37 protein-coding genes (2 of these 37 running past the window's edge) are annotated in these 57,671 nt (G+C 42.7%); 18 read left to right on the top strand and 19 right to left on the bottom strand.

The features are described from left to right. The 6 genes from ABD894_RS11940 to ABD894_RS11915 form a co-directional block, all read left to right on the top strand. Positions 1-354, top strand: the 3' end of a protein-coding gene (locus ABD894_RS11940; RefSeq protein WP_345211264.1) for a hypothetical protein. It extends 822 nt beyond the left edge of the window; the window shows 354 of its 1,176 coding nt (coding positions 823-1,176); its start codon lies off the left edge, out of view; the stop codon is at positions 352-354. 32 nt (positions 355-386) lie between these two features. Continuing rightward, positions 387-1,421, top strand: a complete 1,035-nt coding sequence (locus ABD894_RS11935) for a hypothetical protein (protein ID WP_345211263.1) — start codon at positions 387-389, stop codon at positions 1,419-1,421. 25 nt (positions 1,422-1,446) lie between these two features. After that, entirely contained in the window at positions 1,447-2,658 is a 1,212-nt protein-coding gene (locus ABD894_RS11930) for a hypothetical protein (protein ID WP_345211262.1), read from the top strand. Between the two features lie 17 nt (positions 2,659-2,675). Further along, positions 2,676-5,033 (top strand): TonB-dependent receptor, encoded by a 2,358-nt coding sequence (locus ABD894_RS11925; RefSeq protein ID WP_345211261.1) that lies wholly within the window; start codon positions 2,676-2,678, stop codon positions 5,031-5,033. A gap of 144 nt (positions 5,034-5,177) precedes the next feature. Beyond that, complete coding sequence (locus tag ABD894_RS11920) at positions 5,178-5,876, top strand: HmuY family protein (RefSeq protein ID WP_345211260.1); 699 nt, start codon at positions 5,178-5,180, stop codon at positions 5,874-5,876. Positions 5,877-5,932: 56 nt separating this feature from the next. After that, positions 5,933-6,490 carry a biliverdin-producing heme oxygenase gene (locus ABD894_RS11915; protein ID WP_345211259.1) on the top strand — a complete coding sequence of 186 codons (558 nt, stop codon included), beginning with the start codon at positions 5,933-5,935 and terminating at the stop codon, positions 6,488-6,490. A gap of 154 nt (positions 6,491-6,644) precedes the next feature. Here the strand turns inward: ABD894_RS11915 and ABD894_RS11910 are convergent, their stop codons facing one another. The 4 genes from ABD894_RS11910 to ABD894_RS11895 all read right to left on the bottom strand — a co-directional run bounded on the left by ABD894_RS11910 (position 6,645) and on the right by ABD894_RS11895 (position 13,296). Next, the gene (locus tag ABD894_RS11910) at positions 6,645-9,932 is read right to left on the bottom strand and encodes a CHAT domain-containing protein (RefSeq protein ID WP_345211258.1); all 3,288 of its coding nucleotides are present in this window, start codon (positions 9,930-9,932) and stop codon (positions 6,645-6,647) included. Between the two features lie 36 nt (positions 9,933-9,968). Then, positions 9,969-11,960 carry a histidine kinase dimerization/phosphoacceptor domain -containing protein gene (locus ABD894_RS11905; protein ID WP_345211257.1) on the bottom strand — a complete coding sequence of 664 codons (1,992 nt, stop codon included), beginning with the start codon at positions 11,958-11,960 and terminating at the stop codon, positions 9,969-9,971. 81 nt (positions 11,961-12,041) lie between these two features. Further along, on the bottom strand, positions 12,042-12,212 hold the full coding sequence (locus ABD894_RS11900; RefSeq protein WP_345211256.1) for a hypothetical protein: 171 nt from the start codon (positions 12,210-12,212) through the stop codon (positions 12,042-12,044). Positions 12,213-12,561: 349 nt separating this feature from the next. After that, positions 12,562-13,296 carry a hypothetical protein gene (locus ABD894_RS11895; protein ID WP_345211255.1) on the bottom strand — a complete coding sequence of 245 codons (735 nt, stop codon included), beginning with the start codon at positions 13,294-13,296 and terminating at the stop codon, positions 12,562-12,564. 57 nt (positions 13,297-13,353) lie between these two features. On the opposite strand from ABD894_RS11895, the gene ABD894_RS11890 reads away from it, so the two are divergent. Then, on the top strand, positions 13,354-14,262 hold the full coding sequence (locus ABD894_RS11890; protein ID WP_345211254.1) for a hypothetical protein: 909 nt from the start codon (positions 13,354-13,356) through the stop codon (positions 14,260-14,262). A gap of 503 nt (positions 14,263-14,765) precedes the next feature. Here ABD894_RS11890 and ABD894_RS11885 read toward each other — a convergent pair. The 3 genes from ABD894_RS11885 to ABD894_RS11875 all read right to left on the bottom strand — a co-directional run bounded on the left by ABD894_RS11885 (position 14,766) and on the right by ABD894_RS11875 (position 17,122). After that, positions 14,766-15,575 carry a hypothetical protein gene (locus ABD894_RS11885; protein ID WP_345211253.1) on the bottom strand — a complete coding sequence of 270 codons (810 nt, stop codon included), beginning with the start codon at positions 15,573-15,575 and terminating at the stop codon, positions 14,766-14,768. 67 nt (positions 15,576-15,642) lie between these two features. Next, complete coding sequence (locus ABD894_RS11880; RefSeq protein WP_345211252.1) at positions 15,643-16,098, bottom strand: hypothetical protein; 456 nt, start codon at positions 16,096-16,098, stop codon at positions 15,643-15,645. Between the two features lie 31 nt (positions 16,099-16,129). Beyond that, positions 16,130-17,122 carry a hypothetical protein gene (locus ABD894_RS11875; RefSeq protein ID WP_345211251.1) on the bottom strand — a complete coding sequence of 331 codons (993 nt, stop codon included), beginning with the start codon at positions 17,120-17,122 and terminating at the stop codon, positions 16,130-16,132. 213 nt (positions 17,123-17,335) lie between these two features. Here ABD894_RS11875 and ABD894_RS11870 point away from each other — a divergent pair, with 213 nt between their 5' ends. Next, entirely contained in the window at positions 17,336-18,100 is a 765-nt protein-coding gene (locus tag ABD894_RS11870) for a LytR/AlgR family response regulator transcription factor (protein WP_345211250.1), read from the top strand. 171 nt (positions 18,101-18,271) lie between these two features. Here ABD894_RS11870 and ABD894_RS11865 read toward each other — a convergent pair whose 3' ends face one another. Both ABD894_RS11865 and ABD894_RS11860 read right to left on the bottom strand, forming a co-directional pair. Beyond that, positions 18,272-19,084: an SDR family oxidoreductase gene (locus ABD894_RS11865; RefSeq protein ID WP_345211249.1), complete on the bottom strand. Its 813-nt coding sequence runs from the start codon at positions 19,082-19,084 to the stop codon at positions 18,272-18,274. A gap of 47 nt (positions 19,085-19,131) precedes the next feature. Further along, a complete protein-coding gene (locus ABD894_RS11860; protein ID WP_345211248.1) occupies positions 19,132-19,524 on the bottom strand; it encodes a GlcG/HbpS family heme-binding protein in 393 nt (130 codons plus the stop codon). Positions 19,525-19,771: 247 nt separating this feature from the next. Between ABD894_RS11860 and ABD894_RS11855 the strand changes: the two genes are divergently transcribed. The 3 genes from ABD894_RS11855 to ABD894_RS11845 all read left to right on the top strand — a co-directional run bounded on the left by ABD894_RS11855 (position 19,772) and on the right by ABD894_RS11845 (position 24,824). Beyond that, on the top strand, positions 19,772-20,698 hold the full coding sequence (locus ABD894_RS11855) for an AraC family transcriptional regulator (RefSeq protein ID WP_345211247.1): 927 nt from the start codon (positions 19,772-19,774) through the stop codon (positions 20,696-20,698). Positions 20,699-21,010: 312 nt separating this feature from the next. Continuing rightward, positions 21,011-22,837 carry a 3-keto-disaccharide hydrolase gene (locus tag ABD894_RS11850; protein ID WP_345211246.1) on the top strand — a complete coding sequence of 609 codons (1,827 nt, stop codon included), beginning with the start codon at positions 21,011-21,013 and terminating at the stop codon, positions 22,835-22,837. Between the two features lie 7 nt (positions 22,838-22,844). Then, positions 22,845-24,824, top strand: a complete 1,980-nt coding sequence (locus ABD894_RS11845) for a c-type cytochrome (protein WP_345211245.1) — start codon at positions 22,845-22,847, stop codon at positions 24,822-24,824. Positions 24,825-24,837: 13 nt separating this feature from the next. Here the strand turns inward: ABD894_RS11845 and ABD894_RS11840 are convergent, their stop codons facing one another. Next, positions 24,838-25,713, bottom strand: a complete 876-nt coding sequence (locus ABD894_RS11840) for an AraC family transcriptional regulator (protein WP_345211244.1) — start codon at positions 25,711-25,713, stop codon at positions 24,838-24,840. 444 nt (positions 25,714-26,157) lie between these two features. On the opposite strand from ABD894_RS11840, the gene ABD894_RS11835 reads away from it, so the two are divergent. Continuing rightward, entirely contained in the window at positions 26,158-27,981 is a 1,824-nt protein-coding gene (locus ABD894_RS11835) for a sodium:solute symporter family protein (protein WP_345211243.1), read from the top strand. A gap of 6 nt (positions 27,982-27,987) precedes the next feature. Further along, complete coding sequence (locus ABD894_RS11830; RefSeq protein WP_345211242.1) at positions 27,988-29,169, top strand: glycoside hydrolase family 130 protein; 1,182 nt, start codon at positions 27,988-27,990, stop codon at positions 29,167-29,169. 70 nt (positions 29,170-29,239) lie between these two features. Here the strand turns inward: ABD894_RS11830 and ABD894_RS11825 are convergent, their stop codons facing one another. After that, a complete protein-coding gene (locus tag ABD894_RS11825) occupies positions 29,240-31,417 on the bottom strand; it encodes a TonB-dependent receptor family protein (RefSeq protein WP_345211241.1) in 2,178 nt (725 codons plus the stop codon). 389 nt (positions 31,418-31,806) lie between these two features. Between ABD894_RS11825 and ABD894_RS11820 the strand changes: the two genes are divergently transcribed. Then, the gene (locus tag ABD894_RS11820; protein WP_345211240.1) at positions 31,807-33,012 is read left to right on the top strand and encodes an AGE family epimerase/isomerase; all 1,206 of its coding nucleotides are present in this window, start codon (positions 31,807-31,809) and stop codon (positions 33,010-33,012) included. Positions 33,013-33,078: 66 nt separating this feature from the next. Here the strand turns inward: ABD894_RS11820 and ABD894_RS11815 are convergent, their stop codons facing one another. Beyond that, positions 33,079-35,565, bottom strand: a complete 2,487-nt coding sequence (locus tag ABD894_RS11815; RefSeq protein ID WP_345211239.1) for a glycoside hydrolase family 9 protein — start codon at positions 35,563-35,565, stop codon at positions 33,079-33,081. Positions 35,566-35,730: 165 nt separating this feature from the next. Here ABD894_RS11815 and ABD894_RS11810 point away from each other — a divergent pair, with 165 nt between their 5' ends. Next, complete coding sequence (locus tag ABD894_RS11810; RefSeq protein WP_345211238.1) at positions 35,731-37,350, top strand: AGE family epimerase/isomerase; 1,620 nt, start codon at positions 35,731-35,733, stop codon at positions 37,348-37,350. Between the two features lie 81 nt (positions 37,351-37,431). On the opposite strand, the gene ABD894_RS11805 is transcribed toward ABD894_RS11810, so the two are convergent. The 6 genes from ABD894_RS11805 to ABD894_RS11780 all read right to left on the bottom strand — a co-directional run bounded on the left by ABD894_RS11805 (position 37,432) and on the right by ABD894_RS11780 (position 49,413). Next, positions 37,432-38,433: a glycosyl hydrolase gene (locus ABD894_RS11805; protein ID WP_345211237.1), complete on the bottom strand. Its 1,002-nt coding sequence runs from the start codon at positions 38,431-38,433 to the stop codon at positions 37,432-37,434. 30 nt (positions 38,434-38,463) lie between these two features. Then, entirely contained in the window at positions 38,464-39,786 is a 1,323-nt protein-coding gene (locus ABD894_RS11800) for a vanadium-dependent haloperoxidase (protein WP_345211236.1), read from the bottom strand. Between the two features lie 9 nt (positions 39,787-39,795). After that, complete coding sequence (locus ABD894_RS11795; RefSeq protein WP_345211235.1) at positions 39,796-43,380, bottom strand: VCBS repeat-containing protein; 3,585 nt, start codon at positions 43,378-43,380, stop codon at positions 39,796-39,798. A gap of 150 nt (positions 43,381-43,530) precedes the next feature. Further along, positions 43,531-45,159, bottom strand: a complete 1,629-nt coding sequence (locus ABD894_RS11790; RefSeq protein ID WP_345211234.1) for a RagB/SusD family nutrient uptake outer membrane protein — start codon at positions 45,157-45,159, stop codon at positions 43,531-43,533. Positions 45,160-45,186: 27 nt separating this feature from the next. After that, complete coding sequence (locus ABD894_RS11785) at positions 45,187-48,372, bottom strand: SusC/RagA family TonB-linked outer membrane protein (RefSeq protein WP_345211233.1); 3,186 nt, start codon at positions 48,370-48,372, stop codon at positions 45,187-45,189. A 450-nt stretch (positions 48,373-48,822) separates the two neighbouring features. Then, positions 48,823-49,413 carry an RNA polymerase sigma factor gene (locus tag ABD894_RS11780; RefSeq protein WP_345211232.1) on the bottom strand — a complete coding sequence of 197 codons (591 nt, stop codon included), beginning with the start codon at positions 49,411-49,413 and terminating at the stop codon, positions 48,823-48,825. Positions 49,414-49,557: 144 nt separating this feature from the next. On the opposite strand from ABD894_RS11780, the gene ABD894_RS11775 reads away from it, so the two are divergent. The 3 genes from ABD894_RS11775 (at position 49,558) to ABD894_RS11765 (ending at position 55,702) form a co-directional block, all read left to right on the top strand. After that, entirely contained in the window at positions 49,558-50,709 is a 1,152-nt protein-coding gene (locus ABD894_RS11775) for a FecR family protein (RefSeq protein WP_345211231.1), read from the top strand. A gap of 139 nt (positions 50,710-50,848) precedes the next feature. Beyond that, positions 50,849-54,211 carry a TonB-dependent receptor gene (locus ABD894_RS11770; protein ID WP_345211230.1) on the top strand — a complete coding sequence of 1,121 codons (3,363 nt, stop codon included), beginning with the start codon at positions 50,849-50,851 and terminating at the stop codon, positions 54,209-54,211. An 18-nt stretch (positions 54,212-54,229) separates the two neighbouring features. Then, positions 54,230-55,702: a RagB/SusD family nutrient uptake outer membrane protein gene (locus ABD894_RS11765; RefSeq protein WP_345211229.1), complete on the top strand. Its 1,473-nt coding sequence runs from the start codon at positions 54,230-54,232 to the stop codon at positions 55,700-55,702. Between the two features lie 86 nt (positions 55,703-55,788). Here ABD894_RS11765 and ABD894_RS11760 read toward each other — a convergent pair whose 3' ends face one another. Next, positions 55,789-57,671: the 3' portion of a glycoside hydrolase family 127 protein gene (locus ABD894_RS11760; protein WP_345211228.1), read on the bottom strand. It continues 151 nt past the right edge of the window; 1,883 of the gene's 2,034 nt are visible here — the last part of the coding sequence; its start codon lies beyond the right edge, outside the window — the gene reads right to left on this strand; its stop codon occupies positions 55,789-55,791.

Genomic DNA, 57,671 nt, shown 5'->3' with positions numbered 1-57,671 from the left:
TTGGCCACACCAAACGAAAACGCTACCAGCAGCGGTGTAAATACAGGTGTTGCCCGTGCATACATCATACTTGCCAAATCCTGGTTGGTTACGCGTCCGGCAAATTTCCCTGAAGAGCTGTTTACTAAGCAAATTGACCTGCAAATCATTAGCCAGAACCGTACAGAGATCAAGTTCATATTCCCTGAAGTGATACCGGCGGGTATATACGAAGTGAATATGGGATCGGGCATGGGCCAGATACAATACACCGGCTTCGGGATCTATTTTGACTTTAACAGTACGGCCTGGGGTAACACCAATTTGCTGGGCGGTATGCCTTATGCGCCTTTCGAGATCAAGCCAAACCAATAACCCTTTTATTCAATCACAATTCAAAGAAAAAAATGAGAAAAATATATAGCGTACTTCCACTGCTGATACTTTTGGCCGGGCTTTGCCTTTCATCGTGTAAAAAAACCGAGTACGAATACCAAAAACGCCCTTATAATGATATTAAGGTATTCACTGTATTGAATGCCACCGGCGACTCTACCAAATGTTTCATAAGCGGCGATAGCATCACCGTTAACTGGAGCCCTGATGTAGCGCTTCCGGCAACCATTACACCTAAAATAGTAATTGACGGAAAAGCGACCATCAGCCCGGCTTCGGGCACTGCGGTACCTTTCAACAAAACCACTGTTTACACGGTAACCGCCGAAAACGGTGATATTAAAACGTATAAGCTTAACCCGTTAGTAGGCTTGCCTACACCAATAATTTCAAGCGCTTCGGGGCCAATTACATGGTTAACAACCAATCAGATGACCATTTTTGGCGAGTACTTCCTGTCGGGTACCGATGCCTCGCAGTTGCAGGCCTATTTACAAAGGGTCTCTGATGGTGTGGAAATACCTTTAACCGTTGATCGTGCCAGCATCACCAATTACGGCATGCGTGCCACCCTGCCCGATTTTTCTGCCGAGCAGGATACCGGGATGCACAAATTATATGTTAAAGCCGGTAACCGTATAGCCAAAAGCTTTGATGTTAGGTTCATTACGCCGCCTATTACCAACATTACTCAATCCTCTAACCTGGTACAAGATGGCCAGCCTATACATTCGGGCGATAAGATCACCATTAATTATACTATGAGCGATAATTACGGTGGTAAGGTAGCCAGCTACTATCATGCAAGGAACATTGATCATATACGGTTATATTTTTCAAAAACATTTGAGATAGTAGAGATCAGAGATGGGATTGTTAAGGGCGATAATACCGTAGAGATCACCTTGCCTAACCTTGATAAATACAAGGGCGAGTATATGACACAGTACCGGTTCATTTATAAATCGGCACCGCCGGCCGAAGCATTGTTTTCATCGTACTACTTGCGCGGGTTTCTTAGCACTACGGGTACAATTGTACAGTAGCCGCATTATATAATATCTTATATTGATGATCAAAATAATCAGCTATACCTTTTTATGCGCCCTGCTGTGCCTTATGTACTCCTGCTATAAGCTGGAAGACCCGAGGCCCAGTTACGATGACGGCCACAGCACGGTAGTACACGACCTGCCCGGCGATACGCTGGCCACCGATGGCTGGGATGATAACTACGCTACCGGCGACTTGTATTTACGCCAGCGTTATTATACCGCCAGCTGGACGGACTCTATACGTTTTGTGCCCCGCGGTAACGAAATTATCAATGCCGCGGTAGGGGTGGATGGTAACAGCGAGGCCAATATCAAATGGCTGGCCAATGCGGCAAGTCACCCGGTTACCGTTACTAATAACGATGCCTACCTGAATACAGCCGATGGTTACCGTTACATTTATCGTAGCAACGCGTGGTACCAGATGGGGATTGATGGCAACAGGGGTATAGCTGCAAATGATAGCATTTTTGTGAACTGGCGGGGATACATTACAACCCCGCCGGTAAACCCGCAACAAGGCTGGGCTTATCGTGATAACGACAATAACCGGGTTTACCGTTATAACGGCAAAGCCTGGGAATTGATGGTAAACGATGCCAACTACAACCAGAACAACAATTTTGTACAGATAGAATACAGCAAAAGCGGAAAAGCGGCAGGCAGGTACAGCATGTTCCTGTTCCGTTTCAGGGATGGCTGGCAGCAGTTCATCCGCGACGCGGCAGATTCTGCACGGTACCTGAAAACGGTCGACTGGGATATTGCCTTTACGGGTGAACTCAACAGTACCATCTGGTTAAATAATGGTCGTGCAAAAACGGGGCCGGGAACGGGTAGCCCTGTAACAAGGTCGTCATTGATCATGTACGAGTATGGCTACGAGTTTATGAACGAAGCGCCCGAAGACCTGTTTTTTGATAATCGCCCTGCGGATTTCCTGCAAATAGGTTACTCATCAGAGTTTGGTCCGGGGGTGAACCCTTGGTATGAGTTAGGCTCAACCTTTATTGCCAAACCATTGCCTTACCGTGCGTTTTATTTGCGGTTGGAAACTATCGATGCTAACACCGGTCAGCACAGTTACAAGTACGGTAAGCTGCAACTCATCAGCATGTACAAAGGTGCGCCCGAGGTACTTACCGACAGGAACTGGCCTTCGCCATACCTCACCTTCAGGTATTTTATACAGCAGGACGGAAGCCGTAATTTGAAAACAAAGGACTAATGAACAACATGCCGAACATGAAGAAACTACTCCTTTGCTTAGGTGTTTTTATTGCTGCTATTACACAGGCCTCCGCGCAAAAAGCAATTTTACATGGTAAAATTACCGATAGCGAAGGGCTTGACATACAAGGCGCTACCATTAGCGCAGGCACTACTAAAACAGGCAGTGACAACAAAGGCGTTTACGAACTGAAGAATTTACCTGTGGGCAAAACCATAGTTACAGTAAAACATATTGGCTATGATACTTTTACCGACACCCTCATACTTACAGCAGGCAGCCGGGTGCTCAATGCGACGCTGCAAAAAAAGGATAATCAATTAAACGCTGTAAGCGTAAGCACACAAAAGCAGGGCAACCGTAATGCCGAAACCCTGATAAAAGTAGAGAACAGCATAATGCCCGTTACTATTATCGACAAGCGCACCATTGAACTGATGGGAAGCCGCAGGTTGGATGAAGTGGTAAAAGAACAAACCGGTATCGCTATCGTGAATGATATCTCCGGCGGCGCTCGTTCCGTAGGGGTGCAAATGCAGGGTTTTGGCAGTGAGTATGTGCTGGTGCTTATAGACGGGCAGCCACTGGTAGGCCGTAATGGCGGTAATTTCGATCTGTCGCGGATCAGCGTAAGTAACGTTGAACGTATAGAGATCACCAAAGGTGCGGCCTCGCTACTATATGGCGGCGACGCGTTGGGTGGTACCATCAACGTGATCACCAAACACCAGGTAGACCGGCCAAGGGGATACCTGGCAACCAGTTACGGCACAAACGAAACTGTTGACGTATCGCTCGATGGCGAAACTCCTATCCTAAACAAAAAGGGCAGTGTTGCCCTTAACACCAATTATTACCATACAGGCGGGTTTAACACCAGCCAGGGTTTAATTAAAGGTACAACAGCGCCGCCTTATGATAATTATGGCATACAGGGTAGGTTCCGTTACCAGTTTAACGATAATAACCTGCTTTCGGTAATGGGCAGGTTTGGCTTGCGCCGTAGTTTCATGAGTAAAGATTTTGGCGTAAAGTATCAAACCCAGGATGTGTTAGATGAAAAAGACATTAACCTGAGCACTAATTTTGAACATCGTTTCAGAAACCGCTGGCGTAGCATGACCCGCTATTACCTCACCCGCTACAATGCCGATATGAGCGTTACCCTGTCGCAGGGTGATAGCCTTAGCCAAAACAAGTTCGGCCAGTTGTTTAACCGTTTAGAGCAGCAGGTGGCATACAGCATCCCAAACAAGTTAGATGTAATTACGGGCATTGGCGGTACCATTGAAAGTATCGACGAAAACATCCTGAGCGATCAAAACAATATTAAGGCATACTTTGGCTACAGCCAGGCCAACTGGCATATTTTACCAAAGCTGGAAGCCATCGGCGGCTTACGGTACGACCATATACTGAAATACGGCTGGCGTTTAGACCCGAGCCTGGCGCTGAAATATAACTTCTTCGGCGGCTTTGTATTGCGGGCAGCGTATGGTACAGCGTTTAAAGCGCCTGATATGCGCAAGCTTTTTCAAACGTCATACAATCCATCAAATAATTACCTCATGGTGGGTACCAACGTATTGCGTAATACCATCAATAATTTATTAGCAAGCGGACAGGTGAGCCAGTACGAACTGGAAAGCGTATACAACGAGATAAAGGGATTAGCGCTAAATGCCGAAATGAGCAAGTCGTACAACGTGGGGCTAATCTGGGAGTCGAAAGACAAATTGATCAGGACTGAAACCAGCGTGTTTTATCATGATATTATCAACCAGATCAACCCCGTATTAATAGGGCGGGATATTAACGGTAACCTCATTTACTCGTACCGCAACAATGCCAGGGCGTATTACAAAGGTGCCGATATATCTTTGACTATTACACCGCTTCCTGGCTTGCAGATCAGTGGCGGGTATCAGTACCTGATCGCTAAAGATCGCAGCGTTATGGATGAAATCAGGGAGGGAGGCAAATTCTACGCGCCGCTGTTTGACCCTAATACCGGGGTGGTAAACTATCAGCCAACCGCAAGTGATTACTGGGGGATAGAGAACCGCTCGAAACACATGTTTAACGGCAGGATATTTTATACCCACGCGCCAACGCAGCTAAGCGGAAACGTAAGGGTTAGCTACCGCGGAACCTATCCGTTCAGCGATAAAAACAGCAATGGCTATATGGACCGTTTCGATACGTTTGTGAGAGATCACTACTTGCTGAATGCCGGGCTGGAAAAGAAATTCAGGGACAGAACAATCTCCGTTAGGTTAACGGCAGAGAACATTCTCGACTTTGTAGACCAGAAAGTACCATCACAACCGGGGCGTTTATTCTTCGCAGGGGTATCGTATAACCTGCGTTAATTTTACTGATATGCGCAAAATAAAGCGGATAGCATACAAAATAAAACGGATTGCATACGCTTCTTTACGAAATGGAAACGATATTTGCGTCTTATTTAGATTGATTAAAAATAATATCCGGATAGGATTCAATTTTAGCCAACAATGAAAAACAAAATAACTATAACACTACTGCTGGCAACCTTGGCATTCTGTTCGTGCAAAAAGAATGATGTTAGTCCGAATACGCTTTTGCAGGATGGTAAAAGCACGGTGATAACAGATTTGGCGGGCGATACCGAGGCATCTTTAGGGGAGGATATACCGGGAAAGGAGCAACGCCCGTTCTATATCTTTTTGTTCCGGTTTAAGGATCAAAAACAGATATGGATCAAAACTAAAGCAGATTCGGCCAAATATTTAAAAACAAATGACTGGGATATCGCCTTTACAGGATTATATAACAGTGAGGTGTATGCTAATAACGGAAGCGTTGCGGTAAACCCCGGCTACGAAGGGCCTGCTACCAATGCCGTAGTTAAGGTAGATAACACGTATGATAAAGTAACCGAAGCGCCGGGCGATGATGCCTTTACACAGAGCAGAGTTAGTGTGATCGGCCGGGCGGAGGCTGAAGGTTCGGCCGGTTGGTATACGTATACGCTTAGTACGCACATTATGCAGCCCCTTAAAAACCGGACGTACATTATTAAGCTTACATCAGGTAAATTTGCCAAACTGGAGCTTATCAATGTATACAAAGGTAATCCACCGGCGGTTACCGATCTTTACTGGCCCGCGCCTTATTTAACTTTCCGTTACTTTGTACAGGAGGATGGAAGCCGGAACCTTAAAACGAAATAACAATGACCGGCTAATGCCGTTCGTAATTAAACTGAAAACAAACCAAACTAATAAATATGCTTAGCACTAAAATTAAAGAAGCCACTCAAAGTGCGCACCAACAGTTGGAGAAAAAGGTGGTATTAAAACTAAAAGCTGTTCGTAGCAATGCTGATTATGCAGATGTACTGAAACACTTTTATGCATATTTCAATGCATTAGAAAATGCCATACGCCCGTATGTAACAGCAGATGTACTTCCTGATTATTCTACCCGTCGTGATTCGGCTTATATTAAAAATGATATTGAAGAACTTGGCGCTGATGTAAATGAGTTGCCGCCGGTAGTTGTTCCGCAAATAGGTAATGTTGTTGAAGCCCTTGGCGCGCTGTATGTTATGGAAGGCTCTATTATGGGTGGCCCGTATATTGTACAAATGCTTCAAAAAGGTGGTGTTGATAAAGGTTTTTCGTTTTTCTCAGGTTACGGACAAGATACCGGCCGTATGTGGGCAACATTTACCGATGTATTAAACCAGGCGGCAAGTACTGAAGCTGATGAAGCGGTAGCCATTAACACGGCAAACGAAACATTTGCCAATTTCTCCGACGTATTTGAATTTAAGTTAGCCTAAAAGGCAACTATTAATTCTATTTATAAAAGTATAAAACGTCTTCTCCGGATAGGGGAAGACATTTTATTTTATCCAGTTTGTAAACCTTGTGGTTTAATTTAATATGGATAAGCCCTCCATTTATTGTATTCATCAGGAGCAGGCACAAAATAGGTTACTCAATTAATATCATACCAGCCCAGTTGTAGGGTGGATTATTTTTACGAATACCAAGCTGAGCCGATCTGAAAGCCTGGTAAATTGGCATGCTGTTATTTGATTTTTGCTGATAAAATTGTTTTGTTAGTTCTATAGTTTCCGATACGGGTAAATTCCATAAACTTAAAAGCATATTTTGTACACCCGCCAATTTGAAACCTCTTTGCAAGCCAAATACCCCCTCGTTGCCTTTAATATCCCCAAGGGCAGTTTCGCAGGCGGCCAGCATCACCAGTTCGGTATTGCTAAGGTCGAGGCCTGCTATTTCATAAGCAGTAACCACACCATCGTCCTTACCCTCAACAGATGCTCCGCCGCTCCATACATAGTTTGCTCCGGCCATAATAATGCCGCTTCTGAACATTGGGTTATCAGCAATTGAATATTGCAGGCCATTATTTGTACCTGTGTTAGTAACAACGGCCTGTTTTGCAAATCCATGGGTAGCAATGTATAACAGCCTGGGCGATTTTCCGCTTAACTGCTTTAAACTTTCTTCAGTAGCCGCATCTCCGGTGATAACAAAAGTGCTTTCTTTGGCTGAATTGTACAGGGCACTAAGTGAATTAGCCTCGGTAAGCGTAACCGGCATCTGCGGCCAGTAAGAACCAGTTATATTTTTATTTTCTCCTGAGGATAAATTTGTTGCTTTAAGCCCGTAATTAATATCGGCATATAATACTGCATCGGGGCCGCTGTAGGAAGTATTGTTTTGTTTTTCGGCAATTTGCCTTATGCTGTTAAACAGCCTTATTTCAAATTTATCTATAAAATAACTATCCTTATCGGCCGGAAGCGCGTTAAAGTTTACACGGCTAAGTAAACCGGCAGGTGCAATAATAAATTTCGTTGTTCCGTTTAAAAACGGAACAAGAGGTTGCCATATCAATTTATATAAAGCATCACTTTTTCTGCCTGTTATTTTGTTACTGCCGGGTGTTAAGCCGTCGCCGTAAAGTGAAGTTATAAATTGTTTTGATGAGGTTCTGTCTGCTGATAATAGTGCCGCTAATTTGCTTTCTTCACATAAAGGTACAAAACGAACAGCCGCGCTACCCGCAGGGATAATGAAAGCGCCGTACCGGGTAGAATCTGCCCGGCCCTTATGGTAATATTTAAAAGATACAAATTCAATCGCTGTTTCTCCGTCAGATAAATTGCGCTGAACCTGACTAATATCTACTTGGTTATTTTGCCTGTAGCTTGAAAACGATGCTGATAGCCGGTTGATTTGCTTTTCTTGTTCATTAGTTACGCTGGTAAGGCTATCAATAATATGGCTTACACTTGCTGACGCCGGGCGGGTATATTGCCAGGCTATTGCCGACCGGTTGTTACTCCATTGGTTAACAAGTTGTTTTAGTTGCGTATCACTGTTTTTGCGAATGTTATTTAAAAGCTTAGCCTCATCATTAAGTACGAGACCTTTTAACCGCAACTGCTGATTGCAGGCTTGTAGCACAAACTCGGTAGTAGGGTTAGGGTCTGTAATTAATAACGATGCAGATAGATCAAATGCCGCTACCTGATTATTCAACAGCGCCATTTTCTCTTGTTCACTTAAAAAGCTAAAGTTGTTTTGTATACTGCTCATTACAGGGCCAAGTATTGTTGTAAAATACTGCTCGGCCAGGTTAAAACGGTTAGTGGTTTCGTATAATTGAATGAGGTTAAGCACCCTCTCCATGTGCTCCGGATATTTTTCGGCTAATGTTTTTTTATCATAAGCTAATGCTTTTTTCAGTAAACCTTCGGCAGTTGTAAAGTCAACCTTTTGCAGGTATAGGTTTGCAAGTTTTTGCAGTGAACTTAAGTAGAGTTTTGAATCGGTTACTTTACCATTTGGCTGCCGTTCGGCATAATTTACTATTTTTTTATATTCTATGACAGCCTCATCTGTTTTCCCGATAGCGTTATATGAATTTGCAAGTACATTTAATACCATTGGATTAGTAGAATTCTCAAACTTTTTACACAACAGGGTTACGGTATCAACCAGGTTATTGTACTGCGTAGTTTTGCCGGTTTCTTTATATAATTGAGCTAAAAGAACATTGTTTTGTATGTAAAAAACGTCTACGCCATCACGTTTCTCATTAACATCAACAAGTTGCAGCATGTTTGATGAAACCAGTTTCTTTTTATCCAGTTGCTTGTCCATCATTTTTGCCACTCCCATGGGCATCATCTGCTTTATAAAGTCAGCCGTAGGATCAATTTCATTGGCGGGTTGGCGGTTATCAACAGCAATAGCTTGCTTCATTAAGGCTTCTGCGGCGGTGTAATTTTTATTTCTGCTGTAAATTGCAAATAAACGCTGTACCTCACTCCATGGTTCGGCCAAAGCCAGCCCGTTCCTGTAGCCGTCAAATGTTATTTTTCCTTGCCGCAGTAGTGCAAGATTGGCAGCGGTAAGTGGTTTATTGACCGGCTTGGCAGCACTTCCCCGTATTATCATCTTCATTAAAGATTGCGTCATTTTCATAGCTGCCGCCTCATCTTTATCTTCGCTTTCTATCTTCGGGTTTGAAAACTCTTCCCATTGTTGCTCCATACCTTTCTCCAATTCAGCAGTATCAGGTTTAAGAGCCATTAGTTCTTTATGAGCCTCAATAGCTATGGCCAATTCAGCTTTTGACTGGGCGTCTGTTTTCTTTGTCAGTTCCTCTATTCTTTCGGCCGATTCTGCTTTTCGCGTAGAATCTGACAGGTGAAACAAGTTGAACATGTAAGCCCTATACATTTCTTTTTCGGTTTGCGGCTTAATATGCCCATACTCCATAAAAACCATTTTTTCCAGCAGGTTTTCGGCAGCATTGAAGTTACCCATCTTTTCATATAGCTTTGATAGCTGATTGATGGTGTATAGCTGTTCAAGGCCAGGCTCGGCACCGCTATAACTTACTGTATTAATTAAAGGCTGTTTTAGCAATAGTTCCGACTTTGAAAAATCGCCGGTGAACTCATACATAAGCGCCAAAACCCTTAACTCGTGTAAATATTGCGTTAATTGTTCAGGGTCTTTATCCACCGCAATTTTCAGCGAATCAACCCTTTTAGTTAGTATCGGGATGGCTTCGCTAAATTTACCCTGGTACTCCAGATTGATAATTTTAATCATACTGCCCAGTTTTTTTATTTCGGCTATCTCTTCAAGCCGGGCTTGTTCGTCTGTATCCTGGGCAAGTGATACGTTGTATGCGGCAAGAAATAATAATGTGAAAAGGATAGTGATGGTTTTCATGTAATAACAGGAGAGTAGGCGTTGGGCTATGTGTAATTATATATTTATTTCAAATTGATAGGCTGTACCATTATTATTTTTAACCGTCATTTGTGCGTTAAGCTGCCGTGTCATTAAATTTACCAGTTTTAGGCCAAAAGAGGGTATGTCTTTCTTAGCATCAGGAATAATACCTTTGCCGTTATCACTCAGGTTAAGCAATATTTTTTCTTTCCCGGTTTTTTGTATACTAAGATATATTTCGCCGGGGCGATCGTCAAACGCGTATTTAAAGGCATTGGTTGCTAATTCATTTACTATTAAACCAATGGCTACGGCTTTATCGGCATCAAGCATAAGCGAACTTATTTCTACTCTAAGGTTGATATACTTTGCTTTATCGCCGCCAAACGATGCTTTTACATGGTGTAATAATTTGCTTAAATATTCTTCCATTTCAATTTGAGTAGTACTGTGATTTAAGTATAACTTGTTATGAATTAGGTTCATTGAAGTTAGCCTGGTTTCGTTTTCTCTAAGTGCAGCTTTTGAACTCTCGTCGCTCAAACTTTCAATTTGCATAGTGAACAACCCGCTTAGTATTTGCAGGTTATTTTTTACCCGGTGATGCAAATCCTGCATAAGGGTTTGAATACGCCGGTTAGCATTATTTTTAAGTCTGAAGCTGTTATAGGCAATTGCCAATAACATAAATAGCAGTACCGCTGCAATAATTAATATGATGATTGAACTTTTTTGCTGGCTTACAATTTTGCGTTGCAACTCGTTTTGGCGGTTAAGCGCAATAATGTTATTTTCCTTTTGAGTGGTTTGATATTTTATTTCAAGCTCTGAAATAGCCTTGCTTTTGTCAATGTTGAACAAGCTGTCTTTTAATGCAGCTTTTTTACGATCGTATATTAACGCGCTTTTATAGTCATTGAGTTGCGAAAATATATTAGCTTTTACCTCATAAATATTTTCTGATAAATCCGGAAGGGTTAGTTGCCGGGCTATACTTTCTGCCTTGCTGATGGCCAATAAAGCCGGTTTGTATTTTTGTTGAGCCAGGTAGAGGTTCGCGAGATCTAAATTACCGCGGGCTTTGTTTTCCCTCATGTTGTAATTGGCCGCTATATTAAGGGAACGTAAAATGTAAATTTCGGCTTTGCTTAAATCATGTTTTATTTTCCATGCCGAGCCTAGGTTGAGAAGTGTTAATACCAATATGCTCGAATCTTTTTCATTGCTGCGTAATTTCAGGCATTTTGAAAGGTAAAGAATGGCCGAATCGGGCTGTTTATTTTCGCTAAAGGCAAATCCCATATTATTTAATGATTGGGCTATTAAAGTGGTATCACCGGTTTTTTGGCGTAACAACAATGCTTTGCGGTAATACTCCATGCTTTTTTTATTATCATGTAACGAAGAAAAACATGCCCCTATGGAATTGTATGTTGCCGACAGATCAAGCGTATCTTTTAAACGGTTAAAAATACCGGCCGATTGAAAAAGATAAACGTTTGCTGCCTGGAAATTTGAAAGCCTCATTTGGCAAGTGCCAATATTAACATAAGCATTACCAATTCTTTTTTGAAGGTTGTTTTTCTTATAGTAGCTAACTGCATCGGTATAATTGGTAATAGCTTGCTTATAGTTATTATTCACCTGGGCTATTGCACCGCTTAATGTCAAAAAATCACCTGCAAGCGAGTCAATCCCGTTTGCTTTGGCCAGCGATAACCCTTTTTGCGAAAAGATGCGTGCGTTGTTAAAATCTTGTATTCCCCAGTAATAATAAATAATAGTGTTAGCACATAGTAACGCCTCACGCGGCAGCTTTTCGGCTGCAGCAAATTCATAAGCCTTATGTGTAAGTAATATTGCCTGTTTGGGGTTGGCGTTATAAACAGCAGCGGCTTCTTTTAGGGCAGCGGCAATTTTGGTGTTTGTTTTTTGAGCAACAGCAAGGTTAGCAAGAAACAGCAAAAGCAATAATAAATATCTTGTAAAAGTGATATTTGAAGGGCGTTTAGGAAGGGGATTCATATTAACCTTTAACGTACTAATAATTAGCAGGGTTGTAAAATAAAAGGGCTGTAAATAATTATTTACAGCCCGGTGTTATACTTAGCGCGGTGGCGGCGGTGGTGGCAATTGTGGCGGGGTTTCAGATCCGCCGCCTTCCATTATTGTTTTTAATTTTAAAGCAGATGGTTTTACTTCATCTTTTGTACAGCTTGTTAATAAAGCAGCAATGCACATAGCTATTATAGCTACACTTAATTTTACAGGTTTCATTAGTAACCTCCTTTTAGTTTTTGAGTAAAAGGGAGGACAGGAGGCTTTTTTCAGGGGAGGGGGCGCTGTCGCCCATAATGTCCGCCCGAACCCCGAAAAAGCCTTAAGAACGATGTAATCTTCGCGCTGATTACGATTGTAAAATTAGCCGGGTATTAAGAAAATGCACGCTTAGCAGGCACGTACGTGCCTAACAGAAGGGCACGTATGTGTCAAATAAAATTATATGTATTTTGTTGATAATTAAAGTGTTATGCTTATGGCGATGCCGTGCGTAGCATTCTATGGCTGCTAAGTGGCACTACAGTTTATGAAAAGTGCGTAAAACTGTCCAAAAAAATACGCCTTATTATGTGTTAATGAGTTTTAACAGATCGTGAGGTTCGGTAAGTAGTAAATTATTGGCGCCGTGATCTATCTGTGCAAAATAGGCCACGGCGAGTTTGCCTTCGCGGTTGTACTGAATTTTTACCCATGTCGTGTTATCACCAAACATATGGTGTGTGTCTACGCTTTTTATTGCATCGCGCCGTATAAGTTGATGAATGTTGCCGTCAAATATTAAGTCACCGTTGGGGTAAAAATGCAGTATGCCATTATCAGGGTTTCGCAGAATATCAAAACGACCAAACGAATTGGGAGTGTATAATACCGGTATACCTATCGGCTCGTTTGCGTTTTCAATATTGGCCGCTGTTAATTTCCCGGGCGATGTTTCTTTCACCGGTTTAACGGTGTCGGTAAATTTATTGTTGAATTTTTCGTGATCTGCAATATTCGAGTACATTAAAACCGGCAAAATCATCAGGTATTCGAAGCCCATTAACCTTTTAGGATTGCCATCTTCTATAGTTTTGCATATTTTATTATACCGGTCGCGTAAATAGTTGTGATACTCTATCCACGATATATCTGTGCATTTATCGGTTATTTGTTTGATATTTTGAATTTTATCTCTCAAGTTTAAAGCCCACCTATCTTTTTTGAGCTCGCCGTTATGCAGCAGATCTGCATTTTTAAAACATATTTGAAAAAGGGATTGGGCGGCTACCGCATGTAGAGATATCTTACCGGTTTTTTCCATATTTTTAAAACGATGACGACTAAGACCTTAAAATTAGTTTTTTTAGCCTTTTTGACCATGACAATTCCGGCGATTGCTCAAAAAAAAGGTGTTACCGATAGTGTAGTGATCAGCCGGTATAATCAATGGTTGAAAACTTTTCAATTAAATGAGTTAATACAAGCTTATGAGTTAAAGACTATTACAAGCCCTCCTGTTATTGGCAATGATACCGTAAAAGGGAGCATTACGCCGGTAAAGGTGCTTGTTTTAAAGCCTGCTGCAAAATATACCGACCTGCAAGATATGGCAACAGCATGGAACTACGTTAGTGAAGGCTTAAAAAATAAAGGCATCAATTTAAATGAACTGATGCTTACTAAGCTGGCAACTTACAGCGATTTACCAATAAATAATGTAAAAGTGATAACGCAAGCCGATACATTGGGGGTATTTTTGCTAAACATATATTTTGACGGAAAGATTAAAGATGATAGTAAGATCAATACAATTATGGGGGGCGAATTAAACGTAAACTATGATTTTAATGCCCCGCCAATAAATTCAATACTAAGTAATACTTATAACTTAAAACGATCAGTAGGTGGGTTAAATAATTACCTTCCGGTTTTTAGTGCCCACTTTAAGCAATACAAGCATAAAAGCGGAACCAATGTTGAAATACAATCTTTAAATACCGGTGGGCATTTTTTACAACTTAAAATACGCAATATAGTTGGGCAGGTAACCCATGGTAACTATAACGAAATTATTGAACTTATTATTACCATGGACGATGACAAGAACGGACTGCCCAAAATTAATTATATGGCCACCGTTTTGTACGCCGGCGGTATATTTAAGGCGCCTAAAAATGAAAGCGATTATGATGATGCGGCAACTGAGCCCGACTTACATGCTCAGTTGAAAAATTATAATAATACTTTAAACACGCTTTTTAAACAAGTTTTCCATGCCGGGCTATAACGAAGCATCATTAAAAATAAGATTAGTTAAAATAGGTCTTACAAGTCGTGTGTTTATAGTTTTAAGTGTTTTTTTACTTACTAATAGCGGCGGCTTCAGCTTAAGTACTTTTAGAGAACTTATATATATTATATTACCGCTAAGCTGCTTGTATGTAACCTTATTTTTAAGGTTTATAAAGAAAAACATTTATCAATATCCTAATAAGGGACAAAAATTAACAAATTCCTATATTAATCTTAGTTACTATGGTTTGCTAACATTAAACCTGCTCGAAATTGTGTTGATGTTTAGCCAGGCATTTTTCAGCATTACAGATCTTAAACATTTTTTTCTTTATATCGTATCTGTTGAGTTTGTATCCGGCGTGTTTGCAGGTTTATATATAGTTGATCTTTTTAGCAATAAGGGCAGCTCATAAAATGAACTGCCCACAATATGCGATATGGTTTAGGAGCAAAACAGCATAGCTGTTTGTGTATCGTTCTTATAAATTATATAGCTTAATTGCTCCATGTTATGGGCACATTTCTTACTTCAATCAATCCACCTTTTTTGTCGCCTCCGCCACTCCAATTGCTGGTTTCGGTAAGTAAGTTAACAAGGGTAAACTGTTGCACAGATGATAAAATGTTTGAAAAGGTTACCGACCCTTTCATGCTATTACCGGTAGGTAACTGTTTTGATAATGTACGATAGTTATTAGTATTATTTTCGCCGGCAAGGGTAATCAGGCTCGCATCAAAAGTATTACTTTCATTATCGAGGGCATTGGTTTTTAAACTATAACTATGAAAGCCCATTTTTATAAGTTGATGAACCTTGTTTGGGTTACTAAAGCTAAAGTAAAGCGTAACCGTTTGGTTATGAGAATTTCCGATGCAGCCTGTAACTGTAAAGTCAATGCCATTGTCGATATTTTTTATTGACATTTTACCGCTGTTTACGTTCAACTCGGTTGTTGACGGCGCACTTCCGTTATTAGTTGGTGCTGATGAACCGGCGGATGATGAATTGCCGGTGCCTGTATTATTACGTTTTCTGCCCGGAAAAAGATCAGATAACTTTCCTAAGGCTGATGCAGCCGCTGATGCTTTTGCCCCCGTTGAACTTTGTTGCGGGGAGGACGCTTGGTTTTGCCCCTGTTTTGTATTATAAGCGCCTGCTATACTATCGAGTTTACTACGATTTTTAGGTTTAATTGCGCGCTGTGCAGGTTTTTTAACCGAATCAATTTGAGCAACAACTTCACTCTGTGCCATTACAGCAAGAAATGCTGTAGCCAAAATTGCGGTAAGTAGAAATTTTTTCATCAAAGTATGTATTAAGTTTGGGTTCAATGTTACACTACTTCGGTGTAGTGCATGGGCAATAAATGCTTTACTGGGCCTTGTATTCTAATAGTAATTTGTTGTCTTCAATATTGCTGGCTTCAAATATTTTTTGAAGGTTTTTATCCAGATTATCGTAAACTACCGAAGCATCATTTGTGCCTATTACTTTTAAAATGACAATGCCTTCTTTCAAGGTTGATTTTACAGTGATTTTTCCTTTAGCTGCGATATTGCTTTTTAATGAGGTAAGATTGGCATCGGTATATTTAATGTTTGATATAAAAACAAATACTGTATCTTTTGGCTTCTTTTTAAATACCGGCCCAAACGCGCTTAACTGCTGTTTTACCAAATTAGCCTGATCAATTGTGGAACTTACCTTATCTGCCGTTGTTGCAGGTGCATTTGCAGGTGTAGTTGTTTGAGCTTTAGTTGTACCTGCAATTATTAAAAGCAGCGCCGTAACTGTAGCCGTTAGCTGTAATTTAAATTTTGTGTTCATTGTTTTTTATTTAAACTTTGTATGGTATTTGTTATAACCCGGCTAAAATCAGTTTGATGCCGTTCATCGTTGTTTCTTTAAGGTTATCAGCATTAATTGTTTGATTATCGCCAATGGCCTTAACCGCTATTACCTGTATATAATATGTTCCGTTTTTTTTGGCCATAACTATAATGTTGGCAGCCCTGCCTCTAATCACCTTATATCCCGAACCATTGGTTGTAAATACTTTTAAAGCAGCATTTGCCGATAGGTAAGCGCATGAGTTTATACCCGCGTAGTTAAAGCAGCATTGTGTGTTTAAATTTGAAAAGCCATTAGGTAGCGTAACCGTAATGTCTGTAAGCGGGCTTGTTGAGGTGATGTAAGCATCAAGGTTGGTCCAGGTAAAAATTTCGTCAATGTTAACAATGCTGATGCCACGGTCGGGGGTATTATTTGTAGGGGGCATAACTACCGGTCCTGTTGGTATCCCATCCGGGCTTATTGTTCCCCATAATGCCCATGTTATTTTATTTGCATTATTATTAGCAGTAGGGGTTCCTTTAAACGCTGAGGGGAAACCGAATGTAAAATTTGATACCGGGAAATTTGATACTAACGATATTTCTTTGTTTACTTTTAAAGGATTACCCTTATTGTCATAAGCCGATATTCTGATCATGCCACCCGATTCAAGCAAGCCTTTGTTTGATATGGTTGTGATGCCGGAAAGCACCATGTCTTTCACTGTTGTTATAGTTTCAAGTTTTACCAGCGCGCTTCCGTTTATTGCTGTTCCGTTAGCCAGTGTAAAAGCATGAGGCGGTATATAAACACTAATGTTATCGTTAACAACGCTGCCACCGGTTGCGTCTTGCACAGTTGCACTATCTGTATTAATTGGGTTGTTTGTAAGGGCTTTGCTTATCTCTGATATTACAGGTGTGCCCGACCATTTATTTTCAATATCAACGTCTTTCTTTTTTGAGCAGCTTATTAAAATAATGAGGCATAAAAGTGGTAGCCATTTGCAGGGGTTCATAAAATTTAATTGTAAAAGTGTTTCATTGTATTTTTTGGAGTACTCAATAAAGTTAAATTTTAGGGTACATTCCCGAAGACGAAGTTTACCAAGGGAGATAAATTCCTTGTGAAGGAGCGGTATTAAACGACGAATGAAAAAGGCATTATTTACTTGTGATTTTCGCTCGAAATACCTTACTTAACCATGTAACAGCTAAAGCGATAATTACAAATGGGAAAAGTTAAAGTGCTTATTGTAGAAGACGAACTTATTATAGCCGAGTCTTTAAAAATAATGCTGGAAAATATGGACTATGAAGTACCTGCTGTTTTTACATCGGGTACCGCTACGCTTGAAAATTTTAAGCCGGGTTTTGCCGATATTATAATTATGGATATTCATTTGGCCGAGAATACCAATGGGATCGATACTTCTATTGAGATCAGAAAAATAAGTACAGCTCCCATTATCTATATAACTGATGATAAAGATGAGTATACACGCAAAAAGGCTATATATGAGTCAAACACAGTGCAATATATTACCAAGCCATTTACGAGGCTTGATATTTCAATAGCTATTGATTTGGCATTAAAAGCAATGAAAGGGCATAACCTGGAGCTCGCCCATGCCGCCAATTCATCGTACATTATTAACGAAAGTATTTTTGTTAAGGATGTGCAGGGGTATAAAAAAATCATGATAGCTGATATTCTTTACCTGAAAGCTGACGGAAGCTATTGCAAACTATCGTACAGGGGCTCAAAAAAGAACGATGAAAAGGCTATTGAAGATATTATGTTCAGTGAAAACCTGAGTTATCTGGAAGAGAAGCTTGTTTTTGCAAAAAACCTTGTAAGGGTGCATCGCTCTTTTATTATCAACGTTAACAGCGTTAAAAGGATACAGGAAAACCGCTTATGGATAGAAGATATTGAGATTCCGGTAGGGAAAACATATAAGAACGAAATACGAAACAGGTTTAGGTTTATTTAGATCAGTTGGCTTTGGGCATTTGTCAATGTCTAGCCATTTATATTAGGCCACAAGCAATAGGAGTTTACCCTTTTACTTTAATAAAATTTATTTAAATAAAATAACAGTAAAACATAAAAGGAGGAACCATTAAGGCGCCTCCTTTTATGCTTTTTATTAACCTTACGCTACTTATATAGTAGCTTCCCAGGCATGTTTTTGGTTTTCCTTCAGCATATCTTCAATTGCTTGCGGCACCACGTTGCGGAATTTGCCTGTTTCGGCCGGTACTATGCGAATCATGGCTTCTATCATTTCGTTAGGATCAAGCCTGCCCTCGGGTACGCCCAGCATGGCATCAAAAGTGGCTTTAAGGTCGGCCTTTTTGGTATAGTTTACATTATCATCCAACCAGCGGAATGGTGTTTCGGCCATGGTTTCGTTATACCCGGTGAGGTATGGGCCGGGGTTAACAGTTTGTATCTGTATGCCGAATTGTTTTACTTCCTGCTGCAAGGCTTCGGCGATTGATTCAAGCGCGTGTTTGGTTGATACATACACACCGAAGCCGGCAGGAGTGAACAAACCGCCCATTGAAGACGTAAATACAACCTTACCTTTCTTTTTAGCTACAATAAATTGGTTGATGAATTTTTGTGCCAGGCTTAATGGTGCGAAAACATTGGTTTCGAAATTGCGGCGTACCAAATCAAGCGGAATTTCAAATACCGGGCCTGCCTCGCCTATACCTGCATTGCTGAAAAGTACATCAATATCCCAGGTTAAGGCGTAGGCAACATCATATTGGTCAAGTATATCCAGTTTTTCAACACGCAGGTTATCCTGAATGCCTAATGAGATGGCTTTTTCTCTTAAAGGAGTTACCTGCGGTGAAATCTGTGCACCTGCTATTACTTTGTGGCCTAATTGAGCTAAACCGATGGCTACGCCTTCTCCGAAACCGGAACCTGCTCCGGTGATCAAAATTGTTTTAGTGTTTGACATTGTATTAAAATTTAATGGTTTATGTATAAATTGTTGTTCGATTTTTTTTAGATGATGCTTCCGGCAGCCGCTATCTCGTAATCCTGATCGGGGCTGCCGCCTGATACGCCTATGTAGGCTACCGTTTGTCCTTCGGCTTTTATGGCCATTCCTCCCCTGAAGCCTACAAGGCCGCCGCTGGTGTGCAACATGCCGTAGGTGCCCATTTCGGGCGCAAGGAAATTGCCTACCTCTTCGGAGTTCATCCTGAAAAGCATGGCGGTTTTAGCCTTGCCCATCGAAATATCTATCGAGCCTAAAAAGGCATCATCCATTCTAAAAAAAAGTTTCTGATGACCGGCGGTATCAACAATGGTGATGTTTACGCTTATACCAATCTCATTGGCTTTGTCAATAGCCTGTGTTAAGGCCTTAAATGTTTGATTGTGTGTGATCTCCATGGTATTAAGTTTTTGTTTCGTTTTGATATATCAAAGGTGGGCACAATCAGGAGCCTGCTTTGTAGCAACATCAAAGGTTCTGTTATGAATTTCAAAGATTCGGGCGATTTTTAGCCGGTGTTATGTTTACACGGTATCATTCTGCAAACTATTTCCTCAAATGATTTTGTAAATTGCCTTTGATTCTGTGTCGTACATTTTATCAGAAATTGATGAGCGGGAAATTTGATTCGTTAAAAAGAATACTATGAAAACAACCATTGATTCAAAGATCATAGATACGCTGCGCGATTTGCCGGATATGATTCCGGTACTGCGGGATTCGTACGAGAGCTGGACGATCAGGGTATTCAACCGGAAACAGCATGAATGCCGTAATTATTTATCGCCCAACCGGCGCGATTTTTACAAGGCGCTGCTCATAACAAAAGGAACGGGTGTTTTTACCATGGGGCTCAATACTTATTACATTGAAGAACCTACCTTATTATATATCCATCCTAACGATATCATTTCCTGGAGAAACCTTTCTGAAGAATCAGGCGGCTATTATGTATTGTTCAGGAAATCATTTATTAATGATCATCCGCAATTGAAATCTGTGATTGATAAATTTGGCTTGTTTTCTGAAAAAAATAAAAGTGTGATCAGGCTGCAGGAAACAGAAGTACCTGCTATTACCCATTATTTTGAACGTTTGGAGGCCGAAGAGCTGGAAAATGGAAGTTTCAGAGAAGATGCCATGCAGGCTTATATGCAACTGCTGATGGTGGAAAGCATGAAGATAGGCCGCTTTCCGAAACCGGATGGTATAACGGAAGATTTCGGACATATTCACCAGTTTTTTAATCTGCTGGAAAGTGAAACTTCCAACATCAACTACAGCAGCCCTATTCGTATTAAAACAGCCAAGGAGTTTGCCCATAATTTGAACGTGCATCCAAATTATCTGAACGAGCTGCTGAAAAAACATACCGGGCAAAATGCCAGCACGCATATCCGTAACCGCATATTGGAAGAAGCCAAAGTACTGCTGCTGCAAACCGACTGGAGCTTGCAGGACATTAGCTACAGCATAGGCTTTGCCGAACAACCAAACTTCAACTTGTTCTTTAAAAAGAATACAGGTGTAACTCCTGCCGAATTCCGCAGAAGTTACCCTGCGTTGGCTTAGTACAACTATAATTATTTCAGTAAATTCCGGCTGCTTTTAATCCGTATGAGGCCGGAATAATCATATCATAGTAAATATTCCAGGGCTTTTCTTAATTGATATTTTAAATTAATTTATTGTTTTACAGTTACTTAATTAAGTATATCCATTTAGCACGGATGACAAAATTTGATTAGTAATTGATAAAAAGGTATTAGTTCGTGCTGGTTAATTGAAATATTTTTAAAGATATGTTTTCGGCTAAACTCACCCGGTGATAATTGGCTGTCTTCTTCTTTAAATCTATAATTATACCGGCATAGCGGCACTAATATGAACAGAGCACATTTCTTAGCATTATTCAGCGTAATAACTATCTGGCTTTTAAAAATTTCGCCGTCTTCATTTGCCCAATCGGCTAACAAGCAGTTGGTTGAAGTTGGCTTAACTGATCTTTCGGCATTTACCAACCCTGCTAAAAACTGGCAACTTGCAGGCGATGTACATATGGATATTGAAAAAGACAATACCATTAAAACAACAAAGGGCACAGGCGTATTAGTCAATGTTTCTGATGGAAAAAATCAGGGGCAAGATCTGGTCTTTAATATTAAACATGGCGATATTGATATTGAGTTCGATTATATGGTAGCCCGCTCGGCTGTTTCGTGTATATACCTGCAAGGTATTTATAAGGTGCAACTGGCGGACAGCTGGGGCATTACCGAACCCAAAGCAAACGATAACGGCGGGATTTACGAAGGTTGGGATGCTGCTCAAAAACAAGGACTCGACGGGCATAGCCCAAGGCAAAACGTAAGCCGTGCACCCGGTCTGTGGCAACATATTAAAATAGCATTCCGTGCACCAAGGTTTAACACAGCAGGGGCAAAGGTTGAGAACCCGAAGATACTGCTGGTAGAGTTAAACGGGATCCGGATACAAGAAGATGTTGAGCTTTCAGGCACATCAGCCGGTACTCAGGAAGTAGCGGCCGGGCCGTTGAGATTGCAGGGTGATGGTGGCGCAATAGCTTTCAGAAACATAAAGTACAGCTTGTACGACAAGCCACGACCCGAAATTTCAAACCTGAAATATGCGGTATACAAAGGTTCTTTTGAAAACGAGCCCGATTACAGCAAGCTACATGCTGAAGCGGAAGGAACTTCGACTACATTATCATCGAATTTTAGTCCACTACAAAATGCCTTTGTTATGCACTACACCGGCAATTTAAATATTAAACAAGCAGGTAGCTATAGTTTTAACTTAAGCGTACCGGGCGGCAGTGGCCTCATGCGTATTTCCAATAACGTAGTAGTGCCCATTGCCGACTGGAAAAGCACCGGAAGTGCAGAATTAAAAGAAGGCATTATCCCATTTGATATATACTACTCTAAACAAGTCGACTGGGCTAAACCTGCCCTGGGCTTATCAATAACCGGGCCCGGCATACGTGAGTTTTTAATAAGCGATGCCAATGTAAGTTCAAACGATGCTGTAGATCCGATACTGATCAATGTAACGGGCGAAAATATGCTAATGCGTTGTTTTATTGACATCAATGATAGTAAACGTGTAACCCATGCCATTAATGTGGGCAGCAATAAACAGGTACATTATACCTATGATGCCGATAATGGCAGCGTAGTGCAAGTTTGGCGAGGCGGCTTTTTAGATGCCACTCCCATGTGGCACGAAAGGGGTGACGGTTCATCGCGGCCTACAGGGGCCGTGCTTCAATTCGGTGAGGATATTCCTGCCATTCAAAAATTGAACACTACCGAAGCTACACTGGCAAACGATACTACGGGTTCGGGTTTTAAACCTAAAGGCTATTCGTTGGGTAAAGATAAACGGCCGTTATTCAGGTATGCTATATATGGCACTACTGTTACTGATGCTACATCGGTACTCAATAGTGGCCAGGGGGTACAACGGGTTATTGAATTGCAGGATGCTCAAAAGAACCTTTACTTCCACATAGCAACTGTAAATAATGTGGAGGTGCTGGGCAATGGCTGGTATCTGATCGATGATAAATCGTGGTACCTGCATGTGGAAGAAGGCGAGGCGAAAACCATTATCAAAAACAACGGCAGCAAAAAGGAGATACTGGTGCCTATAAGTAAAAAATTAACCTATTCTGTCCTTTTTTAGCAAAACTATGAACCATCGCTTTAATAATATAAAACGTATACCTGTAATCCTCGCGTCCCTGCTGGCATTTATGCTGCTACAAAACAATACCTGTTTTGCCCAGGCAGAATCGCCCAAGGAGGATGATTATTTTAAGATAATGCGTGTACCCGCACCGGAAGGATTAATACTGGAAGTTGGCGGCTTGTGCGTTTTGCCAAACGGAAATTTAGGCGTATCTACCAGACGGGGTGATATATTCATTGTAGAAAATCCGTCGGCTCAGCGTCCTTTCTTCCGCAAATTCGCGTCGGGTTTGCATGAAGTGCTGGGGCTTGCCTACAAAGATGGTTCCCTTTATTGCGTACAACGCGGCGAGCTCACCAAAATGACCGATACCGATATGGATGGTATAGCCGATGAGTTTGAAACCATTTACGCGTGGCCATTATCAGGCAATTATCACGAGTACAGCTTTGGCCCCAAACTGGCTGCCGACGGCTCCTTTTTTGTAACGCTCAACCTTGGCTTTCCGCCCGATTGGTGGAACCCTAAAAGTATGGTACCATGGCGCGGCTGGGCGCTGCATATATTTGAGGATGGCCAGGTAGAGCCATGGGCTGCCGGGATGCGTTCGCCCTGCGGTATCAGCATGATAGATGATCAACTTTTTTATACCGACAACCAGGGCGATTGGGTAGGCTCAGGCAGTATAATGCAGGTTAAAAAAGGCGCTTTTATGGGGCACCCGGCAAGTTTGGTGTGGACAGGCTTACCTAACTCTCCTTTGCATTTAACCCAGCAGCAATTCTTTACAAAAAACAAGCTAAGGCAGGATTTTGACAGCAAGGGCAAACCCGTTAAGCCCGAAAATATTGTGAATGAAAAATTCTTTACCGAGTTTGACATGAAAAAAGATTATCCCGATCTGCAGTTACCGGCAGTATGGCTGCCGCATGGCATTTTAGGTATTTCAAACTCCGAAATTGTAAAGATACCCGATGGCGTTTTTGGTCCGTTTGCAGGTCAGTTACTTGTTGGCGACCAGGGGCAGAGCATGGTAAGCCGGGTATTTATGGAAAAAGTAAATGGCGAATACCAGGGAGCCGCGTGGCCGTTCCGGAGCGGTTTTCAGTCGGGTGTTGTGCGTTTGGCCTGGGGTAGGGATGGCTCATTATTCGCAGGTGAAACTAACAGGGGATGGGGTTCGGCAGGTGAAGCCACCGAAGGCTTGCAACGCCTGATATGGAACAACAAAGTACCGTTTGAAATGCGGGCTATAAGGGCAATGCCCGATGGTTTCGAGATAGAATTTACCAAACCTGTAGATAAAAAATATGCCGAGGATCTCGCTTCTTATTCTGTTAGCAGTTACATCTACAAATACCATAGCGTTTATGGCAGTCCGCCGGTTAACAACCAGGAGTGCCCTATAAAAGGTGTAAAGTTATCAGCCGATGGACTGAAAGCCCGTATAATAGTTGGCAATTTAAGAAAGTACTATATTCATACTATTACGTTAGACGGCATAAGGGAACAGGAAAATTCCTATTCGCTGGTACACCCAACAGCATACTACACGCTAAATAATATACCTGAGGGTAAGAGCCTTGCCATAAACGAAGTGAGTACGAAGAACTTGGCAGGCAAACCTAAACCGACCATCGCTAATAAAAGTGCGGCAAAAAAGACCGCGACAGGAAAAAGCAATCCTGCCGTCAGCAACGGTGAGCCACAGATCAGCAAAGCGCCTACTTTTAACGAAGTGAAAGGCCTGTTGCAAAAAAACACCTGCCTTGCCTGTCATAATGCGAATACCAGGCAGGTTGGCCCTGCTTATATTGACGTGGCCAAAAGAAAATACAGCGTTGAAGAATTGATCAGCCTCATACATAACCCTAAACCCGAACATTGGCCGGAATATTCAACCCCGATGCCGCCCATGCCGCAGGTACCTGTAAGCGAAGTCCGGAAAATAGCCGAGTGGATAAGATCGTTAGATAAATAAGCTTATTTAACGATTATACAAACACCCTGTTACCGGCATAATTTTCCCTGAACTCGTTAGGGGTGCAGCCCTTTTTCGATTTAAATGTGCGATTGAAATTGGCCATGTTATTAAAACCACATTTATAGGCTATTTCGGCAACGGAATGGGTAGTATCTATCAGCATACGCGATACATGACCAAGCCTTATTTCGTTAAGGCTATCAATAAATGTATAGCCTATCCGTTTTTTTATAAACCGGCTAAAAGAGGCATCGGGCATATTGGCAATTTTAGCAACCTGCGAAAGCGTTATCGGCTTATCAAAATTGCTGTTCATGTATTCAAAAACCTTCTCAATACGCCTGCTATTGTAATTGTATTCCTCTTTTGTAAAAGAAGAATCGGAGAGCATTTTTGTATCGGTAGCAATAGATAGCTCGTGCAAAATGGAAAACAGTTCCAGTATAGAGTTAAAGCCGCCTTCTTTATTAAGGGCGAATATTTTAGGCGCGATATTCTTTGTCGCTTCGGGCGAAAACAACACGCCCCTTTTTGAATTATCAAACAAAGCCCGTAAAAAATTGAGCTGGTTACGCTTCAAAAAACGTTCGTCGAGCAGGTCTTTATGAAACTGTATGGTAACTTCTTTAATCAGGTCGCTTTTGCAGTTATGTGTAAACCAGCCGTGCGGCAGGTTTGGGCCTACTAAAACGAGTTCATAATTACCTATTTCTTCAATATGATCGCCTACTATGCGTTTTGCGCCGGGCGCGTCTAAAATAAGGTTGAGCTCCATTTCCTCGTGGTTATGCAGCGGAAAATCAAATTTGTTCTTCTCCCGCGAAAAAATGGTGAAACAGTCGCTTTGGGTTAATGGGGTTATCTCTCTTGAAATATCCTTAAACATAAATTTATAAATTGGTAATGCAATTTAATCAAATTAGTTAAAATAATATCATTAAAAAGTTCAGTTTCAGCATGCTTTTTTCAACTGCGTAACAGCTGCTGGTAAACATTCACAAATTACATCTCAATTTTTTGGCGAATCAATCATCGCTAATAGCTATTTCCGGTAATTCCGATAGTTCTTAGCCATATTAATTATCGCGGAAGCGTAGGTTAATACAATGTTTGGTTAAAATAGTATTAAAGTATTGAAGCCTGCCGCTCTATTTTTGAACAGTATCTTTTTTTCCAAAGAGCCTGATATTTTTTAAACTATGTATAAGCGGTTATTACAGTTTCTTGTTAAGTTTTTTCTGTTCAATATTAATGCTTGTTAAATAAATAAAGCTATGTTGTGCCCTATATTTAACTGATTAGCAAAACCTTATTGTAACAAAAAACCTAAATGAAACTACAAGTAATTGATGTATCGATCTTAATATGCTATCTCATTTTGATGGTGCTTATTGGCTGGTATTACCGCAAAAAAGCAAGTCAGAACAAGGAGAGTTATTTGCTTGGTGGTAAAAAGCTGCCATGGTATATGCTGGGGCTTAGTGATGCTTCAGATATGTTTGATATAAGCGGTACCATGTGGATGGTATCACTCTGTTTTGTGTATGGTTTTAAAAGCATCTGGATCCCGTGGTTATGGCCTGTTTTTAACCAGGTGTTCAACATGATGTTCCTGGCTAAATGGCTCCGTCGTTCAAATGCCAATACCGGGGCCGAATGGCTTGCGTCGCGGTTCGGGCTTACGGGTACGGGTGTAAAGGCATCGCACAATATTATAGTAGTATTCGCGCTTATTGGCTGCCTTGGCTTTTTGGCTTATGGCTTTGTTGGCCTGGGCAAGTTCATTGAAATTTTTGTACCCTGGAATATTGTTGAACCTTACGTGCATTTTCACATACGGCCCGAATATGTAGCCCATTTTTACGGCATCATATTTACGTTGTTCGCTATGTTTTACTCCATATTGGGCGGTATGCACAGCATTGTACTGGGCGATGTTATCAAATACATCATCATGACGATTGGCTGTGTAGCCGTGGGTATAATTGCCATGCAGCACCTCAATGGTAAAGCATTGCTGTTTCCGCATGGCTGGGATAACCCTTTCTTTGGCTGGAAACTGGATCTGGATTGGTCGCACATAGCACCAGATGCCAACAAGAAAATTGCAGAGGATGGCTTCAGCGTGTTCGGTGCCTTTTTTATGATGATGCTTTGTAAAGGCATATTTTCCAGCTTTGCCGGGCCCGCGCCAAATTACGATATGCAAAAGGTGCTATCGTCGAGATCGCCAAAGGAGGCCTCTAAAATGACTGGCTTCGTATCTATTATATTGTTACCGGTACGCTATACCATGGTAATAGGCCTAACGGTACTTGCCTTATTGTACTATAAACAGCTCGACCTTAAAGTTGCCGGGGTAACTGATTTTGAGCGGATATTGCCCGCGGCCATTAACAGTTTTTTACCGGTAGGTATTTTAGGATTAGTGCTCACCGGGCTGATGGGTGCTTTTATGGGCACGTTCTCTGGCACGCTGAATGCTGCGCAGGCTTATGTAGTGAATGATATTTATTTGAAATATATAAATCCGGCAGCGTCCATCAAAAAAACCATCACCGCCAATTATATAACCGGTGTGGTTGTGGTGGCAATCGGGGTGATCCTTGGCTTTTTTGCAAAGGATGTTAACAGCATTTTACAGTGGATAGTAGGGGCTTTATATGGCGGCTACATGGCATCAAACATACTTAAATGGTATTGGTGGCGCTTTAACGCGAATGGCTTTGCCTGGGGCATGATCACCGGTATTGCTGCCGCGCTGGCCTTTCCGTTTATTTTTGATGGTCTGCCTTTGTATAACTGGCCGTTATTATTCCTGATATCAATTATTGGTTGCATTGTTGGTACTTATACCGCGCCGCCTACCGATAGCGAAATATTAAGAAGCTTTTACCGTACCGTAAAACCATGGGGCTTTTGGGAGCCCATACATACGCTGGTAGTTGCCGATGATGAAAGTTTTCAGCCAAATAAAAGATTCAGGCTGGATATGTTCAATGTGGTGCTTGGCATTATAGCGCAACTGTGCCTTACCATTTTGCCCATGTATTTTATACTATGGATGAAAGTACCATTATTGGTTACCATAGCCATACTTGCCCTTATCATTTTTATACTGAAAAAAACCTGGTGGAATAAACTTGAAGATTAATTACAAATGAATATAGATTTTAGTGAACGACTGGACAAGATCAAAAGCGATTACGAAAAGCTGGTTACGCTTAAAAATGAACCGGCCGACGATACCAATGGGGTGTATCAGCGTTACAAAAACCCTGTATTAACGGGCAAACACGCGCCCTATTTTTGGAAATATGATCTTAATCCCGAAACCAACCCTTTATTGCTGGAGCGTATTGGTATAAATGCCACTTTTAATGCCGGTGCCATAAAATGGAACGGAAAGTATTTGCTGGTGGTTAGGGTAGAGGGCAGCGACAGGAAATCTTTTTTCGCCGTTGCCGAAAGTCCTAACGGTATAGATAATTTTCGTTTTTGGGAGAAGCCCATACTGGTACCGGGGCACCCCGATCAGCAGGAGGATACCAATATTTATGATATGCGGCTAACCATGCATGAGGATGGTTTTGTATACGGTTTATTCTGCACCGAACGCCGCGACCCGGAAGCGCCTGCCGGTGATCAATCTGCTGCCATAGCGCAATGTGCCATTGTGCGTACCCGCGATATGGAGACATGGGAAAGGCTTGCCGACCTGAGAACGCCTTCGCCGCAGCAGCGTAATGTGGTATTGCACCCGCGTTTTGTTGACGGTAAGTATGCTTTTTATACACGCCCGCAAGATGGTTTTATTGAAGCCGGTAATGGTGGTGGAATAGGTTTTGGCCTGGCCGATAATATGGATAACGCCGTTATTCAGCAAGAATTTGTGATTGACAGCAAGGTTTACCATACCATTAACGAAGCCAAATTAGGCTTAGGCCCCGAACCCTTAAAAACCGAAAGAGGATGGCTTCACTTGGCTCATGGTGTGCGTAATACCGCCGCCGGTTTACGCTATGTGCTGTATGTTTTTATGACCGATAGCGACGACCTGACCCGTATTATTCATAAACCGGCAGGTTATTTTATTGCCCCCGAGGGGGATGAACGTGTTGGTGATGTATCTAATGTAGTATTTTCAAATGGCTGGATAGCCGATGAAGATGGTACGGTTTATATTTACTACGCATCGTCAGATACACGGATGCACGTAGCGGTTTCTTCGATAGATAAACTGATTGATTATGCCATTAACACGCCCGAAGATGGCCTTACATCGCTGGCATCTGTGAGGAGTATTTTTCAGTTGGTTGATAAGAACAAGGCCTTTATATAAGTTTTCAACCATAAATAAGCCCAGGCGCGTTGTTAAGTATGCTGCCGGGGCTTTTTCTTTATCGGAATATTTACAACTTGATAACCAGGGTTGTGGAGAACAATCTGCCGTCGGATGGCCAGATACCCGGTCCCGGATAAAACTGCGGCCGTTTGGTAAAATATTGCCTGTTAAAGGCATTGTTCAAGTTAAGCCTTAATTGCAGGTGACTGCTTATAAATACCGAGCTGTTAAAATCAAACAAATGATAAGCCGGTACAAGTCCTGCCGAACCGGTTGCAGTTGGTATAACCGAATTTAAGGCATCGGCAAAAGTATTACCGGTGTAGCTGTATAAGGCACTAACGCTTACCCGCTTTACCTTCAACGTTACGCCATTGCGACTTTGCCATTCGGGGGCGCTTTCTACCTTGTTGCCATCAATATTAACATTAGTATTGCCCGATCTTACATTGGCATCCTTGTAAACCGCGTTCATGTAAGCTGTAGCGGTGAATACCGAAAGTACCGCGGTACGGCCAAGCGGCAGATCGGCCTGTGTAAACACCTCAACGCCCCTCGCCAAGGAGTTGCCAATATTGGTACGGAAGATGATCTCATCCCCGGCACTGTTCTTTTGCGCCAGTGTACCAAGCCTGTTTTTGTACAACAACTGAAAATAGCTTACGTCCCATTGCAGTATTTTCCAGTTGCCCCTAAAACCTGCTTCAAGATTGTAGCCGCGTGCATCCTTTAAATTTTTATCGGCCAGTTCGTATACCGATGTAGGGATGATGTCCTTAAATATCACCGGGCGGTAAGCCTGCGACCATCCCGCGTACGCGTTAATATTACTGCTTACAGCATACTGGGCATTCACCCCAAATAAAGGAAAACGGTGTTTGATAGTGTTAGGCACATCATTGGCAGGATAGTTATTGATAGTCCCCGTCATATTGGTTTCGCCCGATTCAACCCTTACACCGGTATTTACAGAAAGGTTGCGTGTAAGCGCAAACCTGTTTTCGGCAAACAGGGCGATATTATTGGTTTTATAGTGCATATCTCTTCCCCAACCGGGTGTAACCAGCGAGAGGTCGTAATCATCGCCGGTAGTGCCTTTTCCTAACTGCTGGCGGTGCAGGTTATTATTCATATACTGTATACCTGCGGCAAGGCTACTTTTTAAATTAAATAAGGAATAAGTCTGCAATAAACGTAATTCAGTAGTGTAGCTGTTAAAATGATCGATATCAACCTGCCTGTTAGCATATTGTAGCGTAACCGGGTCAATAACATCAACCGTTGTGGTGGGTTTATCAAATAACACGCTTTTGCGCGCGCCTATAATGGCCGATGTGGTTAGTTTCAGCAAGGTATTTCTCCCGGCTTTCCAGTCTACACTGATGGATGGCACATTGATCTCCGGACTATAATAGTTACGGGACCGGGTTGACATACGCGGATCGGCATTGAACATGGCATCGGTAAGCGGGCCGGCAAGGTGGGTTACATAGTCAGACCGTGTCCATTCCGCTTTTATAAGCAACGATGGCGAAGCATCATAATACAAGGTTATATCCTGCGCGTTAAACTTCGAATCGGAATTTCTGCGGTAGCCATCTATCTTTTTATTGTTGAACCAGGCATAGTACCTGAACTTACCCTTAGTGCCGTTTATTGAATTGTAAGTACTCAACAAACCGTATGAACCTACCGTATTCACGCTTTCAAAAGCTAATTCCTTCGCTCCCGGTTGCTTGCTTACATAGTTGAGCATCCCACCAAACTGGGCACCGTATTGCAGCGAACCTGTACCCCGTACCAACTCGATCCTTTCCACGGCTTCCAGCGGAATATTGTAATGACTGGCAGGGTAACCATACATATCCGAATTGGTTATTACACCATCTTTACGGATATTGAACTCCCAGCCGCGATGCGGATCAAGGCCCCGAGTTGAAATATTGGTTTGGTTGCCGGTGCCGTCCATATCGTATACAAATACGCCGGGAATTTTTGCAAAAATTTGCCTGCCGAATTTTTCGGTAAGGGCAGCGTCCTTATTGGCCAGCTTGATCACCTCATTCTTTTTGCCCGAATAAATGAAGGTTCCCTTAATTGAATCCATCCGGCTAATGTCCTTTTGTTTGCGGATGTTAAATATGATCACCTCATCCAGCGTTTTTGATGTATCTCTGCTTTCCGATTGAGCAAAGGAGGCCAGGCAAGGGATTGTGAGTAATAAGGTGGTGTAAAGTTTCTTCATTATAAATAATAAGGTGTGTCAAAAACTATAATGAAACGTCATTCTAATCAGGTTTAAAATATAGTTAATCAGGTATCGGCATCCGGATGATTTGCCTCCGGAATCATTAGGCGAATTTTATTCTTATTAAAATTGATATTAAAGTAATTACTTCTTTTTAAAAATGATGAAAAAGTTTGAAATTTAAAAAAATCGAATTACAGTTATTAGCAATGCGCTACGGTAATAGTTTATAATTATTATCTAAATAAAAACATTCTACCATAAATTGAGCAGTAACAGATGTTTAGTATAAATAATTGATAAAATAGTATTAATGTAAACCTCTTTGGCATCGTAGTTTTGGTATCATCTAAAAGTTTGGTATTAAAAGCTTTAATAATTTAACCTTGTCAGCACAGCAACATTTCAACCTGTACAAAACCGAAGTAAGTTCCGAGCTTAACCGTATACTCGATTACTGGCTACGTTATACCCAAGATGATGTGAATGGTGGTATCATCGGGCGGATAGATCATGAGAACAATATATTCCCTGAAGCACCCAAAGGCGCTGTTTTGCACGCCCGTGTGTTGTGGGCTTTTTCTGCCGCTTATAACCTTAATGGCAATACCGATTACCTTGCCATGGCAAGCCGCACTTTTGATTACTTGGTATCAAAATTTATAGATGAGCAATACGGTGGTGTTTATTGGATGGTGGATCATAACGGCGTACCTCTCGATACCAAGAAACAGGTATACGCTACGGCATTTGTAATATACGCGTTCAGCGAGTACTACAAGGCGTCGACAAATGAAAGAGCGAAACAGGAAGCTATCGACCTATATAAAATACTGGTTGAAAAGAGTTACGACATAGAGCATACCGGTTACCTCGAAGCATTTACGCGAGATTGGCAATCTATTGATGATCTGCGCCTGAGCGCTAAGGATGCAAATGAGAAAAAGACCATGAACACCCACCTGCATGTGTTAGAAGCTTACGGCAACCTGTATCGTATATGGCCCGATGCAGGGCTGAAAACGCAGGTACAAACCTTACTGAATAATTTTACAGATCATTTTATTGATAAGCAAACAGGTCATTTATCATTGTTTTTTGATGAAGGTTGGAATAAGAGCCTCAATATCATTTCGTACGGGCATGATATTGAAGCTTCATGGTTATTGCTTGAGGCCGCGGAAATTATTGGCGATGAAGAATTAATAACTGTATTTAAAAAGTTAGCGATTGTAATGGCCGATGCAACGCTGGAAGGGCTTGACAACGACCATGGGTTATGGTACGAATACGATGCCGACAAACACGGACTGGTAAAGGAAAAGCACTGGTGGGTACAAGCCGAGGCTATGGTAGGGTTTTATAACGCCTGGCAGGTGAGTAGCGATGTTAAATATGCCGAACTATCTACACAGGTATGGCATTTTGTTAAACAGCATATACTGGACATAGAGAAAGGAGAGTGGGTATGGGGTATTACAGCCGATGGTAAACTGATGCCGGGTGAGGACAAGGTAGGTATATGGAAATGCCCTTATCACAACAGCAGGGCCTGCATTGAAATTATTAACAGGATAAGCCAGGCTGTATAGAGCGATCACGTAAAGAGGCAAAGCTATCTTTTGATAACCTTGCCTCTTTCATATCAACGCTTTCTGTTATTTCTTATTTAACACATGGTCTGCCGCCATGGCCAGGAAAAGGTAATCAGTAGTGCCTCCGCCTAATACATATTCGCCTTGTTGCCACAGGAAAGGCCATCTCAGCAATTCAGGAAAATCCGGGCGGATCAATGCCGTACCCGAAGCACTTCCCCCTGGTATGTACGACCAATCGGCACGGTTAAAGCCATAAGCCGTAGTCATTGATTGCGAACCAACCCCCGATACGAATGACGATGTATTTGAACCCGGATGGCAGCCCAAAACAAAGTTGAGCGCATCCAGCATATAATCGGCCGGTACAATATCAGAGAAGTAGGTATGCAGAAAGTACTGTCTGAAACCAAAGTTTTGTATCCCCCAGCCGGCACCCCAAATATTGGGTTCATATGGTACACCATAAGGCGTTTTTTTGCCCTGCTGCCGTATGTTGGTATACAGCTTTTTTACCGCGTCGGTAATTGCAGTTTTATAAGCGGGGTTTTGAATAACTTTTAAAGTACGGCCAACAAACCAGCCGGTATTGTCAATATCATTAACAATATCCTGCGTTTTGGCGGTAAGGTAGTCGGCATATATTTTATCCTTAGTGGTTAAAAATAGTTCCGTGGCTAAATGTATTCGCTGCGATACCTGTTTTTCGCCTGTTGTTTGTTCCCAAACCTGTTTGGCTATTTGCAGGCATTGGTTTGCGAGGGTATCGTTGTAACCCTGCATTGCCCTGCCGGCCGCTGCTAATGCTGCTGCGGTTTCTAATTCGCGGGTAGGGTTGTTTTCGGTAAATACCCAACGATCATCGGCCCAGGCATTGGTGCCTGCTACAGTAGTAATGGGTTTTGATGCATTGAAAGGCACGTTGTCAGTCAGGTTGGCCGCGTCGCCCAATAAAACATACTGCCTTATGGTAGGTTCAATAATGCCACGGTAAAAGCGCCCCATAGCCTTGTAGCCACCCGTTATGGAAAGCAGGCCATGCTCAATTTGCTGTAACAGGTCGGGTTTATTATCGGGCTCGTGTATTTCGGTAATTAAGGTTTGCTGGTTGATGGAGGTATTATCATGCTTCTCGCCAAACTCTTCGTAAGCCAATGTCAACCCATACACTGTTTCCGCTTGCGATTCAACCCGCAGGTCAAAGTCACCCGCATCATGCCAGGCACCACGGTTCAGCATAGGTACATTATCGCCGGGTTTAAATTTGGTAAGGGTTGAGTTGCCTTGTATATAACCATCAAAGTGGTTGGAATCAAGCGGAGCCATGCGGGCATCATCTAAGTGGCACACGCCATGCCATACCCGGTATTTGTCGTTCACGCGCATGTGGCACATTTGCGCGGGCAAAAAGTAATCGAGCGTTGGCTGCCATACATTTTCTTTATATACATCGGCTGTAATAGCAAACGGATTAGATTGATATTTACCATATCGCACTACATACATGCCCGGCCGGCTTATCTTGCTAAAATCAAGCTGAAGGTATCGGTACCGTAAAAAATTACCCCAGGTAGTAGCCGCTTGGGTGGTAACAGGCTCGTAGCCGCCTTTTTCAGCAATGCGCAGTAATGATACCGGCGCGGTTTTCAGGTCGTGTTTATCCAGCTCTATCACCGCTATTTTTTGTTGCAGGGGATGATAACCAACCTGCGAAACCTGAATTACCGGATCTGATTTCCATCCTTCTACAGCGTTTGGTGTAACCAGCCATTCAATAGCGTTTTTGGTGGCGCCTTTAGCCACCAGTGACCGTACCACAAACCAGCCGTTGTTATGCTTGCCACGCCCGTCAAGCAGTTCAAGATCTCCGCCCGATAGGTTTTGGATCAGCATACGCTGCATGGCTTGTTCTGGCGCAATGGCAAGCGTTTTACCCTTCGCCATAGGCATCACCTGCGTTTCACCATCGGCATCCTTATACATTTGTCCGTTAGCCTGCTGCGGAAATATGCCCGGCTTGCTATCCATATAATATGATTTGCCGAACAATATGCCAGGGAATAGCTCGAAATTGAAACCGACCTTGCCAATCCATGAATCGGGCAGGGGCTTATCCAAATCAACAATTATTTTAAAAGCCTTACCCGCCGGCCTTACGCGTATGGTATACGCAAAGTTAAGATCGGGGTAAATGATGGGGTTAAAGCCTTTGCGGTTTATTTCCGGGTTCGGGTATTCCATCCGTACGCTTACCTCCTGCGTAGCCGGGTTAACCACCCGTTTGCCAACTTTAGGTATGGGCGACCACTGCCCCGGCGTAGGTTCGAGGCGAAGATCGCCATTGGTGGCAACCCGCTGGCCGTTCTGTATAATGCCTACACCGCCCTGGTGCCCTTCGGGATAAAAATCATGGGCCAGCATTACATTTACGCCGCCGTATTCCAAGTATTCCTGTTTGTTTAAAGTGATGGCTTTGGGCTGCTGGGCAAAAGTAGCGGTAGCACAGCCCGTAATGGCCGCAAAAATTAATAGGTTTAATAATGATCGCATCAAGATGTTGTTTTAAAGGTTTTACCTCGCAGGCAGGATAAATAAAGATACCCCGAACCGTAAGCTCGCTTATAATGGTATTTTAACAAATGCTTATTGTTTCTTGACGTTATGCCGCAATCACTGCCTGTACCGCTTATTTTTAAGCTGATAAATTATTAACCAATGAGGAGTACCTGTTTAACGCGCCGCTTAGTATGCAGCGGTGCAACTGCGGCCACGTTACTATGGTCGGCTAATACCTACGCGCAAACCGAACACTTAAAAATTGCCGGTGAAATGAACCGATCTGCAAGGGTAGAGTTACTTGATAAATGGTACCCTAAAGCTGTGGATACATTGCATGGCGGCTTTTTAAGCGCGTTTACGTACAACTTTCAGCAGGCTGAAAACCAGGAGAAGATGATCGTTACCCAGGCCCGGCACGTTTGGTCAAATTCAAAGGCGTCATTAATGTACCCTCAGGTGGCTTATTTTAAGGCGGATGCAAAACATGGTATAGCGTTTTTAAAAGAGAAGATGTGGGATAAAACCAACGGTGGCTTTTATACCCTTGTTACGCGCGAGGGCGAAGTCATCAATACGCCTTCATTCGCGGCAAAAGAGGCTTATGGCAACTCATTCGCTATATATTCTTTGGCTGCAAATTATCAGGCAACCGGTGATACCGCTGTACTGAATTTTGCCAAACAAGCTTTTTGGTGGCTCGAAAAACACAGTCACGACCCGGTTTATAAAGGCTACTACCAGCATATTGAAGCCGATGGCACGCCGGTTAAAAGAACGGCCGCTTTCGCTTCCACATCCGACAGGGGGTATAAGGATCAAAATACCTCCATCCATTTGCTGGAGGCTTTTACCGAATTGTACACGGTTTGGCCCGATAGCCTGCTGAAAGAACGCCTACACGAACTGTTATTTTTAATACGCGATAAGATCACTACACCGAAAGGTTATCTCAATTTGTTCTTTCAACCCGACTGGACGCATGTTTCTACCAGGGATTCAACGGATGAAAGCATACTTAAACACCGTTACCTCGACCATGTATCTTTTGGCCACGATGTAGAAACCGCTTACCTGATGCTGGAAGCTTCGCACGTTTTAGAGATACATAATGATACCGTAACCATGAAGGTTGCAAAACGAATGGTTGACCACGCCTTAAAGAATGGCTGGGATAATAAGACAGGAGGTTTTTATGATGAAGGCTATTATTACAAAAACAAACCGGGCATTACCATCATAAAGGATGGCAAAAACTGGTGGGCACAGGCCGAAGGATTGAATGCCTTGCTGCTTATGTCTGATCATTTCCCGAAGGATAGCATGCAATATTATGCCAAATTTAAACAGCTGTGGGGCTACGTGCAAACTTACCTGATAGATCATGAGAATGGCGATTGGTACCAGGGAGGGATAGATAAAGATCCCGAATATAAAATGGCTTTAAAAGGGCAGATCTGGAAAGGCACCTATCACAACTTCCGTGCGCTGATGAATTGTGTATTAAGGCTCGATCCTGACGGACAAGCACCCTCTGTGCCCAAAAATGTAAAACTAAAAACTCACCGATCTGGTATTCAACTTACATGGCTTGCCTCAACAGATAACCGCCAGTTTATGGGTTACAATATTTACAGCAACGGCAAACGTATAGGTTATACCCCTTTAACAACATTTACAGTTGAATCTCCATTAATACAAAAGAACGCCATATACACCATACAAGCTGTGGATTTGCAGGGCAATACATCTGCTAAGAGCTCTGCCGCAATTCGTTGATTTAAAAAAAATAAAACCATAAAGGCCGCGATATTTTACTGTGCGGCCTTTATGGTTTTATATGATTATTTCTTCGGATGTCTATTTGTAAGCAGGCGCTTCGCCTAATGACAGTGTTTTGGGGTTGGAATACACTTCTTTTACCAGTTCGTGGGTGTTATGAGTCCATAGCCAGCTGGTCCATACCATAAACCAGGTCCACTCGGGTTGGGCTTTTAGTATGGTCGCTTTAGGTAGTTCGCCTACTTCGGTTAAGGCTATGGGTTTGCCGTTGGCGAGTGCCAGCAATTCGTTATAATCCTTTTGCTCATAATCGGCATTATAAATATCGGTGCCCAAAATGTCAACATATTTAGCGCCGGGGTAATAGTGCTTATAAGGGAATGCTTCATCCTCCGGCAAATCGCGTGGCCCATTCGCGCCCCAAACCCATATCAGATTGTTTAGCTTGTGATAGTTAGTATAGCGCTCGTACATCATTTTCCATAATTTGACTATGCCGTCCGGGCCTTTTTTATCGCCCCACCAAAACCAAACACCATTCATTTCATGGTAAGGGCGCCATAAAACGGGTACATGCGCGTCCTGTAGTTTTTTCAACCATAGAGCAACCTGGTCTATCTGTGCCAACCATCGCTTATTAAGTTCGGTATTAGGGGTTATCAATTCTTTCCATTGTTCGGATGTGAGTTTTGCCTGCACACTTTCTTTCCATCCGTAAGGTGGGTTATCACTTGGGCGCCCCTGATGCCACATCAGGCAAATAATATATCCTTCACCGTATTTTTTTATCGCTTCGGTAACAATATCCTGCCCCGGATCTTTGGTGCCGTTCCAAATAAAATCGCTGCCCCACAACGCGGGCTTTTTACCCGTGATAGCTTTAACGCTATCAATAAACTTTTCAGATTCGTGATTATAATTATGCTGCCCCGAAATAAGGTGTTTCCCTTTAATGCTGTAGATGTAGGTGAGCAATTTACGTGCTTCCGGAGTGGTGTTTGGATTAACCGGTTCAAATTGTTTTTGCGCAAAGGCTCCCAGCCCCGCGCATAACGCGAGTAGTGTAAGTTTGATTTTCATGATGTTTTTAGTTTGTTCCCTGTATGGTTCTTACTTTTTTATCTTTAACTGACTGATGATATAGTCGCTCACCTTTTTACCCTGTAAAGCGCCCTGTTCAACACTGTTCTTATAATGGATACCGCCGTAAAAACGACTTATCGAGGCTTCGTCCGCTGCTTGTACAAATGATTTAAAATCGCGTTTCATACCTATATAGCGCAGGTCGCTGGTATCCTGAAAAGCGAAGTTATCGCCGAATAAATGAGTTAACATTACCGCCGCCGCGCGTGTAATGGTGCTATGCCCGCTCGGATACTCCGGGAAGGGCGGGGTTTGCAGGCGCGATGTCCAGGTTGGGTCTATTTTATCATTAATAACACTTACGGGACGTATGTAATTGGTTTCGTACTTGGTGTTCCAGCAGCAAACAAAGGCATCAAACATGCTCACTGCCGTAAGGGCATAAGCCTGTGCTGTTTTCACCGCGTCGGCATGGGTTTCTTTACAGGCAATGGCGGTAATTCCTATCCAATGGCCGCCAGGTGTTATTTTTTTATTGGCAAATGTGAGGTGACCGGCATGTTCTAAAACAAAAGGGTTATCGTCCCAATAGCGGGCAATGTCCTTCTGCTCGTCGGTAAGGTTTTTACTTTGCTCGTAAACGGCAACGTTTTGCTTGTAATAATCACTGTTTTTGTCTTGGCTGTAAGGCGGAGGCGGTGGGATAGAGATCCGGTTTGATGAATCGAGCGCGAAAGTTTTCATAGTACCCCAGCAATACTCCACACCATCTAAGTAATCGGGCGGGGTGGGGTGCCATTTACCGGGCGCGTTACTGCCCAAAAACCGGGGCTTGCCTCGCGTTTGCAAATAGTTATCCGTCACCAATCGTTTGATGATAGTTTTAGCGATCTTATTACCAAAAGCAACCGACCACGCATAAGTAGAATCATCCAGCGCGTTTTTAAAACGTGCATGCAGACCATCCTCATAAGCTTTTAAAGAATCTACCGAGAAAGTTACCTTACGGGCTACCGTAAAAAATGCCTGCGTGGCGGCCAGTGTAAAATTGTATGTTTTATCTTTTTCGGGTTGGGGCATGGCATCAAAGCCTTTTAATTGCGCCGTTAAAGATTCATAGCCGGGTTGCCCGAACCGAACCGCCTCGTACGACGCTAACGATGCATAAGCATAAATGCGGCTTGCAACCGGAGGGGTAAATACATCATAGATAATGAGCTGCGTTAGTTTATCCTCGTTTTGGTGCAGCACATCAGCATCATTAATATCCTTAATATTACCCGTTTTTTTATTTTGACAAGCTGTATAACAAGCAATAAGTATAAGCAGCGGAATAAAAAATTTCTTCATAATAGCATATTATTTTAGGTTGACAGCCCGCGTTTGGCCCTTACTGTTAACTATAGCTACACCAACCACATTTGCGCCCACACTCAAAAATCTACCCGATTGCGACAGGAACGATGAGCCGTAATAAAGTTCCTGCTTTTGTGTTTTGCCATTGCTTAGTTTAAGGGTGGCAACTATATCAAACGGCTCGGTTTTAATATTTCTGTTCGCTTGTTTTAATTGCATTACTTGCAGTTTTCCACGGTTTTGGCTGGCTGCCAGCATATAACCTCCTTTGTTGTTTTGCAGCTTAACAAGCGCCTTACCATTGCAGGGCAGATAAATGCCGCTCTCTAATATCGATAATGGTTTAAAGTTGCCTTTGCCATCGCCCTTTAGCATTAGGCCGTTCAATGCGTCATATCGCCCGGTTGATACATCGGTGCCATAATCATTTCCATTTATGGCCACATCGAGGTTGCCGTCGCCATCAAAATCATCAGCAACCATGCCGTTAAGGATGGAAACTTGGGCCTGTTTAGGCAGCGGTATCATGGTGAATTTGCCATTGCCCTCGTTACGCAGATAGCACGATTGGAGCATGTTCGCTTTCAATTTTAAAGCTCCTTCTTTTTGTTCGGGCGATAGGATATCGTCCATAGTAGCCTCGGCGTATGACTTATAGTTGGTGTACTTCTTTTTAAAGCTGATCATTTGCTTTAAAATATCGTCGCGACCTATTGCCGGAAATTCCTTTCGTTCCCCATTAGCATCAGGAAAGTATATTGACGGAATAGCCGCGAAACCACCGTTCTTATCAAAATCTTTAGCTATAATGCCTACAGGGTATTTATCGCTGGCCTGGTAAATAGTGTTCAAGCCAACGTTACCCACTACATAATCCATACGGCCGGTATGCCTGAAATCGCCAGCGATAATGGTGTTCCACCATCCCGATTTATCGCCCACACCGGTATTTGGAGTGACATTTTCAAATTTGCCTTTATTATAACGCATAAAGGTAACGGGCATCCATTCGCCGGCCAGTATCAGGTCGGGATGGTTATCGTTATCAAAATCGGTGAACAGCGCGTCGCACACCATCCCTATATTCTTTAAAGCCGGGGCGACAGTTGCCGTAACATCAGTAAACTTAATCAGTCCATTTTGGCTGTCGTTCCGCAAAATAAAACTCGAAACAGGCTTAGGGTAATTCCACGGATCAACCCGGCCCGATACAAACAGATCGAGCTTGCCATCGCCGTTGTAATCACATGCCCTTACGCAAAGTTTGCTGGTGCTGTTAACCGGCAGTGCATTGGTAGTTAAGGTAAAGTTACCCTTGCCATCATTGACATATAACCTGTCCTGATATACCGCGCTGCCGGGTTCAGCATGATAACCGCCACTGGCAGCATACAAGTCGAGGTCGCCATCACCATCGGCATCAAAAAGCAACAGCCCGGCATCTTTAAAATCTTTTGTCATATCGGTACCTATAGCAAACAGATTTTTCTTAATGAACTTTCCGTTGGCCTGCTGTAACAGCATTTGCATTGGTTTAAATGCACTGCCGCCTATTACCACATCGTCAAAGCCGTTTCTATCAATATCACCAACAGCTAATGCAGGTGTATATTCTGATAGCTTATGGGGTAATAGTTTTTGAATATTAAAGTCGATAAAATCAGGATCGTTATTTACCACATCCACACCCAAAGAATCGGTAACTTCTTTAAACAGGGCATTCGCCGCGTATTGAGGCACATCTAATGAGTAATTCTCGGTAGCGTTAGTTTGCCTTACCGTTATTTCGGCATCTGCTTTTATGTTGGTGAGTTTTTGTTTTTTATTGCCGGGCCATTTAACAATAATAGAGTCGATCAAACTAACCTTTCCCAAACCGAAATGAGCCACGTTTTCCATTGATGAAAGGTAGCCCCGGTAAGTGTTGTTTTCGGCCACCTGTTTTTTGCCTTTGTCATAATATATTTCGGCAATAGCGCCAAGGCCATGTACATTGTTCTTGTTGCCGTAAAACTTTAGTTTAAGGTAGTGCAGATTATTTAACCTGGTTGTATCATCGCGCGATGTGTTGCGGTAAACGGATGCCTCGTCATTTATATTGCTCACCACCATATCCAGCGCGCCATCGTTATCCAGATCAACATAAACCGCTCCGCTCGAAAAGTTTTTTACATCCAGTCCCCAGCTTTTACTTACATCGGCAAAAGTGAGATCGCCGTTATTTAAAAACGCGTAGTTATGCAGCTTTATCTGTGGAATTTGCTCCAGCATTTTGTCTTTCGAGGTAACGGCATAGGCCTGCTGGCGATAGGTCATAAAATCGTGATCTGAAACATCTTTCGGGAAACCATTGGTTACTACAATATCGCGATAGCCATCATTATTAAAATCGGCCACAAGGGGAGTCCAGCTCCAATCGGTTTGTGATATACCGCTCATAAACCCAATTTCGCTAAACGCGGGGCTGCCAATTTTGCCTTGCTGCCCAACACGCGGACCTTGATTTAGCTGTAACGTATTGCGCACATACTGATACTGGTAGCCGTAATAGTCAAAATTTTGATAGGTTTGATAAGTGGATGGCCCAAGCATCATCTTCTTACGGAAATTATCTTCAGGGTTCATATCCAGTTCTATTACATCGGCCAAACCATCGTTATTAATGTCGATAATATCCTGCCCCATAGAATTATAGGAGGTGTGTTTAAAGTACTCTTTAGCGCGATTGGTAAAAGTACCATCGTGATTATTGATGTACAGAATATTGCTCGATATAAAATCGTCGGATACATAAATATCCTTCCAGCCATCGTTGTTGATATCAACCGTAGTTGCGCCATGCCCGTAGCCATCCAGGTTGATACCGGCCGCTGCCGAAACATCAAGAAATACGGTATGCTGCAACCGGGCATCCCAATCGTTACGGAACAATCTGCCCCTGCTATGTGTGGGAGCGGTGTTGGTTTTGCCGAAAATACCGGGGTTGTAACTTGCGGTGGCGGTGTTAACGGTGAGGTACATATCAAGGTCACCATCGTTATCGTAATCAAAAAAGCTGCCCATGGTTGATTGCTCTTTTACATCAAGCCCATAAGCTACGGCCATTTCCTTAAATATGGGGATCCCTTTATTGTTCTTCCCCTGGTTAATATACAACAAGTTAGCGCGCCGTGCGGAATCGGCATAAATGGTATTGCACACGTAAATATCAAGCAGTCCATCATTATTAATATCAATAACTGACACGCCGCGTCCCCAACGGCCCATGCCATCTACCTGCGCTGTTTTGGTTACATCTTCAAACTTAAAATTGCCCCGGTTAAGGTACAGCCGGTTTGGTACCATATTGCCGGTAAAATAAATATCTTGCAGGCCGTCGTTATTAAAATCGCCAATACCCACGCCGCCGCCATTGTATATGTTAACAATATCCAATGGATTGATGGAGTCGGTTTCTATGATGTCATTACTAAAAGTTATACCCGAATACGAAGAGGGGATTGCCTCGAAAAGCGTAGGCTGCTTTTTTTTGCACGAGTACAAACCTAAAAAACACAATATAAGTGCGACAATGTGAAATTTCTTCATCGTTAGGTATAATTGGGAGTAATCCGTAATGCGCGGTTATGATATAATATTACAAATTTAACAACTGATATTCAGCGCATTTTTAGTTGTCAGCAAAAAAAGGCTCCTCCCGTTAAGGAGAAAGCCTTTCATGTTATCACCAAAAAATATTTAATAGCCCGGGTTTTGTGTAAGGTTCGGGTTGAGCCCTATTTCGTTTTGCGGAATAGGATATACCTCACGGCCTGTAGGTATAGTTACTCCGTAAACCTCTTTAACAAATGCAGTTGCCACACCGGCACGGCGAAGATCGTAAAAGGTAGAATACTCAGCCGAAAGTTCGTGCCTGTATTCATGATAAACCATTTGCAATGGATCTGTTACTACTTTGCCTTCGCTCATGAAAACAGCAGGGGCACTGCCGCCAAAAGCACGGTCGCGTACAATTTTCAGGGTTGCTAAAGCGCCGGAAGCATCACCTGTACGGGCCTGGCATTCGGCTTTGCTTATTAAAACTTCGGCATACCTTAACAAGATCTGGTTTTGCGCGCCGAAAATGATACCATCGCCCGAGTTACCGGTAAGGCTTGGATCGCGCCACATTTTTTCGTTGTAATACCCTGTTCTTAATTGTGATGGATCGCTGCCGATCCATGGTTTGGTCACTGTGCCGCAAGTATTGATGATCTTACCATCAATTCCAACATAACGCGGATCCGGATCTGGATTTCCGTTTTTGTCTTTTCTGTTGAAACCTGCAATAACCAGCGGATAGGCTTTTATACCGCCATTGGCAATAATGCCCGGGCTTGGGTTTTCATCACCGGGGCCAATAACAGTGGCTACTTTGCGCAGGTCGCCTTCCTGATAACCTGTATACAGTTCTTTATTTGCATAATCATAACCAAAGTTTGATACTTCCTCGGGCATACCGAACGAGCCTATCCAGGCTACCTCATTACCGCCTCCCCAGCTTTGGGTACCGGCAACTACAAACTGAACTTCAAATAACGATTCGGGGTTGTTTTGATTATCGTATTCATGTATTTTAATAAAATCAGATATCAGTGTGTACTTGCCGGTAAGTTGGTTATAGGTAGCCAATGCTTCAGGATACTTTTTGAGCCACATTTGCGCTGCGCCTAAATAACCTAAAGCGGCTCCTTTTGTAGCACGGCCAAGGTTTGCTGCGTCATAACCCTCTTTCCAGGGTAATAAATCCGCAGCGGCTTTCAAATCTGTTTCTACCTGTGCAAAAACCTCATCCTGGCTGTTGCGTGGCCTTAATCCGTCATTTGCGCCGGTGGTAAGTTCTAATGGTACACCACCAAAGCTTGCTGCAAGGTAATAATAGGTAATACCACGTAAAAAGTAAATTTCACCGGTTAAACGGTTGGCAAGCTCCGGGGTTAATATGCCATTATCCTTCATTTTGGCTATAATGGGTAAGGCCGAGTTGGCGCGGGCAATGCCGATATAAGCACGTTGCCAAAATACCTGTATAGCGCCAAAATTTGAAGGAATAGCGTAGGTATTATAAAACCTGTCGTTACCCCAGTTTTCAAAATCGTGTGTTTGAAAGTTGGCATAATACCACAGCGATTTCTTTAAAAGATCCGAGCTTTGGTAGGTATCATAAATAGCGTTTACAAGTGCTACCCCATCTGATGCTTTATCAAACAAAACCTCTTCGGTAGGATTTGATGAATCAAGCTGATCCAGAAACCCTTTCTTACAACTTAGCGGGAGAAACACTACCAGTCCTACTGATAGTATATATATGTATTTGGTAATTTTCATTTGTTATCCTGTTATTTTAAATATTATTTAAAATGTTACATTTAAGCCTATGGTATAAAATTTTGACGACGGGTAAGTGCCCACATCAACTCCCGATGCTGTGGGAGAGCTAACGCTAAGAGCAGAGTTGTTAGGATCTGTCCCGGTTGGCTGGCCAATTTCAGGATCGAGCCCTGTGTATTTGGTAATAGTGAACAGGTTTTGTGCGGCTATGTACAACCTCACCTTACTTAAAGTTAGTTTATTTGCTAATGCCGATGGCAGCGTATAACCTAAAGTAACATTACGTAAACGTAAGTAACTGCCATTTTCAACATATACACTTGATGCTACGTTGTTGGCCGTGATGTCATCATTGTAAGTTACCCTTGCAAAACGGTTTGAATGATTTTCCGCAGTCCACGCATTTTCATAGTATTCCTGGCTTACGTTTTGTACACCCACAAAACCGGGTGCCTGAAAGCTTTCGAGGTTACGGGCCTGATAGTTAAATATTTTATTACCGTAACTGCCGTAAAAGAAAGCGTTAAAATCAAACGATTTGTATGAAAGGTCGAGGTTTAAGCCACCATAGAACTTAGGTATCGGGCTACCCAAACTTACCCTGTCTTCAGGGGTTATCTGTCCGTCGCCGTTAACGTCTTTGAAATAACGGTCGCCGGGCTGGGTAGTACCTTTTTTATCGGCCTGGTAATAGCCTCTTGGCGCCTTGGCATCCAGATCATTAATTTGCGTTTGTGTTTGGAAGATACCTAACGACTGATAACCATAAAACTCGCCGATAGGCTGTCCTATACTGGTGCGGCTAAACTGTGTCCAGCCGTTGGCTGCTGTAGGTAAATTTGCCAGATTAGTGATAAAGTTTGTGTTTTTATTGATGCTCAATAATTCATTTTTAACGGTAGTAATGTTTACACCTATACCATAATTAAAATCTTTTATGCTGTGCTTATAATTAAGGGCAACTTCAAAACCCTGGTTACGGATGCTTCCGGCATTTTGTGCCTGTACAAGCGTACCTGTTTGAGATGAGGTTGGTATCGGTAGTAAAAAGTCTTTTGAATCTTTTTTGTAATAGTCTACAGTTAAGCCAAGGTCGCCATTCAAAAAGGCAATATCCATACCTATATTAGTTTGTCTTGAGGTTTCCCAGGTAAGGTCTCTGTTATCAAGGTTAAGATAAGCTAAGCCACCCTGGTACGTTTTGCCGAACGGATAACCTACGTTGATAGGAGATGTGGCCGGTCCGCCCGAACCATATCTTGCCAGGAACAGGAACGATCCTATACCCCGCTCATTACCTACTTCACCATAACCGGCCCTGAATTTCAGATCAGATAGCCAGCTAACATCCTTCAAAAATGATTCTTGCTTTGCACGCCAGGCAATTGAGGCTGAAGGGAACACACCGTATTGGTTACCCTTATAAAATTTAGAAGAACCGTCTCGCCTTATGGTAGCGGTAAGCAAGTATCTGTCGGTGAATTTGTAACTTAATCGTGCAAATTCTGATGCCAGCGTAGTGGTTTGCTGACCACCGGTTGCCACAAGGTTTTGTACCTGACCAAGATCTCTCATAGAATTACTTGGCAAATTGTTACCATTGCCGCTTATTGTACGATATGTAATGCTTTGCCGTGAAACACCACCTACAAAATCTAACGAATGCTGGCCAAAGGTTTTGCTGTATGAAACAGTATTTTCCCATAACCATTCGTAAGTATTGGTAGCGGTTTGTGAGTATGAACCAAGTATATTATTGCCTGCAACATTATATTGATCTAATGAACGCCTGTCTGCAGGTGTAAAGAAGTAACCGGAGTAATCAGTAGTGTTTATACCAAAGTTTGTTTTAACCTTAAGGCCTTCTATAATGGTTGCTTCTAAAGATGAATTACCTAAAAAGTAATTTGTTAAATTTTTTGCATCATTTTGCTCAATGGTATACAGCGGGTTGTTCCAGCCTCTGGTATAAGTGTTCACCGGATCATAAAAACCATAATTGCCATTAGCGTCTTTAGCTTCATTGGTAAGTTTGTTAGCGCCAATGGTAGGTATCAATTCACTTAAAGTAGATAATGATGAACCGGTACCAAACAGATTTTTACTGTCTTGTCGTGAAAATTTTAAGCTTGTTGATGATTTAAGCCATGTTTTGGCATTATAATCAATATTACCGGCAAGGTTCACCCTCTTAAAAAATGAACGTAATACAATACCTTTCTGGTCGTAATATCCGGCAGAAAAAGCTGTCTGCACTTTATCGTTACCGCCGCGTATAGCCAGGTTGTAATTTTGTTTTAAGCCGCTTTGGTAAACAAGGTCTTGCCAATCAATACTGCGTAATGCCGATGGATTACTCCATTCGGGCAATTTGGTAAAGCCCTCTGTTTTGTTAGCAAGCGTAGCCCAGTCTTGCGCGTTCAATACCTTATATTTTTTAGGTTCAGATTGTATGGACGCGTATGCGTCGAACGCTATTTGTACACCATCTTTACGGCCTTTTTTAGTAGTGATGATCACCACACCGTTTGATGCACGCACACCATATATGGCTGTGGCCGATGCATCCTTTAAAATGTCCATGGAGGCAATATCATTCGGGTTGATATTGTTGAGGCCGCCGGTAGTAGGGTAGCCGTCAATTACATACAGCGGGTCGTTATTACCCAAACTACCCACACCACGTATTAAAACGGTTACGCCGCCGCCGGGTGTACCATCATTATTGGTTACCTGTACGCCCGATGAACGGCCTTGCAATGCCTGGTCTAATGAGGCTACTGGCACTTTAGCAATTTGATCTGCGGTTACCGAACTGATGGCACCGGTAAGGTCTTTACGTTTTGCGGTACCGTAACCAATTACCACAAGTTCTTGCAATGATTTACTGTCGGATGCCAGCTTTACGTTGATAGTTGTTTTGTTACCTACCGTAATTTCTTGGGCAGCATAACCAACAAAGCTAAACACCAATACATCATCGGGGCTTGCATTAATACTATAGGAGCCGGATGCATCAGTGGTAACCCCTGTGTTGGTGCCTTTTATCAGCACACTTGCGCTTGGGGTAGGGCCTCCATCGTCAGATACTTTACCGGTTATTCTTTTACTTTGTGCAAAAGATTGTGATAAGGTAAAAACAGTAAATATCAAAATCAGGCATATCCTGAGATACTTACTGTTTTTAATAAACAGTAAATTTCTTTTCATGTTACTTTAAATTAGGTTTGTTAAAAAGAGTCGTTTATAATATTGATTTAACAAAACTACTTTACATTTAAGTGTATTGTTAATATTAATTTATCATAATCAGATAATATTTAATCGTTTTTGAAATTCGGAAAAATTGAGAGGAATAGATCTGTTCAGATATCAAGGGAATCTTTGATGAGATTTATTAAATTTCAATCGATTGACAGTAAGCTGTTTATAGTAACATCGAAAATTAGACAGGCACAAAATCATACGGTAAGGTATGATGCTTTATTAACATAAGTAACCGCAGTTAATTGTTAATATGACACTAAAATAGGGTGCAAAGAAATGCATCATTTTTTATCATGCACATCAAAATGTAGCAATTGCCGAACGTGAAATTTTTATTATTTAATAAATAGTTATGGAAGGCAAAGTGATGTTGTTTTCAGGATGACTGCAACTTTAGCTGCCTAAATACCATAGATACCCAATTATCATAACCACACACAGGCGCGGGTGGCTGAGGCGCAAAAAACGGAGGGCGGAAGTGATCTGGTTTTCAACAGTACGTTTTGATATATTAAGCCTGTCGGCTATTTCCTGGTTGCTCAGGTTATTGATACGGCTTAGCCAGAATATCTCCTGGCAACGGTTAGGTAATTCTTTCAGTACCTGGGCCAGTTCTGTTTCGAGATCTTCATACCCCAATTTATTAGTAGCTGTATTATAGGTAGTCAGTTTATCATTCTCGGCAAATTCATCAAGGTATTTAATTATCTCAATTTTTGCCGCTTTTAACTGTTTATAAACATGGTAACGGATGGTGGCCTGTATATATTTCTGAAAATCTTCAATATGGCTGCTTGCTCTTTTCTCCCATAGTACCACAAATACATCATGCGTAATTTCTTCGGCAATGGTATCGTCCTTTAAATAATAAGCGGCAGTTTTATACAGTTTTTTCCAATGCCTATTGTACAATGCTACAAAGGCTTTGGAATTATCAGCCACTACGGCTGCCCATAATTCATTGTCGGTAAGTTTATCGGTCATACAATTGGGTGCTAAAAATAGCAAATTTCATGTAACAAAATCACTACACGACAAATGCTTTATTTCAAAAAAAATTAAAAGTTATGTGTGTTGACCTTAATTATTTCACACTATATAATTAACACCCCCATAAACCAATTTTTAATGACACCTGAAGAATATATATCGCTATATGAAAAATATATTGCAGGCTTGTGTACAGCGCAGGAAAAGGAAGCGCTGTTGCAATACCGCGACGCATTTCATATACAGGATGACAACGACGCCCGGCTATCCGACACAGAAAAACAGCTAAGAAGCCGCATTTATCAGCGTATTGCAGCAACCACTGTAACTACACCGGCAGCCCGGCCAAAGGTTATACGACTGGCTCACTGGTGGTATGCCGCCGCCGCGCTGTTGTTGGCCGTTGGTTTGGCTGCGTTGTTTTTTAAACAAGCCCCGCCAAAGCTTATTGCTAAGACTTATATAAAAAAGAAAGACCATCAACCTATAAAACCCGGTACCAACACCGCTATACTTACACTGGCTAACGGGCGTACTGTTTTGCTTGATAAAACAGCCAATGGATTGGTTGATAGTTCGGGCAATACGACCATTAAAAAGCTACGCAACGGGCAATTGGCCTACGCAAGTACGGGTACAAATGCAGATGCCGACCCCGACGCGGAAAATACCATCAGTATACCAAGAGGAGGGCAGTATGCTGTCACCCTGCCGGATGGAACCAACGTTTGGCTTAATTCCGAATCATCATTAACCTATCCTGTGGCGTTTACCGGCAAGCAGCGCAGGGTTGTATTAACCGGCGAAGCTTATTTTGAGGTAGCGAAAAATAAAAACATGCCGTTTGTTGTACATACAAATCAGGCCGATGTGAATGTGCTGGGGACGCATTTCAATGTAAATGCATACGAGGGTGATGATGAGGTAAAGACCACATTGCTCGAAGGCTCGGTACGCTTATCGGGTAAGTCGTCATCGGCTATGCTGGTACCTGGCGAACAAGGCTTGGTAGCCGGAAATGAAATAAGTAAACGCCAGGTAAATATTAACCAGGTAATAGCGTGGAAACTGGGCTACTTCGTGTTCCGGAAAGATAATATTAAGGATATTATGAAGCAGGTGAGCCGCTGGTATGATGTAGAGGTAGAGTTTAGGGGCAACATGACCGGAAAAACCTTTGGCGGTACCTACTCAAAAAATAAAGACATTAATGAATTGTTGAAAGGATTGGAGTTAACCGGAATTATTCACTTTAAAATTGAAGGAAGGAGGATAATTGTTATGACTTGATAAACAGGCTTAACGGTTATCTGAAAAAGAACAGATCAGGAGCGTTGCACCGCCCCTGATCTTAGGCCCGAGGGCCGCGTAAGGTAACCACCATTGATATTGTGACACAACCCAATTGTAAATTAAACCTAACATTCAAATGTATAAAATATTTACTGAACATGCGTTCAGGCGGCACAACCATGCCCTGCTTAAATTTATCCGTATTATGAAGTTAACCTGCCTGCTGATCATGCTAACTATATTTCAGGTCAGTGCAAGCACCTATGCGCAAAAAATAAACCTCGACGTTAAAAAGGCGCCGCTGGAAGATGTATTATTTACGCTTCAGCAACAAAGCGGGTACGATTTTTTGTACAGTGCGCAACTGATAAACATGGCAGCGCCGGTATCTGTATCACTAAAGAACGTACCTGTTTTAAAGGCACTCGAACGGATCTTTTCCGAACAGCCTATTACTTACGTGATCAATAAAAAAACAATTACCATAAAGTATAAACCGGTAACCGCGCCTGTTGCCATACCTGTAAAGGGTAAGGTAGTTGATAGCGGTGGCTTGCCTTTGCCCGGTGTAAATATTCTTTTAAAAGGAACTACTACCGGTACCACATCAGGTATTGATGGCAGCTTTACACTGGAGGTGCCCGATGGTGCGGGTACCCTGGTATTCAGCTTTGTAGGTTATGCCCGGCAAGAAATAGCTGTTAATGGCCAAACCATAATTAATGTTACCATGCTCGAAGATGATCAGGCTTTGAGCGAAGTAGTTGTAACCGGTTACAGCACGCAAAGTAAACACACCCTAACCAGTGCCATTGTAAGCGTTAAAGGGGAGGAGCTTACCAAAAGGGTAGCTACTGATGCTACTACCTTATTACAGGGACAATTACCGGGGCTTTCGGTGGTACAAAACTCGGGCGAGCCGGGTAACGAGAATGTACAATTGCGTATAAGAGGTATTGGTACTTTCAGTAGCGCGGGTAATAATCCGCTGGTAATTGTGGATGGTTTGCCGGGCAGTTTGGCGGTGATCAATCCTAACGATATTGAATCGGCAACGGTATTAAAAGATGCCGCCGCTGCTGCCATATATGGTTCGCGCGGTGCTAATGGTGTATTGGTTATTAAAACCAAAAAAGGAAAAGCCGGTGGTTTTTCACTTACCTATAATTATAACGTAGGCTTTGCAACAGCTACAAGGCTGCCAAAGCTAATTAACAATTCGGCAACCTACATGGAGCTGCTTAACGAGGCCATGGTAAATTCGGGCAATGCCAAAATATACGAACAATCTGAAATAGACCTTTACAGAAACGCTACAGACCGTGTTAAATATCCTAATCACGACTGGTTAAAGGATATGTTTAAAACAACGGTTGTTCAAAACCATTACCTTAACCTTAGCGGCGGTAGCGAAAAAACTACCTACAGTCTCGGCTTGGGTTACACTAACCAGCCGGGTAGTATGGTGGGGTTCGATTATAAGAAGTACACAATTGATCTGGGCTTAAGCTCGCAGGTGCATAAACGTGTTACCCTGGGTACCAACCTGCAAATACGTTACGGCGACAGGTATTTTCCATACGTAAACAGTACCGACCTTTATATTTCAACATTGGCACAATCGCCTTTATACCCGGCCCGTACTGCCGATGGTTTATGGATCAACAAGGCTTATGACAGGGAACTGGGTAATAAAAACCCGGTGCTAACGTCAACTATACGCACCCATAATCCTAACTATTACGGGCAAGGCAATATCTCGTTAGATGTAGATATTGTTGACGGTTTAAAGTGGGAAAACAGGGCCGGTATAAATTTTCAGTTAGATAAATACAAAACCTTCAGGCCTACAATTCCTATCTATTTTTATAATAACCTGGAGTTTTCGCGTAATGCCGATGTGGGCGATCCGGGTATGTACGCCAGTCAGAACGATATGTCGCACTCAACTATTTACAGCCAGTTGAATTTTCATAAAAAATTGGGCAGGCATGATCTTACTGTTTTAGGCGGTGCGCAGCAGGAGGTTGATAATGTAAGCGACATCAGGGCTTATCGCAAAGGTTACCCAACTAATGAGCTTACCGAGTTAGATGCCGGTTCAAAAGACGGACAAACTAATGGCGGTACATCCGGCCAATGGATCCTCAGATCGTACTACGGTAGCGCTAATTACAATTTTGACGATAAATACCTGCTGGGTGCCAGCTTAAGGTACGATGGTACTTCACGTTTGCCAAGTAATAGCCGCTGGGGACTTTACCAGTCGGTTTCGGCAGGATGGCGTATATCAAAAGAGAACTTTCTGAAAGATGTAACCTGGATAGATGATTTGAAATTACGTGGTTCATGGGGCCGTTTGGGTAACCAAAATATAGGTACTTATCCTTATCAGCAAACACTATCACAAAATAACTACGCTTTTGCAAATGGTATAGGCACCGGTTTTATACCCGGCACACTGGTTGATCCACAATTAACCTGGGAAACTACCCGCATGACTGATCTGGGATTAGACTTATCGGCCTTAAAAAACAGGTTGATCTTTTCGTTCGACTGGTTTAATAAATACACTTATGATATTTTAAGACAATCGCAGGTGCCTATCGCTCTTGGTGTGGCTGCCCCGGTAGTAAATAATGGCGCTGTACGCAACAAGGGTTTTGAGTTTAGCCTGCGCTGGCAGGATAGCCCTGCTAAGAAGTTCAGCTATTATGCTGTCGCTAATTTGCAGATATACCGCAATAAGCTGGAATCATTCGGCGCGCCCGAAATTGGCGGACCCGATGGCCAAACCATTATGCAGAACGGTTACCCTATTAATTCTTTCTACCTGCAAACTATGGAAGGCATATTTCAATCGCAGGCTGAAATTGATGCCGCGCCGGATCAGTCGTCACTGGGTGGTGTGCCAACTCCCGGCGATATCAGGTATAAAGATGTTAATGGTGATGGTAAGGTTGACGCTAACGACCGCAGCATAAAAGAAGGGCAGTACCCTAAGTTTGAATACTCATACACCATGGGTGCTAACTGGGGTAATTTTGATGCCAGCATGCAGTTGTACGGCTCGTACGGTAACAAACTTTATTTGTACAAATGGGGTGTTGATCCGTTTGCGCAGGGTGCCATGCCAACTACCGAATGGTTAAACCGCTGGACACCGGAAAATCCGTCGACAACGCTGCCTAAAATATATATGGGCTTTTACGGCTATCCCAAGGTTACCAGCGTACAGTCAACCTTTCACTTATATAACGCAAGTTTTATGCGTATTAAAAATGTTCAGCTTGGTTATACCTTCCCGCAAAGCATGATCAAAGTGGTCAACTCGTTACGGGTGTTCGCTTCGGTTGATAATTTGGCGCTGTTTACACCGCTTAAGCAAGGTACCGATCCTGAACGACTGGATATAAGTAATAAACCTGATGCCTGGTATGGCTTTGCCAATTATCCGCAAAACCGCACATTCACTTTCGGCGCATCTGTTAAGTTCTAATTTTAATTGATATTCAACATGAAAACAAGCATAAAGATATTTTTAGCGGCGCTGGTTGGTTTAACATCCTGCAAGAAATTGGATGTTACGCCTCCTGATAAATTATCAACAGGTATTTTCTGGAACAAAGCATCAGATGCCGACCTCGCGCTCACCGGTATTTACACTACCCTGTATGCCGAAAACGGCCAGATTACTGCCTATGCCCCCATGTGGTGGGAAAACTTCAGCGATAATTCGTACACGCAAAATAACCAGGGCGGTGCAAAAAACGCGCTCATATCAGGGCTTACCCCAACCAGCGATGGTTTTGTGAGTGGTTTATATCAAAGCGCTTATATAAGCATTGCTGCCTCCAATAGTTTTTTAGCTAACGTAGATAAGGTTTTAACAGGCGAAAAACTCGCCCAATATAAAGCTGAAGCCTACTTTTTGAGGGCCTTCAACTATTTCTTCCTGGCACAAACTTATGGTAATGTACCTATTATTACAGCCGATCCTTTTACGGTGGATTTTAAGAATAAAGTAGCCAAATCATCGCGCGATGAAGTATTGCAACTGGTATTGGCTGATCTTGACCTTGCCATTGCTTCCTTACCTGATGCCAAATTTACAACCGGTCATGTGGTGAAAGCTACAGCACAAGGTTATAAGGTAAGAGTATTGCTGTTTCAGAAAAAGTATGCAGAAGCCGCCGCCTTAGCAAAAACGATAATAGATGGCGGCTTGTTCTCCTTGAACAGTACGTATGCCGGCAACTTTTACAAGCCCGATCAAACGACCAGTCCTGAAATTATGTTCTCTATCCAGTTTAAAGCACCTGCGGTTGCGCATCCTTTTGCCATTACCACTGTAATAATAGGTACCGGTTATAAAGATTTGCAGGGTACACAGGATATGATCAATGAGTATGAGGCTAATGATCCGCGTAAAACCATGACATTCTTCTTCCCCGGTGACACACCGGCAGAAGGCTGGCCTTTCCCGAATACGGTTGGTACACCCGGCGTTAATAACTGGACGGTAGGTTTTTATCCGGGTAAAAAATGGCTCGATCCTAAAAACGTAAACCCGCAACCGGGTATACAAGATGATCAGGATTATGTATGGCTTCGCTTTGCAGATGTTAAGCTAATGTATGCCGAAGCACAAAATGAAGCAGTTGGCCCGGATGCGAGTGTGTACAAACAGGTAAATGAAGTACGTGCAAGGCCCGATGTAAACATGCCTGCGCTACCTGCCGGTCTGTCGCAAACCGAAATGCGTGAGCGTATCAGGCACGAACGCCGTGTGGAATTTGCGTTGGAAGGACAACGTTATTTTGACCTTCGCCGGTGGGGTATAGCGGTTGAAAAATTGAACGGCTTTATACAAAACCCACTGACCCCGGCTGTAAAAACAATTTACAGATCTAATTTCGATTTCTGGCCTTTGCCACAACCCGAAATTGATCGTAACGTACCTGAGTTAAAACAAAACGATGGATATTAATTAACGCATCCTCATATAAACAAAAAGCCGCTTCTCCGGTAAAATGGAGAAGCGGTTTTTTGTTTTATTAAAAATATTAGATGTAATTAATCCTGCTTATCATTGCTTACCCAAACTTTATAAGCCGATGTTCCCCTGTTGCCCAACGTGTAAAAAGGGATAGCGGTAAAAGTTTTGGTATTGCCATTATTACTGCCAACAATGATTTGGGTGCCGCCTAATAGTTTAGCATCGTATGTTGGTTTAAATGTGGTGGCGTTGCTGAAGCTGTAGGCATTAAGGTCGGTATTATCGGTGGTTTCCAAAGCATACACCAGCGGTCCCGATGCAAGGGCTACTTTGTTTTTAAGCGTTGCCACTTCTGTGCGCGGACTTACTACCCGTGGTTGCATAGGGAGTTCGAGGGTTATTTGGTCGGTTTTTTTCCAGGCTCTGTTAACCGATGCGTAACCCTTTACAATATTTAACGGTACTTGCTTGCCATTAATGGTCAGCTTAACAGTGCCTGCCTTGGTTGAGCTATACAAACCGAAAGGGTTTTCATTGCCCTGTGCCCAGCCGGGGATACGGATATTCAGGTTAAATGCTTTTGCCTGTGTACCGCTTACCTGTAGCTGTATCTTTCCGTTGAACGGATACGCTGTAGTTTGTTTTATGCTGACATTGTTTTTACCCAATGCTACATTGGCTGTGCTGCCTATAAAAAGGTTTACGTAAATGCCGTTATTATCCTTACCATAAATAAAAGAAGGCAGCGCGCCCATCATTTTCAAAAACATCGGCGGGCAGCAAGGGCAGCTGTGCCATACCCAGCGGGGGTGCTTGTCGGTGATCAGCGGGTTTTCGTAATGATAGTGTTGGCCATCCAACGATACACCCGAGAGGATGTTGTTGTAAAGCACCCGTTCAAACTCATCCATGTATTTACCGTCGGCCTGTAGTTCGTTCATCCGCTCGCTGAAAAAGCCCGCGCCTATGGCCGCGCAGGTTTCCAGGTAGGCAGACTCGGGCAGGTAATAATCATCACCAAATTTTTCGTCGTTAGCGATAGCGCCCTGTCCGCCGGTGATGAAAAGGCGTTTGCCTATCATGTTGTTCCAGTAGTTATTAGCTGTTTCGGCATAGCGGGCATCGTGGTTATAATTAGCTATGGTTGCAATGGCGGTACCCAGCAGGGTAGCCCTTACCGCGTGACCTTCAATGGTTTTCTGCTCAAATACCGATGATTGATCCTGATCATAACTGCCATAACTTGCACGCTCGCGTCCTCCGTCGGCATCTTTGTAATTACCGCGGTGTTCTATCCAGTAGGTTACCAGTTTGTAGTAGTCATCGGCTTTTACAGGTGTTTTCAAACTTGTGGCCAGTGCAGGTTTGGTTTTAAAAAGGAGGTACATTTTAAAGAAAGCCTCTTCCGGACCTGCATGCGCAGGTACTATATTCAGTTTGGGGGCATCGCCCATTACCTTACACATATAGTTGGCCATTTTTACAGCCACCGTTAGCAAGGTGGTTTTGCCTGTAGCCTGGTAATAATGTATCCCCGCTTCGGCCAACATACCCGCGTTGTACACGTCGTGCTGCCAGCGGTCGTCGCCGCCGTTTGTTCCCCAGCGCTGGTTAGGTTTGTTGAGGGTGGTGTAGGTGTTGATATAACCATCCGGATCGGCAGCTTGTGCTGCGGCAATCCGTTTGATGTAGCCGTCAATTTTTTGTTCCAGTTGTTTATCAGGGTAGGCGATCAGCAGGTCGGCCGCTCCACGGATAGTTTCATACACCAAACCATCATACCACGGCGGGCCATCACTTGTACCTATGTTCTTTTTCCCTTCGGCCACCAGGTCGAAGTTCTTAAAGGCGTTCCGGGTACTTCCGCGTTCTGCTTTTTCTTTGATCAGGTCTTCTCTGTCGGGCTCGTATTTACCTTCCAGCTTATCCAGTACATCGTAAACGGTTTGTTTACGCCAAA

This window comes from Mucilaginibacter gynuensis, from assembly GCF_039541195.1.
GTDB classification, from domain to species: domain Bacteria; phylum Bacteroidota; class Bacteroidia; order Sphingobacteriales; family Sphingobacteriaceae; genus Mucilaginibacter; species Mucilaginibacter gynuensis.
Note: the sequence above shows the minus strand (reverse complement) of the source record. Positions and strands in the feature narration are given on the sequence as shown.

Excerpts from the sequence above, each read along its gene's own strand:
- ABD894_RS11835 (WP_345211243.1), top strand. The coding sequence starts at position 26,158 with ATGAAACTACAAGTAATTGATGTATCGATCTTAATATGCTATCTCATT.
- ABD894_RS11790 (WP_345211234.1), bottom strand. The coding sequence starts at position 45,159 with ATGAAAATTACCAAATACATATATATACTATCAGTAGGACTGGTAGTG.
- ABD894_RS11895 (WP_345211255.1), bottom strand. The coding sequence starts at position 13,296 with ATGGAAAAAACCGGTAAGATATCTCTACATGCGGTAGCCGCCCAATCC.
- ABD894_RS11905 (WP_345211257.1), bottom strand. The coding sequence starts at position 11,960 with ATGAATCCCCTTCCTAAACGCCCTTCAAATATCACTTTTACAAGATAT.
- ABD894_RS11865 (WP_345211249.1), bottom strand. The coding sequence starts at position 19,084 with ATGTCAAACACTAAAACAATTTTGATCACCGGAGCAGGTTCCGGTTTC.
- ABD894_RS11870 (WP_345211250.1), top strand. The coding sequence starts at position 17,336 with ATGGGAAAAGTTAAAGTGCTTATTGTAGAAGACGAACTTATTATAGCC.
- ABD894_RS11920 (WP_345211260.1), top strand. The coding sequence starts at position 5,178 with ATGAAAAACAAAATAACTATAACACTACTGCTGGCAACCTTGGCATTC.
- ABD894_RS11930 (WP_345211262.1), top strand. The coding sequence starts at position 1,447 with ATGATCAAAATAATCAGCTATACCTTTTTATGCGCCCTGCTGTGCCTT.
- ABD894_RS11850 (WP_345211246.1), top strand. The coding sequence starts at position 21,011 with ATGAACAGAGCACATTTCTTAGCATTATTCAGCGTAATAACTATCTGG.
- ABD894_RS11910 (WP_345211258.1), bottom strand. The coding sequence starts at position 9,932 with ATGAAAACCATCACTATCCTTTTCACATTATTATTTCTTGCCGCATAC.
- ABD894_RS11935 (WP_345211263.1), top strand. The coding sequence starts at position 387 with ATGAGAAAAATATATAGCGTACTTCCACTGCTGATACTTTTGGCCGGG.
- ABD894_RS11860 (WP_345211248.1), bottom strand. The coding sequence starts at position 19,524 with ATGGAGATCACACACAATCAAACATTTAAGGCCTTAACACAGGCTATT.
- ABD894_RS11800 (WP_345211236.1), bottom strand. The coding sequence starts at position 39,786 with ATGAAGAAATTTTTTATTCCGCTGCTTATACTTATTGCTTGTTATACA.
- ABD894_RS11840 (WP_345211244.1), bottom strand. The coding sequence starts at position 25,713 with ATGTTTAAGGATATTTCAAGAGAGATAACCCCATTAACCCAAAGCGAC.
- ABD894_RS11880 (WP_345211252.1), bottom strand. The coding sequence starts at position 16,098 with ATGAACACAAAATTTAAATTACAGCTAACGGCTACAGTTACGGCGCTG.
- ABD894_RS11805 (WP_345211237.1), bottom strand. The coding sequence starts at position 38,433 with ATGAAAATCAAACTTACACTACTCGCGTTATGCGCGGGGCTGGGAGCC.
- ABD894_RS11770 (WP_345211230.1), top strand. The coding sequence starts at position 50,849 with ATGTATAAAATATTTACTGAACATGCGTTCAGGCGGCACAACCATGCC.
- ABD894_RS11780 (WP_345211232.1), bottom strand. The coding sequence starts at position 49,413 with ATGACCGATAAACTTACCGACAATGAATTATGGGCAGCCGTAGTGGCT.
- ABD894_RS11765 (WP_345211229.1), top strand. The coding sequence starts at position 54,230 with ATGAAAACAAGCATAAAGATATTTTTAGCGGCGCTGGTTGGTTTAACA.
- ABD894_RS11795 (WP_345211235.1), bottom strand. The coding sequence starts at position 43,380 with ATGAAGAAATTTCACATTGTCGCACTTATATTGTGTTTTTTAGGTTTG.
- ABD894_RS11900 (WP_345211256.1), bottom strand. The coding sequence starts at position 12,212 with ATGAAACCTGTAAAATTAAGTGTAGCTATAATAGCTATGTGCATTGCT.
- ABD894_RS11825 (WP_345211241.1), bottom strand. The coding sequence starts at position 31,417 with ATGAAGAAACTTTACACCACCTTATTACTCACAATCCCTTGCCTGGCC.
- ABD894_RS11775 (WP_345211231.1), top strand. The coding sequence starts at position 49,558 with ATGACACCTGAAGAATATATATCGCTATATGAAAAATATATTGCAGGC.
- ABD894_RS11785 (WP_345211233.1), bottom strand. The coding sequence starts at position 48,372 with ATGAAAAGAAATTTACTGTTTATTAAAAACAGTAAGTATCTCAGGATA.
- ABD894_RS11845 (WP_345211245.1), top strand. The coding sequence starts at position 22,845 with ATGAACCATCGCTTTAATAATATAAAACGTATACCTGTAATCCTCGCG.
- ABD894_RS11925 (WP_345211261.1), top strand. The coding sequence starts at position 2,676 with ATGAAGAAACTACTCCTTTGCTTAGGTGTTTTTATTGCTGCTATTACA.
- ABD894_RS11855 (WP_345211247.1), top strand. The coding sequence starts at position 19,772 with ATGAAAACAACCATTGATTCAAAGATCATAGATACGCTGCGCGATTTG.
- ABD894_RS11815 (WP_345211239.1), bottom strand. The coding sequence starts at position 35,565 with ATGCGATCATTATTAAACCTATTAATTTTTGCGGCCATTACGGGCTGT.
- ABD894_RS11830 (WP_345211242.1), top strand. The coding sequence starts at position 27,988 with ATGAATATAGATTTTAGTGAACGACTGGACAAGATCAAAAGCGATTAC.
- ABD894_RS11885 (WP_345211253.1), bottom strand. The coding sequence starts at position 15,575 with ATGAAAAAATTTCTACTTACCGCAATTTTGGCTACAGCATTTCTTGCT.
- ABD894_RS11810 (WP_345211238.1), top strand. The coding sequence starts at position 35,731 with ATGAGGAGTACCTGTTTAACGCGCCGCTTAGTATGCAGCGGTGCAACT.
- ABD894_RS11915 (WP_345211259.1), top strand. The coding sequence starts at position 5,933 with ATGCTTAGCACTAAAATTAAAGAAGCCACTCAAAGTGCGCACCAACAG.
- ABD894_RS11890 (WP_345211254.1), top strand. The coding sequence starts at position 13,354 with ATGACAATTCCGGCGATTGCTCAAAAAAAAGGTGTTACCGATAGTGTA.
- ABD894_RS11875 (WP_345211251.1), bottom strand. The coding sequence starts at position 17,122 with ATGAACCCCTGCAAATGGCTACCACTTTTATGCCTCATTATTTTAATA.